This window comes from Niastella sp. sgz303648, from assembly GCF_059587045.1.
This window is the reverse complement of the sequence record NZ_JCAPSW010000022.1, coordinates 1-57,671: the sequence shown is the minus strand read 5'-3', so window position 1 is coordinate 57,671 and position 57,671 is coordinate 1. Positions and strand designations below refer to the sequence as shown.

At 42.8% G+C, this 57,671-nt stretch carries 40 protein-coding genes; 16 read left to right on the top strand and 24 right to left on the bottom strand.

The window, feature by feature from the left end; all coding sequences use genetic code 11:
- Positions 1-107: 107 nt before the first annotated feature.
- From AC59IL_RS35260 to AC59IL_RS35250, 3 genes are all read right to left on the bottom strand, one after another.
- A complete protein-coding gene (locus AC59IL_RS35260; protein ID WP_496556957.1) occupies positions 108-764 on the bottom strand; it encodes a hypothetical protein in 657 nt (218 codons plus the stop codon).
- 272 nt (positions 765-1,036) lie between these two features.
- A complete protein-coding gene (locus AC59IL_RS35255; protein ID WP_496556956.1) occupies positions 1,037-2,161 on the bottom strand; it encodes a site-2 protease family protein in 1,125 nt (374 codons plus the stop codon).
- Positions 2,162-2,228: 67 nt separating this feature from the next.
- Entirely contained in the window at positions 2,229-2,660 is a 432-nt protein-coding gene (locus AC59IL_RS35250; RefSeq protein ID WP_496556955.1) for an Hsp20/alpha crystallin family protein, read from the bottom strand.
- Positions 2,661-3,737: 1,077 nt separating this feature from the next.
- Here AC59IL_RS35250 and AC59IL_RS35245 point away from each other — a divergent pair.
- Positions 3,738-5,735, top strand: a complete 1,998-nt coding sequence (locus AC59IL_RS35245) for an adenylate/guanylate cyclase domain-containing protein (protein ID WP_496556954.1) — start codon at positions 3,738-3,740, stop codon at positions 5,733-5,735.
- 195 nt (positions 5,736-5,930) lie between these two features.
- On the opposite strand, the gene AC59IL_RS35240 is transcribed toward AC59IL_RS35245, so the two are convergent.
- The 13 genes from AC59IL_RS35240 to AC59IL_RS35180 form a co-directional block, all read right to left on the bottom strand.
- Positions 5,931-6,788, bottom strand: a complete 858-nt coding sequence (locus tag AC59IL_RS35240; RefSeq protein ID WP_496556953.1) for a hypothetical protein — start codon at positions 6,786-6,788, stop codon at positions 5,931-5,933.
- Positions 6,789-6,791: 3 nt separating this feature from the next.
- The gene (locus AC59IL_RS35235) at positions 6,792-7,841 is read right to left on the bottom strand and encodes a Rieske 2Fe-2S domain-containing protein (protein ID WP_496556952.1); all 1,050 of its coding nucleotides are present in this window, start codon (positions 7,839-7,841) and stop codon (positions 6,792-6,794) included.
- 3 nt (positions 7,842-7,844) lie between these two features.
- Complete coding sequence (locus AC59IL_RS35230; protein WP_496556951.1) at positions 7,845-8,291, bottom strand: hypothetical protein; 447 nt, start codon at positions 8,289-8,291, stop codon at positions 7,845-7,847.
- A gap of 53 nt (positions 8,292-8,344) precedes the next feature.
- Positions 8,345-8,608: a hypothetical protein gene (locus AC59IL_RS35225; protein ID WP_496556950.1), complete on the bottom strand. Its 264-nt coding sequence runs from the start codon at positions 8,606-8,608 to the stop codon at positions 8,345-8,347.
- 320 nt (positions 8,609-8,928) lie between these two features.
- Positions 8,929-10,509 carry an FAD-dependent oxidoreductase gene (locus AC59IL_RS35220; RefSeq protein ID WP_496556949.1) on the bottom strand — a complete coding sequence of 527 codons (1,581 nt, stop codon included), beginning with the start codon at positions 10,507-10,509 and terminating at the stop codon, positions 8,929-8,931.
- Between the two features lie 93 nt (positions 10,510-10,602).
- Positions 10,603-12,573 carry an amylo-alpha-1,6-glucosidase gene (locus tag AC59IL_RS35215; RefSeq protein ID WP_496556948.1) on the bottom strand — a complete coding sequence of 657 codons (1,971 nt, stop codon included), beginning with the start codon at positions 12,571-12,573 and terminating at the stop codon, positions 10,603-10,605.
- A gap of 33 nt (positions 12,574-12,606) precedes the next feature.
- The gene (locus AC59IL_RS35210; protein ID WP_496556947.1) at positions 12,607-15,255 is read right to left on the bottom strand and encodes an MGH1-like glycoside hydrolase domain-containing protein; all 2,649 of its coding nucleotides are present in this window, start codon (positions 15,253-15,255) and stop codon (positions 12,607-12,609) included.
- Between the two features lie 60 nt (positions 15,256-15,315).
- Positions 15,316-16,122 (bottom strand): SDR family oxidoreductase, encoded by an 807-nt coding sequence (locus AC59IL_RS35205; protein ID WP_496556946.1) that lies wholly within the window; start codon positions 16,120-16,122, stop codon positions 15,316-15,318.
- Positions 16,123-16,279: 157 nt separating this feature from the next.
- Complete coding sequence (locus AC59IL_RS35200) at positions 16,280-16,960, bottom strand: Crp/Fnr family transcriptional regulator (RefSeq protein ID WP_496556945.1); 681 nt, start codon at positions 16,958-16,960, stop codon at positions 16,280-16,282.
- Between the two features lie 40 nt (positions 16,961-17,000).
- Complete coding sequence (locus tag AC59IL_RS35195) at positions 17,001-17,225, bottom strand: hypothetical protein (protein WP_496556944.1); 225 nt, start codon at positions 17,223-17,225, stop codon at positions 17,001-17,003.
- Positions 17,226-17,259: 34 nt separating this feature from the next.
- Positions 17,260-17,592, bottom strand: a complete 333-nt coding sequence (locus tag AC59IL_RS35190) for a thioredoxin family protein (protein ID WP_496556943.1) — start codon at positions 17,590-17,592, stop codon at positions 17,260-17,262.
- A 398-nt stretch (positions 17,593-17,990) separates the two neighbouring features.
- Entirely contained in the window at positions 17,991-20,741 is a 2,751-nt protein-coding gene (locus AC59IL_RS35185) for a sigma-54-dependent Fis family transcriptional regulator (RefSeq protein ID WP_496556942.1), read from the bottom strand.
- Between the two features lie 219 nt (positions 20,742-20,960).
- Positions 20,961-21,275, bottom strand: a complete 315-nt coding sequence (locus tag AC59IL_RS35180; RefSeq protein WP_496556941.1) for a Crp/Fnr family transcriptional regulator — start codon at positions 21,273-21,275, stop codon at positions 20,961-20,963.
- A 236-nt stretch (positions 21,276-21,511) separates the two neighbouring features.
- Here AC59IL_RS35180 and AC59IL_RS35175 point away from each other — a divergent pair, with 236 nt between their 5' ends.
- A complete protein-coding gene (locus AC59IL_RS35175; RefSeq protein WP_496556940.1) occupies positions 21,512-22,267 on the top strand; it encodes a lysophospholipid acyltransferase family protein in 756 nt (251 codons plus the stop codon).
- Positions 22,268-22,429: 162 nt separating this feature from the next.
- Here the strand turns inward: AC59IL_RS35175 and AC59IL_RS35170 are convergent, their stop codons facing one another.
- Positions 22,430-23,314: a helix-turn-helix domain-containing protein gene (locus AC59IL_RS35170; RefSeq protein ID WP_496556939.1), complete on the bottom strand. Its 885-nt coding sequence runs from the start codon at positions 23,312-23,314 to the stop codon at positions 22,430-22,432.
- A gap of 174 nt (positions 23,315-23,488) precedes the next feature.
- Here AC59IL_RS35170 and fucP point away from each other — a divergent pair, with 174 nt between their 5' ends.
- From fucP to AC59IL_RS35115, 11 genes are all read left to right on the top strand, one after another.
- Positions 23,489-24,763: an L-fucose:H+ symporter permease gene (gene fucP, locus AC59IL_RS35165; protein WP_496556938.1), complete on the top strand. Its 1,275-nt coding sequence runs from the start codon at positions 23,489-23,491 to the stop codon at positions 24,761-24,763.
- A 2-nt stretch (positions 24,764-24,765) separates the two neighbouring features.
- Positions 24,766-25,128: an L-rhamnose mutarotase gene (locus tag AC59IL_RS35160; RefSeq protein WP_496556937.1), complete on the top strand. Its 363-nt coding sequence runs from the start codon at positions 24,766-24,768 to the stop codon at positions 25,126-25,128.
- Between the two features lie 69 nt (positions 25,129-25,197).
- A complete protein-coding gene (locus AC59IL_RS35155; RefSeq protein ID WP_496556936.1) occupies positions 25,198-26,217 on the top strand; it encodes an aldo/keto reductase in 1,020 nt (339 codons plus the stop codon).
- Between the two features lie 203 nt (positions 26,218-26,420).
- Positions 26,421-27,023 (top strand): RNA polymerase sigma factor, encoded by a 603-nt coding sequence (locus tag AC59IL_RS35150; protein WP_496556935.1) that lies wholly within the window; start codon positions 26,421-26,423, stop codon positions 27,021-27,023.
- Positions 27,024-27,124: 101 nt separating this feature from the next.
- The gene (locus tag AC59IL_RS35145; protein ID WP_496556934.1) at positions 27,125-28,312 is read left to right on the top strand and encodes a FecR family protein; all 1,188 of its coding nucleotides are present in this window, start codon (positions 27,125-27,127) and stop codon (positions 28,310-28,312) included.
- Between the two features lie 219 nt (positions 28,313-28,531).
- Positions 28,532-32,074, top strand: coding sequence for a SusC/RagA family TonB-linked outer membrane protein (locus tag AC59IL_RS35140; protein WP_496556933.1), 3,543 nt, complete (start codon positions 28,532-28,534; stop codon positions 32,072-32,074).
- 19 nt (positions 32,075-32,093) lie between these two features.
- The gene (locus tag AC59IL_RS35135; RefSeq protein WP_496556932.1) at positions 32,094-33,632 is read left to right on the top strand and encodes a RagB/SusD family nutrient uptake outer membrane protein; all 1,539 of its coding nucleotides are present in this window, start codon (positions 32,094-32,096) and stop codon (positions 33,630-33,632) included.
- A gap of 21 nt (positions 33,633-33,653) precedes the next feature.
- On the top strand, positions 33,654-34,598 hold the full coding sequence (locus AC59IL_RS35130) for a hypothetical protein (protein WP_496556931.1): 945 nt from the start codon (positions 33,654-33,656) through the stop codon (positions 34,596-34,598).
- A gap of 17 nt (positions 34,599-34,615) precedes the next feature.
- The gene (locus AC59IL_RS35125; protein WP_496556930.1) at positions 34,616-35,725 is read left to right on the top strand and encodes a thioredoxin family protein; all 1,110 of its coding nucleotides are present in this window, start codon (positions 34,616-34,618) and stop codon (positions 35,723-35,725) included.
- A 6-nt stretch (positions 35,726-35,731) separates the two neighbouring features.
- Complete coding sequence (locus AC59IL_RS35120) at positions 35,732-38,008, top strand: S9 family peptidase (RefSeq protein ID WP_496556929.1); 2,277 nt, start codon at positions 35,732-35,734, stop codon at positions 38,006-38,008.
- 65 nt (positions 38,009-38,073) lie between these two features.
- Complete coding sequence (locus AC59IL_RS35115) at positions 38,074-40,608, top strand: zinc-dependent metalloprotease (RefSeq protein WP_496556928.1); 2,535 nt, start codon at positions 38,074-38,076, stop codon at positions 40,606-40,608.
- 157 nt (positions 40,609-40,765) lie between these two features.
- On the opposite strand, the gene AC59IL_RS35110 is transcribed toward AC59IL_RS35115, so the two are convergent.
- The 3 genes from AC59IL_RS35110 to AC59IL_RS35100 all read right to left on the bottom strand — a co-directional run bounded on the left by AC59IL_RS35110 (position 40,766) and on the right by AC59IL_RS35100 (position 44,227).
- Complete coding sequence (locus AC59IL_RS35110) at positions 40,766-41,083, bottom strand: hypothetical protein (RefSeq protein ID WP_496556927.1); 318 nt, start codon at positions 41,081-41,083, stop codon at positions 40,766-40,768.
- Between the two features lie 79 nt (positions 41,084-41,162).
- Positions 41,163-41,759 carry a hypothetical protein gene (locus tag AC59IL_RS35105; RefSeq protein WP_496556926.1) on the bottom strand — a complete coding sequence of 199 codons (597 nt, stop codon included), beginning with the start codon at positions 41,757-41,759 and terminating at the stop codon, positions 41,163-41,165.
- A 713-nt stretch (positions 41,760-42,472) separates the two neighbouring features.
- Positions 42,473-44,227: a helix-turn-helix transcriptional regulator gene (locus tag AC59IL_RS35100; protein WP_496556925.1), complete on the bottom strand. Its 1,755-nt coding sequence runs from the start codon at positions 44,225-44,227 to the stop codon at positions 42,473-42,475.
- Between the two features lie 418 nt (positions 44,228-44,645).
- Here AC59IL_RS35100 and AC59IL_RS35095 point away from each other — a divergent pair, with 418 nt between their 5' ends.
- Positions 44,646-45,464, top strand: coding sequence for an SDR family NAD(P)-dependent oxidoreductase (locus AC59IL_RS35095; protein WP_496556924.1), 819 nt, complete (start codon positions 44,646-44,648; stop codon positions 45,462-45,464).
- A 230-nt stretch (positions 45,465-45,694) separates the two neighbouring features.
- Positions 45,695-46,435 carry a helix-turn-helix domain-containing protein gene (locus AC59IL_RS35090; RefSeq protein ID WP_496556923.1) on the top strand — a complete coding sequence of 247 codons (741 nt, stop codon included), beginning with the start codon at positions 45,695-45,697 and terminating at the stop codon, positions 46,433-46,435.
- Positions 46,436-46,642: 207 nt separating this feature from the next.
- Here the strand turns inward: AC59IL_RS35090 and AC59IL_RS35085 are convergent, their stop codons facing one another.
- Positions 46,643-51,889, bottom strand: coding sequence for a LamG-like jellyroll fold domain-containing protein (locus AC59IL_RS35085; protein WP_496556922.1), 5,247 nt, complete (start codon positions 51,887-51,889; stop codon positions 46,643-46,645).
- Between the two features lie 167 nt (positions 51,890-52,056).
- Here AC59IL_RS35085 and AC59IL_RS35080 point away from each other — a divergent pair, with 167 nt between their 5' ends.
- Positions 52,057-54,336 carry a TonB-dependent receptor gene (locus tag AC59IL_RS35080; RefSeq protein WP_496556921.1) on the top strand — a complete coding sequence of 760 codons (2,280 nt, stop codon included), beginning with the start codon at positions 52,057-52,059 and terminating at the stop codon, positions 54,334-54,336.
- An 82-nt stretch (positions 54,337-54,418) separates the two neighbouring features.
- Here the strand turns inward: AC59IL_RS35080 and AC59IL_RS35075 are convergent, their stop codons facing one another.
- The 3 genes from AC59IL_RS35075 to AC59IL_RS35065 all read right to left on the bottom strand — a co-directional run bounded on the left by AC59IL_RS35075 (position 54,419) and on the right by AC59IL_RS35065 (position 57,362).
- On the bottom strand, positions 54,419-55,483 hold the full coding sequence (locus AC59IL_RS35075; RefSeq protein WP_496556920.1) for a WD40/YVTN/BNR-like repeat-containing protein: 1,065 nt from the start codon (positions 55,481-55,483) through the stop codon (positions 54,419-54,421).
- Between the two features lie 10 nt (positions 55,484-55,493).
- Complete coding sequence (locus AC59IL_RS35070; protein ID WP_496556919.1) at positions 55,494-56,192, bottom strand: hypothetical protein; 699 nt, start codon at positions 56,190-56,192, stop codon at positions 55,494-55,496.
- Between the two features lie 831 nt (positions 56,193-57,023).
- Positions 57,024-57,362, bottom strand: coding sequence for a hypothetical protein (locus tag AC59IL_RS35065; RefSeq protein ID WP_496556918.1), 339 nt, complete (start codon positions 57,360-57,362; stop codon positions 57,024-57,026).
- Between the last annotated feature and the right edge of the window lie 309 nt (positions 57,363-57,671).

The window sequence follows — 57,671 nt, the reverse complement described above, 5'->3', positions numbered from 1 at the left end:
TTGTCAGCAAATCAAACTGTCACTCAAATTTAATTTGAACTCTCCCAAATCAGATGCGAATTTAAAGGGTTAAAAAACTTTAAGTTTTCATCTGAAACGACATTAACTTATTTACCATCTTTTGCCAATACTTCCTGCCTGTTTAAAACATGTTTTTTTACCATGTCTTTCACAATTAATTGTCCGTATTCATGTGCCAGGTTTTCTGATGATGCCGGATCGAATGATTCAGTTTGTACAGAATATAACAGCTCTTTACTGGCTACATCGAAGAAGTTGCTTTCCCAGAAATAACGGGTGTCAATAACGTAATAGCCGGGTGCATAAATACGATTATACATGGTTGTATAGTAACCCCAGAAATGCCGGTAATAAGGAGCATATGGCGAATAGTATATATTTCCGGGAACATAATACCTTTCCTTTGTTTTATCCAGTAAAACAATTGTAATAACGGCATCTATTCCGCTATTTTGTAATTTTTCAAGAACGGCCTCTTCACTCATTTTACTGAACTCTTTCGGGCCATATTCGTTCAGAGCAGAAACTGCATTGTATCCCAGGTTTTTTAAATCGCCCACAAGATGGTTCTCCATTTGTTGTCTTGCTTCCAAATGCTTTTCTTCGTTCAGGGTAATGACAAGTATCTTGTTGTATTTTTTTGCCGGGGTAATTTCTGACTTCCATGAATGGGTGATCCGGGAAGAGGAACATGCAAGCAGGAACAGAAACGATACACTGAGCATTAATTGTATTCTGTTCATAAGTTTATATTTTGTTACAGGCAATTTAACAATAGCAAGGCTGGGATTCTATGATAGGCGTCACTTGTGCATGAAATAATGATCACTTGGTTGTTTAAGGCCTTTTAGGTATAAAAGACAATTTTTCATATATATCGTCAAAAAACTGTACAAGGGCTGTAGAATCTACCCAGGCAGTATTGTATAAAACAAATACAGGAATCTTTTCGGAGATAAGCGACCTATGAAGAGTGAATATTTGCTTCTGCCAGTTCCTTAAATCAGAGTAAATGTCATCGTAATAATCCAACCAAAGACTTAATTCTGTTATATTCTTTTGTATCGACTTTATTCAAAAGCAGGTATTCAATGATGTGATTGAGATTTACGACTCCTATAAGATGACTATTATCCATAACAGGGTAAATGCGTTCATCATTATGAGCCAGCTTTTCAAGCACCGTTTCTACCTCTTTGTCGCCATTCAGGTAGTCCAGTCCTTCCTTTACCAGTTTTTTGAGTGGTTCGTTGTAATTCATTTCGGCAATTGCTTTTACAATTTCAAGCCGGTTAATGGAGCCTACAGGAGTAACGCCATCCATTAGCACAAAATATTTACTATGGTTAGTCATCAGTACGTTGGCGGCTTCCTGCACCGTCATGTTTGTTTGCAAACTGTTGTAATCATACATCAATACTTCATTTAGTTTTATACCTTTTACCAGTGATTTCAATCGCAAATAATATTCTTCCACTCCGGCAGAGAAAATGATGAAAATACCGATGACCGGTAAAAAGGGGTTTATTAAAAGTATTCCTAAAGCAATAAAAATAACGGCAATGATTTTGCCCACGGTGGCGGCAATAGCAGTAGCCTGAATGTAGTTTAATTTAAAACCCAGCAGGGCGCGAAGGATTCTGCCACCGTCCATTGGGAATGCCGGAATTAAATTAAATATAACCAGTCCAATATTTACGATACGCAGGTTATATAAAAAATCGTGGCCATGCATTATACTGGCATTTTCCGGCGCCTGCCAGAAGCTGGTATGCGGTAACAACAACAGCCACAATAAAACGGCTATAATGATATTCACTACCGGACCGGCCATACTAATTGCCAGCTCCTGCCGGGGATTATCAGGAAATTTTTCAAGACTGGCTATGCCGCCAACAGGCAACAGCACAATGTTTTTTGCTTTAATACCAAAACGGGCAGCCATTAAAGCATGCCCCAGCTCATGCAGGGTAATACAGGCAAAAACTGCCAGTACAAACAACACCGACCAGGTGAGTTGTTCAATATTATTTCCCGCACTGCCGTTTACCAGTAGTACCCAGCCGATGAGTAATAAGAAAGTCCAGTGAATAAATATATTAATCCCCCGGATGCTCAATAATTTATAAGCGCCACGCATAAGGGGTAAGTTTTTAAGTTAAATAGTCCCGCCAACCACCAGCGGGACCATGGAAAGCCAAATGAAATTATTTAACAGCAATATGTTTCGACAAAGCTGCTTTTTTAGCCTGTTCGGTTTTGGGAAGCGTTAACTGCAATACTCCGTTTTCGTAAACAGCCTCAATTTTGTCTTTCATAACCTCTTCTGGTAATGTAAAGCTGCGGCTGAACGAAGAATAATTGTATTCTGTTCGGGAATACCGTTCCTCTTTTTCTTCCTTTCTTTCTTCCTTTTCGCAACTTATAGTAAGCACATTGCCTTCTACATCAATATTAAAATCATTTTTTTTCAGTCCGGGCGCTGCTACGGAAATCATGTAATCGTCATTGTTTTCAGTAACATTCACAGCAGGTACAGTCATCCTTCTTTCATTTTCAAACCAGTTGCTCCATGGCCTGAAAAAATCATCAAATACTGAAGGGAACATTTCACCTCGTTTTGTTAATGCTCTGCCCATAAGACCTCCTTTGTTTTTGGGGTTATTTAATAATGGTATATCGAATTTAACGGAAGCGGCACTTTTTTCCATGGATCGCCATCATAGGTGCAGATGAGAATGATCAGTTAAAAGGCTTATCATCACCGTGCTTCGTAACGCGCAGTTTGCCAGGTTTGTACAATGGCTACCACTGGAGAAGCCGAAAATCTATCGCAGCCGAATTTTAGCTAAATCGTAAATAAAGGAATCGTGTGCAGGAAAGCTGCCCGCACGGGACTATGCGGGAGCGGGGAGGTAACGAACCGCTCTACCCGGAACCTGTTAATACAAGATATAAAAGTATTAGTAGAGTTTGCAGGCCTCAATCAGCGATTGATAATGGGCCATTAATTTAGATGCAGGCACAAATAAAGGAATCGTGTGCAGGAAAGCTTCTCGCACGGGACTATGCGGGAGCGGGGAGGTAACGAACCGCTCTANTGGGCCATTAATTTAGATGCAGGCACAAATAAAGGAATCGTGTGCAGGAAAGCTTCTCGCACGGGACTATGCGGGAGCGGGGAGGTAACGAACCGCTCTACCCGGAACAGAAAGACCAGCAGTTATATGATAGCTCCTTCCACCAAAATAGTTGCCTATAACATTAGAGGAAAGACGACTTTATTATAAAAATTGGTAGAGCTTTACAAACAACATTGAATATCAATAGCATACAACACAAATTAAAACAAGCCTGGTTGAACTTGTGTATTTTATGCATCAGTTAACATTCTTTCCCTTTATTGATGCTGATCAATTATAGGTTTGAAGCACACCTTACGCATTGGTATGAGCAATTTCAAGGAACATCTTGTTTAAACAATCTCTATTTGGGATATAGTTACACTGAAGGATTGTAAGTAAATTTGGATATATTTTTTCCCCGAACAGAAAATAGCTTTTTGCAGCACAAAGGGTTAATCTATTTGCAATTCATTTTAATCTGTTAACCTTTATTCCATACGCCTGGATTCAGATTCTGATCTTAATATTTAATTCATCTCCCTATAAAGATAATTCAATACTTTATATATTTAGTAAGCAGATTCTTCTTTTATGCCCCAACACCGTCAGCTTGCAGCCATCCTGTTCACCGATATTGAAGGGTATACTGCTATTATGCAGCAGAGTGAGCAAAAAGCAATGATCATAAAAGACCGGCACCGCGAAATCCTGCAAAAAGAACACGAACAATTTAATGGTCGCATAATTCAATATTATGGAGATGGCACTCTTAGTATTTTTCCAAGTGTTGTTGAAGCCGTACAATGTGCGCTATCCATGCAACAGAAATTCCTTCAATTGCCACAAGTTCCTGTGCGAATGGGATTACATATCGGTGATATCATCTTTGACGAAGGGTTTGTATTTGGCGACGGAGTTAATCTTGCATCACGTATTGAATCCCTGGGAGTAGCAGGAAGTGTATTGATTTCTGATACAGCAAATGACGAACTTCACAATCACCCTGAACTTCAAACAATATCGGTGGGTGTCTATCAATTTAAAAATGTAAAGCGGCCTGTAGAAGTGTTTGCACTTAATCATGAATATCTGGTAAAACCGCCACGCAATTCACTAAAAGGAAAGACCGAAGAAGAAAAAGTTCCCGAACATGAAACACATAAAAAATCAGATACTGGTAAAAGTATTCCTTTAAAAAGTATTGCTGTACTGCCATTCGTGAACATGAGCAATGACCCAGACCAGGAATATTTCAGCGAAGGCATGGCGGAAGAAATTATTAACTCTTTAACCCATTTAAAAGATTTAAATGTAGCAGGGCGCACTTCCTCTTTTCAATTCAAGGGGAAAAATATCGACCTGCACGAATTGGGAGAAAAACTGAGTGTGCATACCGTGCTGGTAGGCAGCGTGCGTAAGCAAGGCAGCCGGCTTCGAATAACAACCCAGTTGATTAATATAGACAATGGGTATCAGATGTGGTCGGAAAAATATGACCGGGAAATGGATGATGTGTTTGCGATTCAGGACGATATTGCTCTTTCCATTACAAAAAAACTAAAGCTGACATTACTGAAGAAAGATCGTGACTTAATGACTAAAAGCTATACACAAAATACCGAAGCCTATGAGCTATATTTAAAAGGAAGGTTTTATTTAGCCAGGCGTGGCGCTTCGGTAATAACCAGCATACAATGTTTTCAAAAAGCAATTGCTATTGATCCCGGGTTTGCCCTGGCCCATGCAGGATATGCAGATGCTAATTTATTAATTGCTTCCTACGGTTTATTGCCACCCAGGCAAGCAATGGCTCAGGCAAAGCAATCTGCAGAGAGAGCATTGGAGTTGGATCCTTCTCTATGTGAACCCTATTGTTCCCTTGGATATTATTATACCTGCTTTGAATGGAACTGGCCGGAGGCCAGGAAATATTTCCTTAGATCCATTGAAATTAATCCGCGGTATGCAGAAGGTCATTATCGGTATGGCTGGAATTACCTTACCTGTGTGGAAGGAAAATTCGAGGAAGCAGAAAAGCATGGAAAAACAGGGATAACTCTGGAACCACTAAGTTCAATTTGCTATGCCAGCTATGCCCTGATTCTTCATTGCGCCGGCAAGTTCAAAGAAGCACTTGCTTTTTGCAAAAAAGGTATTGAGCTGGACGTCAATTCGTTTTTATGCCATGTAACTGCAGGTAAAACACAAATAGCATTGCAACAATATGAGGAAGCAATTTCTTCCTTCGAGTCTGCCATGAAGCTTTCCAACAGGCATTCCTTTACAGTTCATGGCTTTATCTGGACATATTGCATCACCGGGCGTTCTGACAAGGCCCGTATATTGATGAACGAATTAAAAGAAAGATCACAAAGCGAATATGTTGCCAACACGCTCACTGCATTATCTGCAGCCTACCTGAATGATTTGGATGAAGCTTTTGATTACCTTGAAAAAGCGTACGATGACCGTGACCCCATTTTAGTTATGCTCAAATATGAACAATGGGTCCCTGCCACACTAAGAGCTGATCCGCGGTTTCAATTTTTTTTAGATAGAATTGGTTTCCCCAAATACATCGGTAAGTGACATGCGAGATAGTGAATTAACTGACGATAACGTGACCAGCATTTTGCTATCGAAGCCAGCCCACCGTTGCTAAAGCTTCGGCGGTGGTGAGAGGCCTGGCATTTTGGCCTGGGGAGATGAAGATAAAAAAGCTTTATACCTGACGGCTCATACCAGTTTGTATAAGATAAGAGTGAATACGGGGGGCGCGTTGAATTATTTTACACAGGGAACCATGCAACTGATAGCCCGTGCGCCGGGGTTAACTAAATTCCAACCGGCAATACGTGAGATGCTTTTTGGATCGGTTACATAAAGGATAATCCAATCGTTGTATTGAACCACCCTTGCTTTTATTGACACCGGCGCTGCTACAAATTCTTTAACTGCCTGATTCATTTTTTCTCCATGCGCTCCCACTATTAAATAATAGTTGGCTTCTCCTTTATTGTTTTGCACTTTTAAAACAGGCGGAATGCCGCCCAGAATACAACGGATGGCACAGTCTTTATGCGGTTTGCCTTCTCCGGGTTTCATTACTCCAAAAAAACATTTGGGATCAACGATCTCTCCATGAATAGTTTGTTCACCCAGATCCTGTTGAACCGGTAATGCGGCTGCGCCGGTTTCTTTATTTATCGATACCAGCGGATTATCTGCCGCATCAACCTGAATCAGTAGTTTACCATCATTATAAAGCAGGGTTCCTTTAAGGGTAATTTCTTTTTGGTTCAGGTAAATGTGTTTTTCTTTTTCAAGATTGTTCATAACTCCGTCGGCGCCGAACTTTCCATAACCGATCAATGGAATGGTGATATAAGAAACATGTCCTAACCAATCTTTTCCGTTTATCACTTTAATATAGGGAACAGGTTCTTTGAAATAAACACCTGTAACATGGGTTAACCGGCCAAATTCAAATTGCCCCGTGCCAAATTTTTTTTGCGATAGCGCCACCAGCGCGCCAACCGTTATTACAACGATTATTAAAACAACGATCACTTTTTTAATATGGCGGGCAAAACTGCCCGGGGCATTCGGCATCCAGCCTATATAAAAATCATTATCAGGCATTTTCTATAAATTGTTTATTGGGATTGATAGATGCACCAGGTCGTTCGGTGCCTTCAGGCAAGGGCAGGGATTCAGCCATACCTGTGCCCCTTGTACCAGCACATCGTACGTACTTACTTTTTCTTTGAATGGAGGTGGTGATTGACCATTTTTCGGCAGGTATTGGTAACCGTGCCATGGACAGGTGATACAGCCATCTAAAATTTTTCCTTCACCCAGCGGGCCCCCCTGATGTTTGCACACATTGTGTATGGCGTATAATTTATTTTCAAATTTGAAGATGGCAACCCTTTCGGGCCCAACACAAAATATTTTGGCACAGTTATCAGTTATTTCATGGGTTTCGCACACATACACAAAACCGTCTTTTTTTAATTTGAAAACCTGGTTGTCTTTGCGAACTTCTTTTGTACCGGCAATCAGGTGTAAGGTAATAAGCATCACGGCGCCTGCAAATACCATTATTACAAGCACGGGATTCGTTTCGTATTGTATGACGCCCAGCATCACATGCATTATTACCAGAAAATACGCCAGGTACACAAACATGTGCAGTGTTTTCCAGATTTTAGGCGAAAGGGTATGCAACCAAAAATCATGGCTGGTAATAGCCATTAAAAAAAAGATGACGAGCGCAAAAAATCCCAATGCCTGAAAAGGAAATTGTGATACTGTATTGTATTGTGTGTTGGATGTAAATAATGAAATGAACGGGTTAGTGTTACCTAATGCGTGAAATTGTAAAATACTGAAACTGCCATGGATCAGGGCAACAGCAAACATAGTAACGCCCAGGTGGCGGCGGTTGTATAGCAAGGGCAGGAATTTTTTATTGATGCGGGCCAGCGGACCGATGCTGAGTATTACATGCAATAACAAAATAGCCAAAGTGGCTGTTGAACGGATGAGGGCTGTTTCAAAAGTATAGTCAGGATTGGAAATGGCCGTTAAAGCAATAAACGTTGTGAGATATAATGCGCAAAATGTAAAAATGAGCCAGTCATATATTTTTTTCTGACGATTCCAGCCTACTGCAACATATGATGCGCCCATATACTAAAATTTTATGGTGTCAATGATTTGCTGATGAATAAAGTCGTACAGGATTAGTTGGAAAGTTGAAATGTTAACCTGTTTAAAAGAAGAGTCTATAGGAAAGCGCCAGGTGCCGCGTGATTCAATTCTGCCCAGCAACATGCCATTATTTATACTACCGCCTGTGGGCACCTTGTAAATAGTAGCCGTTGGCCAGATAATTGTGTGTTTGTTGATCCACTCCAGTTGAAATGCCGTGTGCAGTGGGTTGCTTCGAATGGAAACCGTGTAATTTTCCTTTTTCGTTTGTTTTATTATTTCGGGTAATGGTTTTTCAGCAGCCGGTTGCAGCAAGGGTTGAACCGGGTACCTGGGTATAGCCATCCAGGCCACTATAATGCCAACAGGCAACAGCACCGCCCAGGCTGTCCATATTTGCAAATGTCTTCTTCGTAACTGTTTTATCATATTTTTTAGGCTTAATGCTTAATGCTTAATGCTTAACGCTGAATACTGAACGCTCAATCACTCGTTGGGCTTGCATTAAGCGTTTTGCGTACAGCGTTTCGCGTTCCGCGTTCAGCGTTTCGCGTTTTAATCCATTTCTTCAATAACAGGGGCCAGAACACTATTACACCGGGCATGATGATAATGCGGAATCCGATGCCGCTGCCATGTGCGCCTTCATCGATTGCATCTACTCCTTTTATTACAAACGGAATGGAAAACAGCAGTCCGCACAACAGGTAAATAACTATCAATATCAATACTATTGTAATAACCATGGCGATGTTATTGAGTGCAACGATCTTATTGCAAAGCAACTACATAAATAAAACCGGGAATGTCGGGTGGTTGACGGAGGGGGAGAGGATTAATACAAATGTCTGAAAAAATGGTGAATGCCCGCCCGGATGACCCGGTCGGACGGGGTCAATGGTGAATCGTTCACGCAGCCGCTTGCTGAGGTTCTTAAATGCACAACAGGGGTCGCGAAGCCTATGATGAGCATGCGTTTCATGGTGAATGTGTTTGTTTTTTATTATGCCACAGATACAGTTCTGCTGCGCACAGCATCCCTGCTATATTTAACTAAGGCCTTCAATTACGCGGTAACTAATTCTTTTTGAACACCTGCTACTTTCAATACCTCCTGTAAAATATGATCACCCACCCGTAATGCATTGGCTGCAATGGTTAATGAAGGATTAAAGGCGCCGCAGCTGGGAAAGAAACTGGCATCCACTACATACAGGTTTTCCAGGTCGTGCGTTTTGCAATTCAGATCCAGTACACTGGTGTGCGGATCGGTTCCAAAACGCAGCGTACCATTCTGGTGGCTCATGCCACTGATATCAAGATCGTATCCTGCCCACTGCATATCTTTAAAACGATTGTCGAGTTCGCCCACCTGCCGCATCACTTCTTTCAGTTTTTCTTTTAACCGTTCGTAGGCTGTATAATTATTGCGGTGATAATATACTTTGATGCAACCTTCGTTTGTTATAGTTACGCGATTTTCGGGCGAGGGCAGGTCTTCGGCCGTGAGCCAGAAATCAAGGGTCATTTGTTTTAATTGCGAATAGGGCATACCGGGATAAATTTTTTCGGCCAGCCAAAGAATGGTATCAGGATCATTTCGGCCCATCAACTGAATTTCGCCTAACGGAAATTCGCTGTCATGGGCGTTATGATAAAAGTCTGCCAGGCCCAGGCTTTTCTGAAATACACAATCATTAACAGGTTCTTTGGTGAATGCTACCAAACAGCCATTGTGATGCAGCATTAAATTTCTGCCTACCTGGCCCGACGAATTGGCCAACCCGTTGGGGTGTTTATCATTGGCGCTTCGCAGCATGAGCGCCGCACTGTTTACGGCGCCACAGGCAATGAACACCAGATCGGCATGAAACACTATTTGTTCACCCTTTACATCAGCAACAACTTTTGTAACACGCGTGCCGGTTGTGTTGGTATCGAGTTTTTGTACATAGGCATGCGTTATCAGTGCTACATTTTTATGCTGCAGGGCGGGCCGCAGGGCCATCACCTGACCGTCGGCCTTGCTGTCGGTAGGATCGGGGAAGCCATCGAAATTCTCCAGCATTACAGGCGCTTCGGTTTGTGTAAAATCCTGAGGCAGCTTTATGCCCATGGGCAAAGGAAAGGGTTGTAAACCGATTTGTTCAAGGTGGGCGTTCAGCTCCCGGATCAATGGTTCATACGATAATGGCGGTAATGGATATTCGCTGCCGGCCGGCGGTTCGGTAGGGTCAATGCCTCTTTTGCCATGCACGCTATATAGTTTTTCAGCTTGTGTATAGTATGGCTCATATACCGAATACGGTAAAGGCCATGCCGGTGACAGGCCGCCAAAATGTTGTACTGCTGCAAAATCACTTTCGCGAAACCTAAACATAGCGGCGCCATACATTTTACTGTTACCGCCTACATTATAATGAATGAAGGGTTTAAAAGGCTTATCATCCTGGTCGTACCAGACATCATTGGGCCGGTAGCGTCCCTGCGTTACCACTTCGTGCGCATCCCAGTTCTCTTTTTCTTTGGGAATGAAGCCGCCTCTTTCGAGTATCAGGATCTTTTTGCCACTGGCAGCTAATTTATACGCCATCGTACTGCCACCGCTACCGGTTCCGATTATAATGATATCGTAATGGTTATTCATGATGAAATATGTTTGATGAGTATGTAACTGCAAAGAGAATACAAAACGGAGGGGAGTGATGTCGCGTGGTTGACGGTTGAAAGGAAAAAAGCTTTATGATTTTAGTAAGCCATACTCTTTTATTACACGTAATATTTCTGCTACACCCCATGCCTGCGCTACACATCCTTTGGGGCGATGAGGCGGATCGGCATCAAAAATTTCGGCAATGCTGCCAATACATCCTTCCTGCAGGTGATAGAGAAAGTTGTTTATAACTGTTCGTGCTTTATTGCCCGAACCATCCAGTTTCATAATAACATCAATATAGGCGCCGAGCAGCCAGCTCCAGGCGGCGCCCTGGTGGTACGAGGAATCACGCTTGTACGAATCGCCCTCATATACACCAACATACCGGGCGTCGTTGGGCGACAAACTGCGCATGCCCACCGGCGTATATAATTTTTCTGTTACAATCGTATATATTGCTTCGGCTTTGCTTCCTGTTATTAATGGAAAAGGCAAACTGATGGCTAAAAGCTGGTTGGGACGAAGTGTAGCATCGGGGTTGCTGTGTTCATCTATACCATCGTACAGGTAATTGCCCCTGGCATACCAGAATTTTTGCAGAAAACTTTCTTTCGCTTTGGTGGCGTTGATACGAACCTGTGCAGCATCATCCAGCTGATCGTTTAACTCAAGCAAGTGAGCAAAAATGTTCAGTGCATTATACCATAATGCCTGTACCTCCACAGGCTTACCCATGCGGGGCGTAATCACCCGGTTGCCAATCTTTGCATCCATCCAGGTTAGCTGATAGCCTGCTTCTCCTGCATATAATAAGCCATCATCAGCTGCATGAATATTATATCGGGTACCCCGGTAATGCCAGTCGATAATATCTTTTAAAACAGGTAGCAGCTCAGTTATAACAAATGCAGTATCGTTTGTTGCCTGCAGGTATTTGTAAATGGCTATAAAATACCAAAGGGTTCCATCTACGTTGTTATACTCAGGTGGTTCGCCGTTATCCTGGAAACGATTGGGCAACATGCCCTGGCTTGTGTTTTTTGCAAAAGCCAGTAAAATTTTCCGGGCATCTTCATAACGGCCGGTTGATAAACACAATCCGGGTAACGATATCATGGTATCACGTCCCCAATCGGTAAACCAGTGATAACCGGCGATGATGGTGGCGGCCTCCCGGCCCGGGTCGGAGATAGTTCTTTTTACAATGAACTGATCGGCTGCTAACAGCAATTGCTGTAGTGTTTCGTTTTTGGGTTGATTTTGTAATAATGATTGTTTGCGTATTTTTTCCTGTTCAAATAATGCATGTGCATTTTTGCTATGCGGGTCATCGGTTGAAATGATAATTCCCAATGAATCGCCTTGTTTTAATGCCACGCTGAAACGGCCATGGGTATACAGATCCTCTATATAATCGAGTCCGCGATATTGCTCTGTGCTGTAATGAAAATTATAAAACCAGCCGGCATTGGCTTGCCAGGTAGCACCGGGAATTTTAATAAATATGTCGGGTGTTCCATTATATGCATTTGCTTTGTAAATGCCATTGTTAAAAGATGCCTGCGAATGAATGGCCCCATTGGCGTGCATCAGGTTGTGATATCCTCTTACAGCTAATAAAGGCAATAATTCAAGGGTGAAGGGCTGATTGGCCTGTAGCACATCATATATAACAAGTACAGTATTTTCGCCATGCACCATGGCAATGGTTTTTTGTAGTTGAATGCCACCTGCTTCATAAAAAAATGTCGGGAAGTAATCTTTCGTAAACCCGGTTACATAATTAAATCCGTTGGGATGGGTAACAGATCCGTAGTTGTTTGTACCCAATTCAAACTTCTTACCATCGCTGGTAATCGTTTCATCGAGTTTTGAAACAAGTACCATACGATCGGCTGGCGGAACAACGGCAGCAACCAGTAATCCATGATACCGGCGGGTGTGGCAATGGATCACTGATGAGCTGCTCCATCCGCCCAGACCGTTTGTTTCGAGCCATTCGTGGCTGATGGCCTCGTTGTAATTTTGCAGTATGGAAGTTGGGAGTGAAAGCATGAGAGTTGAATAGTTGTTGATAGGTTGATAAGTTCACATCGGTTCCATTACCGGTTGCTTTGCGTTTTCGAATAACGCCACCCTGTTAATGAGCTCTGCTATTACGCCTGTCCAGCCTGTTTGATGCGAAGCGCCAACTCCGCGGGCAGTATCGCCATGGAAATATTCAAAAAATAATACCAGGCTGCTGAAGTGCGGATCATCCCGATAGATAGTGTAATAATCATTTACCGGGCGATGACCGTTTGCATCTTTTTGAAATATCGAAATCAACCGTTTTGAGATTTCATGCGCCACTTCATCTATTGTCATCGTATTGCCCGATCCTGTAGGAAATTCTACTTTACATTCTCCTCTGTAATAATGGCAATATTGTTTCAAAGCCAGTACGATCAGGTAATTCATGGGCATCCACACGGGGCCGCGCCAGTTGCTGTTACCGCCAAATAAGGATGTATTACTTTCGCCCGGCTGGTAATTCAACCCAAATTCCTGACCGTTTATATTTATCGAATAGCCCTGTTCGTGGATCTTTGAAACAGACCGGATGCCCCCTTTGCTTAAAAATTCCTTTTCGTCGAATAATGATTGCAGTAATTTTTCCAGTCGCGGCCGGGGTACCAGCGATAATAATAAATCATCATGCTCTTTTAAATCTTCGATCACCAGGTACTGCCCATTGTCTTCGCGGTATTTCTGGAACCATTTTAACCGCCGATGGAACTCGGGAACTTTTTCAAGCAGGTCTTTTTTCAATACCAATACGGCAAATAAAGTAGTTAATCCCACCAGGCTGCGTATTTTCAAAGGAATATACCTGCCATCGGGCAGGGCCAGCACATCATAAAAGAAACCTTCTTCTTCATTCCAGCTGCCTGTCCAGTTTTCGCCTATGCGGTTTAGTGATTCTGCTATATATACAAAGTGCTCGAAGAATTTGGTAGTTACATCTTCATAATTGGGGTTGTATTGAGCGATCTCGAGCGCCATTTCGAGCATGTTCAAACAATACATCGCCATCCAGGCAGTGCCGTCGGCCTGTTCGAGCGTGCCGCCACCGGGAATCGTATTGCTGCGATCAAATACACCAATATTATCCAAACCCAAAAAACCGCCTTCGAATACATTATTTCCTTTATGGTCTTTACGATTTACCCACCAGGTAAAATTGATGAGCAGTTTCTGGAATACTTTTTCCAGGAAATCAATATCGCCTTTGCCGGTTCTGTCTTTTTCCATTTTGTATACCTGCAAACAACTCCATGCATGTACAGGTGGATTTACATCGCCGAATGACCATTCATAGGCCGGCAGTTGTCCATTGGGATGCATGTACCATTCCCGTAAAAACAAAATGAGTTGTTCTTTGGCAAACTGCGGATCGATCATGCTTAACGGAACACAATGGAATGCCAGGTCCCAGGCTGCATACCAGGGATATTCCCATTTATCGGGCATGGAAATAATATCTTCATTGTTCAGGGTATGCCAATGCTGGTTGCGACCCGTTTTCCTGCTTTCAGGCGGAGCGGGCTGGTTGTTATCGCCCTGCAGCCACTTCGGAATATCTATGTTAAAATATTGTTTGCTCCACAACATTCCGGCAAATGCCTGTCGCTGAATATTGCGCAATTCTTCGTTATCGGTAGCTGTTATATCATCATAAAATTCATTGGCTTCGTGATGACGTTGCTCAAACAGCGCATCCTGCTCGTCAAAAGGATTATAAAGAGCTTCTTTACTCAGGCGAAGCTGAATGGTAACAGTAGCATGCGCAGGAATATTGAATTCGTATAAAGGAGCGAATTTGGTTCCTTCTTTCTTTTCTTCGAGCCAGTCGAAGCGTTGTTGCTGTATGGCTGTATGAAAAGCATCTTTTACATAGGGCGATGTATTGGGAACGCCATATAGTCTTTCCGTATTCGTTTCATTTTCTGTAAAAAGGGTATGAACGGGGTTTTCGAAATAAAAATGATATGTGCCCGGTTGATCATGTTGAATTTCTGCAACGCCAAAACCGTCATTGTTTTCTTTTAACCGTATGACCGGTTTTTTCTTCATCAATCCAAAGCTCCACAAATTGCGCAGCCAAAGCGTTGGTAAAACGGCTATGAAGGCAGCCTCACTGGCCCGGTTATGTATAGTGATGCGAATGGCTATATCTTCTATATCATGCTTTGCATATTCAGTAAACACATCGAAGTATCTGCCATCATTAAATAAACCGGTATCGGGCAACTCATATTCATTTTCATATTTCGACCGGTTGCGGTTGGTGTGTACCAGATCGGCGTATGGATAAGCGGCCTGCGGATACTTATACAAATGTTTCATGTAAGAATGGGAGGGCGTATTGTCAAGGTAATAATACAGCTCTTTCACATCCTCACCGTGATTGCCTTCGTTGCCGGTTAATCCAAAAAGCCGCTCTTTCAATATCGGGTCTTTACCATTCCATAATGCGATGGCAAAGCAAATTCGTTGCATATCATCGCTGATTCCGGCAATGCCATCTTCACCCCAGCGATACACCCTGCTTCTGGCATGATCGTGCGGGAAATAGTCCCACGCATTGCCATGCGGACTATAATCTTCACGCACCGTTCCCCACTGGCGTTCGCTGAGGTAAGGCCCCCATTTCTTCCACGCCGCATTTCGCAGGCGTTGTTGTTCTGTGTTCATGGAGTGAGTTTTAAGTTCTGAGTTCTGAGTTTTGAGTTCCGTGTCTTGCGCCTTGATACTTTACCCATTATCTTCAAATCCCGGGTACAACGTCATGCCACCGTCGACAAACAGGGTAGTGCCATTTACATAATCCGCATCATCACTGGCCAGCCATACAGCGGCTTTGCCTACATCTTCAACCTGGCCAATGCGTTTTTGCGGAATGAGTTTTAACAGGTTTTGCAAATGGGTAGATGTATCCCAGGCATCATGATTTATGGGTGTTTGAATAGCGCCGGGTGCTATGCTGTTGATACGAATTTTTTTAGGAGCGAATTCCTGGGCAATGGTTTTCATCAGCAAATTCACGCCTCCCTTTGAAGCGGCATAATTGGCATGCCCTGCCCATGGTATTAATTCATGCACACTGCTCATACAAATAATTTTACCGGCCGATGCTGATTTGCCATTCACCCCTCTGCGCAAAAACTCGCGAATGGCTTCCCGCGCACATAAAAATTGCCCGGTAAGGTTAACACTCAGCACAAAGTTCCATTGTTCCAGCGTCATTTCTGTGAACGGCGCATCTTTTTGTAAGCCCGCATTGTTTACAAGTATCTCTACAGTCCCGAATTGTTTAATTACATCGGCAAACATGTTCATCACCTGGTCTTCTTTGCTCACATCGCATTGGCAGGAAATGGCTTTTCCGCCATCGCTGGTAATAGACGCCACTACTTCATCGGCCATTGACCGGCCTGTCAACATAGGATAATTGACTACTACTGTAGCGCCGGCCTTTGCTAATTCACGGGCGCAGCCAGCGCCAATGCCACTGCTGGCGCCGGTTACAATGGCTACCTGGCCCTGTAATTTTTTTTCCATGTTATGTTTTTTAACGGGTTATAATAAGGCTGCCCTAACTGTGGGTAAAGCAGATTGCTTTTTATGTGTTTCAATGGTTTGCCCGGATCAGGGTGATCTCAAAATCTGTAATTGCTGACGATGTTTGCTTTTCGTGTTCTGCGATCAGCGTTTAGCTTTAATTCCAGGCTATTGGGTTGTTTAATTCAATGTGTTTGCGGTTGTAGAAAAGTAATCCTGAATCGCGTAATTCATTGAATAAAACATTTACACTTTGGCGTGAAGTGGCAATTACATTGGCAATATCGGTATGGGTAAGATAATTGTTTAAAATAATTTTATCGCCTATTCGGTTTCCATCGCTACGGGCCCAGTTTTTTATAAAACTTATCAGTCGCGATTTGGCATCTCTGAATACAAGGTCGGCATGACGGATTTCCATTTTTTTGAGCTTGTTGTTCATCATATTGGCATAGTGTATAGCCATCAGCGGATTTTCCTGCAATATTTTTTTAAAATCCACCACATTAAAAAAGCAAACGATGGTATTGGCAGTTAATGCTTCTGCAAACTCATCCATGGCAGTAGCGCATTCCAGGCTTAAATCGCCAAAAATATCCGGTGCGGTTAATATATCTTTAATGAGTTCATTGCTGTCATCACTCAGCTCAGCAATTTTAATTTTACCTTGTATGAGCAGGTAAATTTTACTATAGGTGCCTTCGCCATAATTAACCGTTTGCCCGCGATAAACCGTATTTACTTTTACCATCGAGCAGGCGTCTTTAATTATTTGCTCACTTACGTGGGCGAACAATGGATGATTTTTCAGATAAACATATTTAATTTCTTCCGGCATGATCGTACGTTTAAAAAGTTTATAATGATGGTTGAATGGTTTAATTTTTACCGTTGATCAGCGCTACTGTAAGTCTTTCGTGCATTACAGATGAGGGAATGATCCAGGGTTTTAAAGACATTTCGTGACCCTTTTTGATATATAAAAAGCCTTCAAGGTCAGCCAGCGGAGCTTCCATTGAACAGGCGTCTTCTATTTCATGCGCTGTTTGCCGGGAAAAAGATCCAAAGTGCGCTTCGAAATATTTTTTTAAATCTCTTCTCATTTTGGTTGGTTTTTAACAGTTTGTTGCTAATGGTTTATTCGTTCGTTGTTAAAATGGCATTCTCGATTTTTGAGATCAATACATTTTTGGGTGTTAATCCAATGGCGTGATCGATGACCCTGCCACCTTTAAAAAAAAGTATAGTGGGTAATTCCATTACACCATATTCTTTTCCCAATGTTGTTTCAGTTTCTACATCAACTGTATAGAAGTTGGCTATGTCCTTGTACATTTTAGCCAGATCCATATACACTGGTTCAATAATCTGGCAGGTTCCCAACCAGCTTTTTTTGAACTGTACAATTGTTAAGGCCATATTTTCTATTACGTATTTTGTAAAATCCTGCTTGGTAACTTCTTTATACATATCAGTAAAATTTTTCGGCATACTATTTAAAGGGCCAACGGGGTGCCAGTATATTTTAATGACCATAAAAACCGCTGAAACCCTTTGCTGTACTGCATTATAAAATTCGGACCGATATGTTTTTTGCTGGTGAGACCGGAAAAATTTCCCAACAGGTTGGGAGTTTCCCAATATGTTGGGAGAAAATTTTGGGAACAGGCCAAAACCAGAACAACCGGTAGAAAATAATTTGCGTGGTGAAAAAAAACTGAATTGTTGGGTTCGAATGAACCATTGCTTCGTAAAACAATTAAACAGAGATTGACATTACGTATGACAACAGCATAAAAATAATAGGGGCGATTACCGGTGTGGGAGCAGTTCAATAGGTAGTCAAATAAATCATCGTGATTTTTTGACTATTTTTTCCGTTCAATGCCCAGTTTTTTCATTCTTGCTTCGAGCGTGGTGGGATTTAGTCCTAATATTTTAGCGGCACCTTTCTCGCCGCTTACTTTCCATCCGGTTTTGTTTAATACAGCTATAATATGGTCTTTTTCAATATCATCCAGCTTTTGCGCGGCAGGTTGACCGTTGGTTCGTTTTTCGGCAGGGATCCATTCTCCAAATTCAAGGGTATTACCACGGCTAAGGATGAGTGCCCGCTCAATAATATTTTCAAGTTCACGAATGTTACCCGGCCAGTTGTATTCCATCAGGGCATCTATAACTTTGGCCGGTACATTGGTGATCTTTTTACCAATCTTGGCTTCATATTTCTGACAGAAATGTTTTATCAGTAAAGGAATATCCTCTTTACGTTCACGGAGTGGCGGGCTGACGATCGGAAAAACATTTAACCTGTAATACAGGTCTTCGCGAAATTCCTTTTTTTCAATGGCCTGCTCCAGATTACGATTGGTGGCCGCAATAACGCGCACGTTTACTTTAAGGGTTTTGGGATTACCCAACCGCTCAAATTCGCCTTCCTGCAATACACGTAACAGTTTGGCCTGTAATTCAACCGGCAGTTCACCAATTTCATCAAGGAATATAGTGCCGCCGTCGGCGAGCTCAAAGCGCCCGATCCTTTTTTCCATGGCGCCGGTAAAAGCACCTCTTTCATGACCAAACAATTCACTTTCGATGAGATTGGCAGGCAGGGTAGCGCAATTCACTTTTATCAGAGGCCGTTTACTGCGGTTGCTGATATTATGAACGGCACGTGCCAGCAGCTCTTTGCCGGTGCCCGATTCGCCTATGATCAACACCGTGGCATCGGTAGTAGCTACCTGTTCAATTTGTTGAAGTATTTTTTGAAAGTTCCTGCTTTTGCTAACAATATCATCGAAGTTGTTGGTGAGCCTGATCTCTTCCTGCAGGTATTTGTTTTCGGCTGCCAGTTGGTTTTTTAATTGCTCTATTTCCTTCAGGTGTTTTGCCAGTTCTTCATTGGCTTTTTCGAGATTCTTTTGCGCTTCAATTCTTTCAATTTCTGCGCCTGCACGGGCCGCAAATATTTTCAGGATGGCTGTTTGATTTTGTTCCTTCGTCATAGGCATCCGGTCGAAAGCTGCAATATTGCCAATTACCTTACCGGTTGATGGACTATAAATTGGCACTGCTACCCATGACTGAATACCTTTTTCGCGGGGGAAAGATTTTTCCAGATCGGTTGCGCAAAAAAAATCCTTGCCCTGCATCACTATTTCGCAAGGTGTTCCTTTCGTATCATATTCTATATTTTCCAGCACTTCCTGATTGTCAACATACGACAACATTCTTAAACGGGTATTGTCGCCATTGGAGCATTCTACCACCATGGAATATCGTACATTGAGGGTAGCTGTTACAAACCTGGTTAATTCGCGAAAATAGTCTTCGCCGGTAACCCCCGCTGTTCGTTCAGAAATAGTACGTAACAGTTCTTCTTCAAGACGACGCTTTCGAATATCACGTACTGTACTGCAAAAATATTCAACGCCATCATGCTCAATAAAGTTATTGGTTACTTCAACGGGATATAAATGTCCATCTTTACCACGGTGCTCCGTTTCAAATATCTGCTGACCGCATTGCCCTGTTTCTATCCAGTTATCATTCCACTCTTTTAAAGTTAACGTGGGATTCAGATCAAATACCGTCATGTTTAATAGCTCTTCTTCACCATATCCGGTTTCTTTGCCGGCGGCTTCATTTACGCGAATAAAGGCGCCGCTTTTATTCAGCCAGTACACCTGGTCGCGCAAATTTTTAAGGGTGGTATGATATAATTCAATTTCATTGAGGCGCAGTCGTAATTCTTCATTTTTATTTTGGAGGGCTTTGTCGGCCTGCATGCGCTCTATTTCGGCGCCTACACGGGCGGCAAAGATCTTTAAAACTGGTAACTGGTTTTTTTGTTCCGTTACGGGCGATGGATTGGAAATGATAATGTGCCCGATAGGTTTTCCCGATACACTGCTATAGATTGGTACACCGGTAGCAGCCTCGATGCCCTGCGACGCCGGAAAATGTTTATACACTTCCTTCGACATAAAAAATGCATTGCCCTGTAATATCACTTCGCAGGGCCGGCCTTTTGTATCGTATTCAATATTATCAATAACCGTATCGTGATTTACGAGGCAAAGTGTTCTTACCTGGGTACTGCCTTCCTGTATGCATTCGGCTATCAGCGCAAATTGCATATTCAGCGCCCGGGTAAAGTTTTTGCACAATTCAACCAGGAAGTCTTTGCCTGTTATTCCCGAGGTGGCTTCCGAAATAGTTTGCAATAACCGTTCTTCGATTTTTTTTTGGCTGATGTCCCGAACAATGCTGCAACTGAATTCTTCTCCGTTGTATACTATGAAATTGCCGGATATTTCAACATCGTACAGGTGGCCTTTTTTATGACGGTGCTGTGCTTCGAAGGTAATTTTCTTTGCTGTTTTTAATCGTTGCCAGAATTGCGGGAAGTTGGCAACAACAGGCGAGGGGTTTAAATCGGTAACATGCATTTGGGTCAGTTCTTCGGGCGAATAGCCCGAAAGGCTGCAGGCCATATCATTTACCTGTATAATGTTACCGGCAGCATTTACCCAAAATACTGCTTCCTGCAGGTTTGCTACGGTAAAATGATAAAGCTGCAGTTCCTGTTCAAAATCCATGTTGGTTAAATGACGCATCAGGCACTATGTACTATAAAGGTACTAATATCAAATGTAATAGCCTTTTAAGTGGTAAATTGTCGGGGGAACGACATTCCCGGGGCAGGAAATTAATGGTATATTTTAAATGCAATAATTTTCTTATGGCCTATAGCGAAGCATTAGCCAACAGGATACGGCAACGGCTTGCCGCTCTTCCCAATATGAAAGAAAAGAAAATGATGGGCGGACTTACTTTTATGTATAATGGAAAGTAGGTGTCTTTTCCATCAGACTTTTCCGGTCGCCGGTCCACCAGTTTTCCGGGGTAAACTGGATGATGTGTTCTATTCCGTCATTATCAATGCTGTACCGGCGAAGGCAGCCTTCAGCTACGAAGGCATGGAATTTCCAATATTCTCCTTCCTGAAGGAGGTATTGATGCTTGCGTATTTTTTTGATTGTACAGGCGGCCGCGATCACTGACCAGTCATAATCGGTGAGGGAGACTTTTTGAAGCAGGTATTCTTTGAAGCCTTGCAGATATTTGACATTTTCACGCGAGGTCGTCAATAATTGTATGATTAGGTTTCGGCAAATGTACAATATTCTGTTTTGATAGTTTGAGAATCGGAAGGCCTTTTGGTTGTCATATAAAAATATCAGTTACTATACCCCCTCTCCCCGTAAATAACAGGAAATATTAAAGGATATTTTTTGTCCTTTTATATGATACATATCATTCCCTGCCTTTTTATTATATCATACATTTGCCCGATTTTATCGCTACCGCTGTAATCTGCTTCAATATGCAATATCTTCTTTTGCCATTTCGGATAATTTACAAAATATACTACTTCTTGTTCTTTGTATTATCACTGGTTGTTTTATACCCGGTTATTTATTATTTGCTTGCAGAACCAAAACGTTTCCCGAAGGCCTTTGTCGTAATGAGATGGCATGCCTACATCCTGATGATTTTTGCCGGTGCCCGGCTTAAGGTAAGCGGAGTTGAAAATATTCCAAAAGAAGGCGCCTATATTATTTGTCCGAATCACAGTTCTTTTCTTGATATTTTCTGTCTTTATTCCATATTCCGCAGGTACTTTGTTTTTACAGGGAAAAAAGAAATTGAGAAATGGCCTTTATTCCACATTTATTATACCTCCGGAATGAATATTCTGGTTGACCGGACAAATAAATCAGGTGATTTTAAAGCCATGAAAAGAATGTCACAAGAAATTGATAGAGGTAATCCCCTGATGATATTTCCGGAAGGCACTATTTCCAAAAAAGCCCCCAGGCTGGCACCATTTAAATCAGGCTCTTTTGCCATAGCGATTCAAAAACAAATACCGGTTCTTCCGGTAACATTTGTCACTAATTGGAAGCGCCTTCAGCGAACTGGCATTTGGAAAGGAAAAGCAGGGCCGGGAATAGCCAAAGTAGTTATACATAAACCCATATTTACAACCGGGTTGCGTAAAGAGAACATTACTCAACTGCAAAGCACTGTTCAAGCCATTATTAATGGGCCGCTATCAATTTATCAAGAGGTGGATTGAAGTTTTAGCATGGCCGTTTAGTTCACAGGAGATTTGAAATTGTTTGCAACAAACTGATATAATTAAATGCAAAAAGCGCATAAACTTTTATGTTTATGCGCCTTTAGGTGAGGATACCGACGCTCCGGGTTTTCCGGCTTGTAGTTTTTTTAATGGCACCTTTTAAATCGTATTCACCGATTGATGTTGTTTACGGTAGTTGTCAGGCGTCATGCCGGTTATTTTCTTAAACATCTTGGAAAAATGTGGCAGGCTATTGAAGCCTGTTTCGCCGGCTATGTCGGCATAGATCATATTGGTGGTAGTAATTAAATACTGCGCCCTTTCAATCCTTTTTTCATGAATATAATTAAGTGGCCGCTCACCGGTATATTGTAAAAACTGGCGCGAGAAATAATCCTGATGCTGATTGGCTCTTTGAGCAAGATGGGCAATGGTCAATGGCTGGTTCAAATTCATTTGTATATAACTCATGGCATCCAATATCTTCGAAGGGATAATCTGCGAATGGTTTAAAGAAGATTGTATTGACGCCAGAAACCTGGAAAGTAATTGCATAATAATACCCTGGGTTTCCAAATATGCTGCATCACTTTGCCGGTTATTCAGTTCCTGGTATTCCCTGTAATAAACATTCTTCTCATAAACCTTTGGGTTATCCGAACGGTTGATGCCCCGGCCGGGATTTATTTGCAATATCCTTTTAAAGTTCGCTACATCAAGTTCTGAAGCCTGCACTTTCATCGGTATCCGGTTATTGTGAAATATAGAAATGCCATCGGGCGATTCTTCAAAAAACTGGATGAAATATTGACTCAGCCAGGAAGGACAATGCAGGTTGCACAATGTAAAGCTGGGTATAATATAGATATAGCCATGCTCAAGCTTCAGTTTTTTTTGTCCGTTCGATATAAACCCTTCCCCTTCATCAATATAATAAATGCGGTAATATGGACTTATTACGTTCTTATAATTCCATTTCTGGGTCAGGTTTACATGATCTACATGTAATAACGAGAATGAATGTTTTAATAATCTTTTATTCATATGGTGCAACCATGGATAAAAGTACTAAGAAAAGGTCGGATTTGTATAAAACAAAGTCTTATTCATTAAACGATAGAAATCATACTGCGGTTAACTTTGTTGACACGCAAATTGTTCGCGCTTTAATCAGGCGATCGGATATCGTTAAAATACTGACTGCCATAAATATGCTATATGAATAAAAAGCAGAATACCCTTTTGGCGTTTTGCCTCATCACATCTTTATTCTTTTTATGGGGTTTCGCTCATAACCTTGACCCGATCCTGATTCCCCACCTTAAGAAGTCTTTTACTTTAACCACCACACAGGCAACACTGGTTGATTCAGCCGTTTTTGCCGCTTATTTTATAATGGCATTGCCTGCAGGCTTACTAATGAAAAAAGCGGGTTACAAAGCAGGCATAATCACCGGTCTTTTATTTTTTGCTATTGGTTGTTTTTTATTTGTGCCTGCTGCCAACATGCAGTCATATAACTTCTTTCTCATTGCCTTGTTTATCATCGCCTGCGGCCTCACCATTTTAGAAACGGCGGCCAACCCTTATGCCACAGTTTTAGGAGATGCAGAGACAGGTGCTCAACGGCTCAATTTCGCACAATCATTTAATGGATTGGCAGCTGCACTGGCTCCTGTTATTGGAAGCAGAATTATACTTACTAAAGGCTATTCAAACGAAGAATTGAATGTCATGTCTGCGGCAGCCCGAAAAATGGCATTGGCTGCAGAAGCGGCCACAGTGAAAATGCCCTATACAGTGCTGGGGATCGTGTTAATAGTGATCGCAATTATATTTGCCTTTATCAAATTGCCATCGATTACTACACAGCATGAGCATTCATCAGGAAGCAAAAACGTGTTTCATACTTTCCGGCACAGGCACCTTACCTGGGGCGTTGCAGCACAATTCTTCTATGTAGGAGCGCAGGTATCTGTATTCAGTCTCTTTATATTGTATGCTACTCAATCAGCAGGTATATCAGAAATAAAAGCTGCGGATTACCTCGGCCTTTGTGGAATCGCTTTCCTGGTGGGTCGTTTCGCCGGCACCGCGCTCATGCAAAAGATAAAGCCACAGTTATTGTTGGCAGGTTATGCCGTTATTAACCTGTTGCTTTGCCTGGTAGCCATATTGGCCAGTGGAATGATCACCATATATGCTGTTATTGGTATTTGCTTCTTTATGTCGGTGATGTTCCCTACCATTTTTGCATTGGGTATTAAAAACCTGGGAGCAGATACAGAATATGGTAGCAGTCTTATCATTATGTCAATAGTTGGAGGTGCTGTTTTGCCGCGCCTTTTTGGTTTAATCAGTGATGCTACAGGCAATATACAATATGGCTACCTGGTACCTTTCATTTGCTTTGGCGTTATCGCTGTGTTTGGTATTCGGGGACATCGCATATATTCAGAAAATCTATCAGCAAAAACACCATCTGTAATTTAATCATGAAAAGATATACGCTGGCGCTTGATCTCAAAGATGATCCCGCGCTGATCAGGGAATATGAGCATTGGCACCGGGCCGAAAATGGCTGGCCGGAAATAAAAAAAAGCATACAGGATGCAGGTATTGCCAATATGGAGATATACCGTACGGGTAACCGGTTGTTTATGATCATGGAAACAGATGAAAGTTTTTCTTTCGATCGAAAATCGGCCATGGATGCTGATAATCCAAAAGTGCAGGAATGGGAAAAACTGATGTGGAAATTTCAGCAACCTCTTCCCTGGGCCAGGGAAGGAGAGAAGTGGATCATCATGGATAAAATATTTCAGTTAAACACGACTAAAAATAGTCACCATGAATAGAAGAACGCTTGTCAAACACACTATGCAGTGACTTTAAAGATCAGCTAATAAACATTTAAATAATATCTGATGAGTGAAGTCAAGCTGCCTAAGGTCATCTTTGGTACAAGCGGTTTAGGTAACCTGTATGTAGTATTGAGTGAGTTTGACAAATGCGCCATTGTAAATGAATGCATACAGCATTCAACCAAACCGGCTGTATTTGATACGGCTGGCAAATATGGCGCCGGCCTTGCCCTGGAATCATTGGGGAAATGCCTGAAGCAATCAGGTGTTAAGCCCGAAGATGTTTTGATCAGTAACAAACTGGGGTGGTACCGCATTCCGCTCACAACACCCGAGCCTACATTTGAGCCGGGCGTTTGGAAAGACATTCAATACGATGCAGAGCAAAGGATCAGTTATGAAGGCATACTTCAATGTTTTGAACAGGGCAATGAATTGTTGAATGGTTACAATGCACAACTGGTTTCCGTACATGATCCCGATGAATACCTGGCAGCGGCAAAAGATGAATCGGACAAATTAAAAAGATTTGAAAACATTAAAGAGGCATACCGGGCCTTGTTCGAACTCAAAGCAAAAGGGAAAGTAAAAGCCATAGGAGTGGGGGCAAAAAACTGGGCGGTCATTAAGCAAATTACCGATCAGGTACAACTTGATTGGGTAATGATTGCCAATAGTATGACATTGCATTCCCATCCCAGCGAGCTGCTACAATATATGCAGCAGCTAAAAACAAAAAATATCCGGATCATCAACTCGGCCGTATTCAATGGTGGGTTTTTAACGGGGGGCGATTTTTACAATTACAAATTAGTAGAGTCAGGAAGCACCGATCAAAACAAGTTGCTTCAATGGCGAAAGGAGTTTTTCGAGTTGTGTGCTGAATTTGGGATACAACCGGCTCATGCCTGTATACAATTCGGTATTCAGGCGCCGGGTGTTACCAGCATTGCTTTAAGTACTTCCAAACCTGCGAAAGTAAAAGGCAATGTGGATATGGCTACCATTGCCATGCCTCCTGGTTTTTGGTCGGAGCTAAAAAATCGCCGGCTTATTGAGTATCCGGGTAGTTTTTACTTGTAAACGTAAGGGTATGCAACGCAGATAATTTTTGAAAGCCTGTGCGATAGTATCACTTTGAAACAAATTATTCATTATAAATGCGATTAACTGAAATAAGATTTGTTTAAAGTCGGTCAGATATTTAAAAAAACAATTTAATTAATTGGGCATTTTTTTAATATCATTGTCGTTATAATAACGAATACGATTTAATTTAACAGGCATTGGCTGCTACAACATACTATAAAGAGAAGATCCTGTTGCAGCAGGTTGCTGAAGGTAATGCCTTAGCTTTCAGGGAGTTTTTTGAACTTTACAGAAACCGCATCTTCGTTTTTGTAGAACAATTAATTCATTCCCGGGCAGATGCTGAAGAAATTGTGCAGGATACCTTTATGAAGGTTTGGCAAACAGCGCCGAGGTTGGCCGAAATAGATAATCCTGGTCAATACGTATATACCATTGCCCGTAATAAAACCTTAAACTATATCCGCAAAATCGCATCTGACCAGCGCCTTATTGGTCAGGCGTGGGCGAACCAGGCCGAGCTGGATAATACCCTGGAAGAAAAGCTTCGTTCTGCCGAAGTAAAAGAAGTTATTGAAAAGGCGGTATCTCAACTCTCCACACAAAAACAAACTATATTCCGGTTGAGCAGGGAGCAAGGGCTCACGCATGCCGAAATTGCCGCCACACTTGGTTTGTCGCAAAGCCGGGTGAAAAACATTTTGGTAGAGGCTTTAAAGCAAATAAAAAACAGCCTGCAACCTTACAGCGATTTAATTGCTATTCTTTTCTGGATCAAATACAGCCAGCTTTTATTCTGAAAAAAAAAATTAAAAATTTCCGGTCCCCCCATGTTATCAGATGTGTTTATACTTAACACATAGATTATCCTTTTATCATTAAACCTTTAAATTTTTAATAAATGTCAGTAACATCCGGCAGGTTACAATACCTGCTCGAACGAAATGCTGCCAGGGCATGCACGAGGGAGGAGTTGAAAGAATTGTACGAATATTTATCGGCAACTGCAGACGAAGAGCTGCATCCTTTGCTGTATCAGCAATATAATAATATTGAACAGGGCGTCGGGGTAAAAGATGTTGACTGGGAATATATGCTGGGCCAGATACTACAAACCGCACAGGTGGCGCCCATACAAAAAGCACCCCAAAAAATGGCGTGGTGGAAACAGGTGGCGGTGGCTGCCGCTGTGATATTGATGGTGGGAGTTGGTTATTTAATGGTTTTTAATAAATCGGGTAAACAATCCGAACTGGTGAATACGCGGGAACCAATGAATGATGTGAAAGCGCCTTTCATTAACAAAGCCACCATTGTACTGGCAAATGGACAACAGGTATTGCTTAACAGCGCAGCCAACGGACAATTGGCCATACAGGATAATGTAAAACTGGTAAAGCTGGCCAATGGTAAAATAGTGTATGAGCGCATTGCCGGTGAAACGCCAACAAATAAAAATAATCAATTTAATACGCTGCAAAATCCCAGGGGTAGTAAAGTAATTGATCTTATGTTGGCAGATGGAAGTCATGTATGGTTGAATACAGGCAGTTCTGTTACTTACCCTGTTGCTTTTGGAAAAAATGAAAGAAAAGTGTTCGTAACCGGGGAAGCCTATTTTGAAGTAGCCCATGATGCATCCAGGCCTTTTATTGTGACAAAGGCAGATATGGAAGTAACCGTTTTAGGAACGCACTTTAATGTGAATGCGTATGATGACGAAAACAATATCAGGGTCACTTTATTGGAAGGAGCTGTTAAAGTGAAGAAGGGGCAAGCCAGTGAAACACTTAGCCCGGGGCAACAGGCTGAGGTAAATACCGGCATTGCGGTGGCTAATACGATAGATACGGAAGCGGTGATGGCCTGGAAGAACGGGTACTTTCATTTTGGTAATACAGGTATAGCTGAGTTGATGAAACAATTGGCCAGGTGGTATGATATAGACATTGTTTATAAGGGTGAGGTGCCACAGCGCACGTTTGGTGGTGAAATTTCAAGAAATGCCAACCTGTCGCAAGTGCTGAATATCCTGAATGAAAGCAATGTAAAATGCCGGCTGGAAGGCAAAAAACTGATTATCGATTAAACCATAAAATATTTACTATAGAAAAATGAGTTTTTCGGGTTGATCCCAAAAAAAACCGGGCGGTGCTGGTAACACTTCCCGGCAAATTGTTTGGGTTAACCCAATTATAACAATCGTTCGACGGACTGCTTATTGTATAACCCAAACTAACACAAAGTTATGTTTTTAACGGCTCAATTTGTCTATCCCCCTGTGGGAATAACCAAACTATTGCGTATTATGAAGTTGACCGCAATCATTGTATTGGCGGCCTGTATGACGGCCAGCGCCAACAGCTTCAGTCAAACTATTACCCTTTCCGAAAAGGATGCGCCCCTGGACAAGGTGTTTAAGGAAATAAAGAAGCAAACAGGGTATGTTTTCTTCTATGATGAAGCGTGGCTGAAACAGGCAAAAAAAGTCAATATCAAGGTCGTGAACTCCCCCTTGAAAGAAGTGCTGGATATGTGTTTTAAAGACCAGCCGCTTACCTTCTCTATCGTTGGTACTACAGTGGTAGTAAAAAAAAGCCTGGTCATTTCAGCGCCTGTTCCTTCAGATACAGTAAAGCCGTCGGCCTACATGGATGTGCGTGGTGTGGTGAAAAATGAAAGAGGCGATCTGCTTGAAGGGGTTACTATAACCGCAAAAGGAACTGCCAGGGGAACGGTTTCCGATGTGAATGGAATTTTTTTCCTGAAAAACCTTGATAAAAATTCGGTACTGGTCTTTAACACGTTAGGACATGCCGCCAAAGAATTGCCTGTTGCACAAAGTGGATTCTATACAATAACGCTTTCGATAAAGCAGGAAGAAATGTCGGCAATGGTTGTTGTAAGTACGGGTTACCAGAATATCAAAAAAACAAATGTGGCCGGGTCTACCAGCACCATCAAAGCTTCGGAACTGGCGTTTAATGGAACAAATACCCTTGAACAGGCACTACAGGGAAAATTGGCCGGCCTTGTTGTGATCAATAACAACGGTCTGGTGGGTACCCGGCAAAAAACGATTGTTCGGGGTGTTTCTACTTTAACGGGAACACAAGACCCGATATGGGTGGTGGATGGCATTATACAAAGTGACCCGCTGCCTTTTAAAGCAACTACGTTAAGTGCTTTGGGCGCTATTACACCCGATAATTTTGACTACGTAAGAAACTTTGTGGGTAGCGCCATCTCCTGGCTGAACCCCAATGATATCGAGGATATTACTGTATTAAAGGATGCTTCCGCCACGGCTATTTATGGTGTGCGGGCCGCCAATGGCGTAATTGTTATCAATACTAAAAAAGGCAAAGAAGGCCCGGTAACGGTTACCTATTCCAATACAATGAATATTACGGAGAAAGTTACATATGATAAACTGGAGTTGATGAACTCCAAAGAAAGAGTAGCTGTTTCAAAAGAAATATTCGACCGGGGGCTTACCTCAGCATTTACCGTAAATAACATTGGCTATGCCGGTGCTTTGGATGATTATTTATTTGGGAGGATCACGTATGATCAATTCAATGCAAAAGTGAAATATTTGGAAACGGTGAATGTAAACTGGTTTGATATACTTTTTCGCAACCCGGTGAGCATAAACCAGTCGTTGAGTTTGTCGGGTGGTAACTCCAACACGCGGTATTACGGTTCTTTTGGATATACCAATACAAAAGGAACGGCTATTGGGAATGATATGAAAAGCTATACAGCCAACGTGGGATTGAATACAAGGCTTAGCAATAAGCTTACGGCTAATGTACGAATTTCTGCTTCGCAGGGAACCACGGATGGATTTTATAAAGTGGACCCTTACACGTATGCCTCTACAATAAACAGGGCCATTCCGGGCTATGACTCTGCCGGTAATAATCTGTATTATAAAAACAGGTCAGGGTATTTATTTAATATCAGCAATGAACTCGACAACTCAACTTCTTCTAATAAGAACACAACGATAAACACCAATTTTAATATTAACTATGATATTGCCTATGGCCTTCGGTTGAGCAGTTTGTTTAGTCTCAACCAGTCGAGTGTTGCAGGTTATTCTGCGGCCACCGAAAGAACGGAATATATTGCTACGCTCCGCTGGTTTGATTATGGTACTGCCAAAGCAACCGATGTGTTATACAAGAACAGCCGACTGCCCATTGGCGGCGAATACAATGAAGATAATACACAGAACATATCATGGAACTGGCGTAATAGTTTGTCTTATTCCCATGTTTTTAATCTGAAACATGCGCTATCGGTCATGTTGGGCCAGGAAGCCAACAGCAGTCATTATGAAGGTTTTTCCAACACCAATTATGGTTATTTGCCCGAAAGAGGAAAGGCGTTTGTAGCATTGCCACTTACTTATACCAGTTCGAATACCCCCAATCCATTACTGAACATGGCGAAATTATTAACCGATCGTACCACCAATAATATGGGTTATTATGGAACGGTTAATTATAGTTACGATAACAGGTATGTATTCAATTTCAGTGTACGGGCAGATGTCTCCAATCGTTTTGGCCAGTATACCGGGGAAAAGTTTAACCCGGTATATGCAGGCGGTGTAAGATGGAATATGATGTATGAAGAATGGGCCAAACAATTGAACTGGCTATCTACATTTAGTTTACGTTCCACGTTTGGCTACCAAAGGAACATGGTTGCTACAGTAAGCCCCGATCTGATTGCCAGGATGCCAATCTCTCCGCAAGCCCAGGTGGTAGATCAATTTACCGGAGATCCCAGGCTGGTGGTGAGTTCACTGCCTTACGGCGATCTGCGCTGGGAAAAAACGGCTACGGTTAACCTTGGTGTTGATTTTGGTTTTTTAAAGAACAGGATCAACGGTACGGTTGAATATTATATTAAAAAAGGGAAAGACATTATCACCACCTTGCCGGTGCCGGTTGAGTATGGCGTTTCAACGATGCCGGTAAATGGCGGCGACCTTACCAACAGAGGATTGGAAATCAACCTTGGTATTGTTCCTATAAGAACGAAAGATTATACACTCAGTCTCAGCTTTAATACTTCCAAAACGTATAATACCCTCGATAAGGCAGGTGTCCAAAATCCCAACTGGCGGGTGGCCACCTCGGGCAGTATGTATGTAAACGGTTATCCGGTATCGGGCTTCTGGGCATTTGATTTTACCGGCATTGACACGGCTACCGGATATCCAACCATTAACCTGGCTGTTGCCAATGGTAAAAGTGCTGCCACCGACCCTACGGCTTATATGAAGTACATGGGCAAACTGAATCCTGATCTTACAGCGGGCATGGGTATTAATTTCCGTTACAAAATGTTTTCGCTGTCATCGTCCCTGTATTTACAGGTGGGCGGTAAAAAATTCCTGACCCCCGCATATACTACTACTCCATTATTAGCGGTGGGATTGCCAACCGAGTACGAGAACCTGTCGAGAGAATTGCTGGGAAGGTGGACGCCCGGGAACAAGTATGCGAATTTTCCCGGACTGCCATCTGCAGTTGCCAATAACGTCTTATTACCGGATGGCAAAACTTATACTAATCCGTACGAAATGTACAACAATAGTTCAGCCCGGGTAGTAGATGCATCTACTTTACGGGTTAATAATGTTAACCTGAGTTATACCCTGCCTGCCAGAATAACCACGTTGATGAAAGCAAAAACAATCAATGCCGGCCTGGGAATAACCAACGTATTTGCCTGGGTAAGCAAAGATTATAAAGGAAGGGATGCCGAAGTGGCTACCGGCGCACAGCCGCGCACCCGTAGTTATTCAATCAGGCTTGCCGCCAGTTTCTAAAACAAAAATTAAATTAATCATGAAGCATTCACGCATATATATAATCGTATTAATTTTTGTATCGCTCACGCTGGGTTCCTGTAAAAAGTTTTTGAAAGAATCAAGCCCCGATGAAATAAGGCCCACCACTACGCAGGACCTGTATTCTTTAATGATCGGTTCGGCGTATCCTTATCAAACCCCGACTGATTATTATCTGGATCTGCTGACAGATGAAATAAAATGTAACGGCCTGCCCCTGTTGGCCAATGGGCAACCTAATACAACGTATTCAGGTTCTTTAACCAACGGAACACTTTTGTTTACCTGGAACCCGGCTATGTTCGACAGGTCTGTCAACGGACTTTTATACGACCAGGATTCCTGGCAGATCTATTACAAGCTGATCAATGGCTGCAACCTGATAAAAGATTATGTAGATAAAGTAACTGGTACTGAAAAAGAAAAAAATGCCATGCTGGGCCAGGTATTGTTTTTGCGAGCCTATTATTACTTTAAGCTGGTAAATATATATGGACAACCGTATAATGGAAACGGAGTTAATCCTTCAACAGCACCCGGTGTACCATTAATTCTTTCTTCATTGGTATCTGATGAAAGAAGAACAAGAAACACATTGGAAGAAGTGTATGCACAAGTAGAAAGCGATCTGTTGCAGGCCGCGGATTTACTGAAGAATAATTACGCGCCGGGCAATGCATTCAGGGTAAGTTACTACGCAGCTTATGCATTATTGTCAAGGCTTTATTTATATAGAGGTGGCAGCGGTGATCTGGATAAATCCATTCAATATGCTACGGAAGTAATAAATGCAAAACCGCTTACCTTATTAAAATCCTATTTTTCAGCAACGAATGTTTTCAGTACGGCCGGTATTTATGATGTAAATGCAAGTCAGGAAGTTATTTGGGTGTATGGACCTAATCCGAACGGAGTAACCCTGTATTTCCCTACGGTTAATTTCATCGATCTTAATCCGCCATTTACTGTATCAAACGAACTGAGCAACTTATACGATAAAGGAACCGGAAGCACCAACCAGGGCGACCTGCGGTATGTTTCTTATTTCGCCAAATACACCAATGCCGGTGTGCAGTATCCTTTGAGAAGTTCAAAAATTATTATTAGCCCAGGTACAGTATATGGCGACAAAGGTATACGAGTAGCCGAAATGTACCTGAACAGGGCGGAAGCGGCTATACTCAGGTATAAAACCACCAGTCAGTCATCGGATTTTTCCCAGGCATTAACCGATTTAAATGCGTTAAGGGTAAGCAGGTACGATACAAGAAATGTTGCTTACACCCAGGTAAACGCCCCCACGGTAGATTCTTTATGGAGCTTTTATCAAAAAGAACGCAGAAGGGAATTGTGCCTTGAAGAGGGGCACCGCTGGTTTGATATCAGGCGATGGGCCACCCCCATAACCCATACATTCATTGATGCCAATGCACAGGCCACCACCTATACATTAAGCGCCAACAGTTTAATGTATGCACTGCCAATTCCCTATACAGCAACAGAAAACAATTCCAAACTGGATCAAAATCCACGATAATAATTTTTAAAATATTTACCAATGAATAAGCAAATATTTTTTACGGTATTGGTTATAATGGTTTTCACGCTGTATTCATGCACAAAAAAGGAAGCTGCCTTAACGGCATCCGAAGAAAACCAGGGATATGTAGTACCCCAGGGTTCAAATGATTATGATGCCACCATTGTAAACTTTTATAATAAATATGGCTCCTACCTGTTGTATGAGTTTACCGATAAAGACACGTACTGGACTCCCGCCGGCTGGAAAAATGCAACCCCATCTACAACAACAGCCGGATTCTGGAACCCGGGCTACGAAGCCGTTAAAGCCAACCCACTGTATATAAAAAAACAACTGGCGCTTTTAGACAGTACCTGGTTTCGTTTTTATACAGATAAATTCTTAAATGAATTTCTTCCGGTGAAAATTATGCTCTGTTCTTCTGTGGATTCTGTTTATACAAAGTTTGTTTCTTTTAACCCCATTACCTATGCCAAAGGCGTAAAGGCGGTGGCGGCCTGGTATAACTTCGACAATATATGTGTAAATAATGCAGGGCCGGCTATCGACACGATGAAAGTTGCCGATACGAAAACGTATCTGGCCAGGATAAACCTGATCTTTGCCCAAAGTATCATTGGCCGTAAAATGGTAAAGGCCACCATTGACTTTACAGCCGTTACAAATTACAGTCTTACGAATACTTCTTATGCCACCGCTTATGCCCAGGGAATACTATACCCATATTCAAGCTCACCCACTGCCGATTTAGATTGGGGGTATTATATATTGGCCATGGTGAGTATGTCAGAAACAAATCTAAATACCAGTACTGCAAATACAGATGCTACGTTCAAGGGGATATTGAATGCAAGCAAAGATGTGAATGGAAAGATCCGCACACGCTACAATCAGGTTCGAAACTATTATATCACCAATTATAATGTTGATCTGCAGGCTATCGGAAATGCCGCAAACTAAATTAAACCTACAAGATCATGAGATTCCTTTTTTTGTTTTTGGCCCCGCTTTTAAATCCAATGTACTCCCATGCTCAAAATAATAGTATCAGTTTTGAACATGGGAGTATTTCCCAGTCCCTTAGTAAAGCCGACAGTGCAAAAAAATTAGTGTTTATAGATTGTTATACGGAATGGTGCGGCCCCTGCAAGGCAATGGCGGCGCAGGTGTTTACCCAGGATAGTGTGGCTGATTTTTTCAACAGCCATTTTGTGAATGTAAAAATGGATATGGAAAAAGGTGAAGGCATTTCTATGAAAGATAAATATCATGTAGAAGCCTATCCTACCTATTTATTGTTGAACGGAGCAGGGAAACTTATATACCGGTTTGTGGGCGGCATGACATCAGATTCTTTCATGGCAAAGATCAGGAAGGGAATGGACCCATCAAATAAGGTAGCTATCATCAATGAACGATATGATGCGGGCGACCGTTCCAAAGAACTTTTACGCGAATACATACAAATTAAAATGGATGGCAAGGAAACGTCTGTAGGCATAAAAATGGCCAATGAATATTTTGATTTGTTAACGCCCAAAGAAAAAACATTGCCCGAAAACTGGTTCCTGTTTGGCGAGAACAAATATTCCATGTACCTGTCAGAATTGCATAGCCGCACATTTAATTACCTGACCGATCATTGGCGCGATTTTGCCAAAGTACAGGGCAAAGAAGCTGTGGAGAGCAAATTGCGTTACATGTACCAGAAAATTTGCGGGTACACGTTGCGTGGATGGTATTTTAAAAACTCCCGTAACGAGGTACTGACTTACAATAAAAAGGAATTCGACAATTATCGCAGGCAGATTAACCGTACTGAGCTGGCCGACAAAAAGCAATTGGTAACGTTAATAGATATCGCCCAGGCTGCGGGAGAAAAAGATACGGTACGTGTATCGGCTTTGCTGGCAAAAAATATCAGTAGCTTTTCAGCCCAAAATCAACAGATCGGGTTTGATTATTTGTCCATGATCCACAATCCCCGGTCCACAACTATGCCCCATTACCAGGAAGTACTGGATGCTATTATTGAAAGCAACAAAAATCAAAATTTAGTAAGAACGGCCCGGAGTTATAAAAGATAGTCATATATGGTTAGATCTAATGTTATTAAGCGAAGTCATCCCTTCCTGCTGGTATTGTTTTGCGTGCCTTTGTGTTTGCCTGCGCAAAAAGCCAACTATGCAGCTGCTGTAAAATATGATGCGCCTGAATTGGAAAAGGCAGTGGGTACTATGGAAATAATCCCGTTTTTTATTAATGAAACAGACAAGTGCTGGTTTCATTGGGAAGACGCGAATGGAAAAAGGAATTATTACTTTGTTGACCCGCTAAAAAAGACCGTAAAGCCTTTGTATGATAAAACAATACTGGTCCAGAAATTAGCGGTATTAAGAAATGAAAAGCCCGACTCAGTAATAAACTTCATGCCTGCATTTTCTGCCGATGGGGAAAAAATGATTTTCAGCTATAAAGGCAAACAGTATAGTTATGCTATTTATAATGCCGCGCTTAGGGAGGCCGAATCCAAAACAAAACCGGTTAATGAAAGAGCCCGGTTACCAGGTGATATATCTCCTGACCGGCAATGGCAGTTGTACAGCAGGAACCACAACCTGTACCTGAAAAAAGCAGGCGATACGGTTGAAAGCCAACTCAGCAAGGATGCGCACCTGTATTATTCTTTTTGCATCAATGAATTCGATACATCCACCACGCAAGCCCTTGCAACGGAAGCAAACTGGATGAGCGATTCAAAATATTTTTATGTGGTGCGGGAAGACAACCGGAAAGTGCAAACCGTTTCTCTGATGCATGCAATGGCAGCCAGGCCCTGGATAGAAACAAAAAAATACCAATATCCCGGAGACAAAGACGTAACACAATATGAACTATTTATTGGCAATACGGCCACCAGGCAATTACAGCAAATTAACATCAGCAAATGGCCCGACCAGGAAATAGCTATTGTTCATCCAAAGGCAAGCGATAAAGAAATATTCTTTACCCGCAGGAAAAGAACAGGGGATGAAATAGAGTTATGTGCAGTTAATCTGGCCAACGGACATGTAAGAACGATCATCCATGAAGTGAGCAAGCCCTATATCAATCCCGATCTGTTTGCTGTTTCCATTATTAAGAAAGGGAAAGAAATAATCTGGTGGAGCGACCGCAGCGGCTGGGGGCACTATTACCTCTACGACTCTGTTGGTAATTTAAAAAATCAGATTACCACTGGCAACTGGACGGCAGGAAGAATTGTTTCAATCGATACAGTTAATCAGGAATTGTATGTGTATGGTTATGGAAAGGAACCGGGCCGTAATCCAAACCTGAAACACCTGTACAAAGTGTCTTTTAATGGTAAAAAGCAAACGCTGTTAACTCCAGAGAACGCACATCACAAGGTTTTCTTTTCTCCTGCGGGAAATTATTTCATTGATAATTATTCCAGGATTGACCTGGAGCCTAAAATCATACTTCGTGACAAAAATGGCTCGTTCATTTGCGATATCATCAAGCCTGATCTGCACAACCTGTATGCCACTGGCTGGAAAATGCCCGAACCCTTTACCGTAAAGGCAGCGGATGGTATTACAGATCTATATGGCATCATGTGGAAGCCGTATGATTTTGATTCAACCAAAAAATATCCCATCATCTCACAGGTATACCCGGGCCCGCAGATAGAAACGGTTTGGCCCGACTTTACCGTGTTCGACAAGTATAACAATACTTCCCTGGCGCAGGTAGGGTTAATTGTAGTAGTGATGGGGCACCGGGGCGGTTCGCCTTATCGAAATAAAGCCTATGCGACCTATGGTTATAACAACATGCGGGATTATGCGCTTCCGGATGACATAAGCGGATTGCGGCAATTAGCCAGCCGGTTTTCTTTTATTGATAGTAACCGGGTAGGCATTATTGGCCATTCCGGCGGCGGCGCCATGGCAGCAACAGCCATTTGTACGTATCCTGATTTTTATAAAGTAGCTGTGGCCTCTGCCGGTAACCACGACAACAACATTTATTTCCGCAGTTGGGGCGAAACCTTTAACGGCATTAAAGAAGTTACCGATACCTTAACCGGTAAAGTTTCATTCAAATTCAACGTGGAAGTGAATCAAACGCTTGCCAGGAATTTAAAAGGACATCTGTTACTGGTAACCGGTGAAGTGGATAATAACGTACAACCTGCCAACACCTACCGGATGGCAGATGCATTGATAAAGGCAGGAAAGGATTTTGATATGCTGGTGCTGCCTGGCCAGAACCATCATTATGAAGGTCTGTATAAAACGTACTATGAGAACAAGGTGTGGCATTATTTCGGGAAGTATTTAATTGAAGATAATGAGAATTACTAATCAACCATTCTTCGGGTAAATACATGGGCATTCAGTATAATTAAAAAATAACGCAAAACTAAATAATGATAAATAAGACCTTTTTCACAGCCGCCATGCTTGTTTGCTGCCACCTGGTTAGTGCGCAAACCCGTGACTCGTTACCTGTAGTACCCGGCGCAAAAAGCAGTACCGGTCCAAAACCCTATGCTTCGGTAATTACAAAAAATGCCAGAACAAACATTGGCCTTTTTACAGTTCATAAAGTAGATGATAAATTTTATTTTGAATTGCCTGACAGTATTTTAAGCAGGGATGTATTAGTCGTAAGCCGCCTGACAAAAGCTGCGGCTGACATGCGTTCGCGCGGCTCCATGGCAGGATACGCCGGTGATGAGTTAAATGAAAATGTGTTGCGTTTTGAAAAAGGGCCCAACAACAAACTGTTTGTGCGTAACCTGTCGTACAGCGAACGCTCGGCCGATTCTTCCCAGGCTCTGTACAAAGCAGTGATGAATTCAAATATTCAGCCCATTAGCCTTGTATTCGATATAAAAAGCATCCGGAAAGATTCTGTTTCAGGATTAAGCAGTACCGTTATTGATATGACAGACATTATCAATGGCGATAATGACATTTTCTTTTTTGGCCCTTCAAAGCAGGCATTTAAAATAGGCGGCTACCAGGCGGATAAATCTTATGTAATTGATGTGAAGCCATTTCCCATCAACGTGGAGATAAAAACAATGAAGACATATACAAGAGCTGCCCAGGGTATGACCTCAATAAATGGTATACAAACCCCGGTGGGGCCATCAGGCAATTTTACGGTGGAAATAAATACCTCTATCGTATTGCTGCCAAAAGCACCCATGCAGGTACGCTATGCCGATGACCGGGTAGGATACTTTGCAAAAGGGTTTACTGACTTTGATGCGAACCCGCAACGGGTAAAAGAACAATCATTTATAGAAAGATGGAAGCTGGAACCAAAAGAAGAAGATATAGAAAAATATAAAAGAGGCGAACTGGTAGAGCCCCAAAAACAAATTGTGATCTATATCGACCCGGCCACGCCGGCTAAGTGGGTGCCTTACCTGATACAAGGTATTAATGATTGGAATGGTGCTTTTGAAAAGGCCGGGTTTAAAAATGCCATAATTGGTAAAAAAGCGCCCTCACCGCAGGAAGATCCCACCTGGTCGCTGGAAGATGCCCGCCATTCTGCATTAGTGTATAAACCATCTGCTGTTCCTAATGCCAGCGGTCCGCAAATATCAGATCCCAGAAGCGGCGAGATCATAGAAACCCATATCAATTGGTACCACAATGTGATGAAGCTGATACACAACTGGTATTTTATACAAACGGCCGCTGTTGATCCACAGGCCCGCCATATGCAATTTGATGACGAACTGATGGGACAGCTTATCCGTTTTGTTTCGTCGCATGAAGTGGGCCATACATTGGGTCTGTTGCACAACTTCGGTTCCAGCTCCACCACCCCTGTAGAAAAATTAAGGGATAATAAATGGCTTACCGGGCATGGGCACACGCCATCTATTATGGATTATGCCCGCTTTAATTATGTAGCACAACCGGAAGACAGTGTTTCGCAAAGCAATTTATTCCCGCGCATTGGTGATTATGATAAATGGGCTATTGAATGGGGTTACAAGTGGATACCGGAAGCCACAACTCCCGAACAGGAATTACCCATATTGAACAAATGGATCATAGAAAAATTAAAAGATAAACGATACTGGTTCGGTAATGAAAGGAGCCCTGGTGACCCCCGTTCGCAGAATGAGGACATTGGTGATAATGCAATGAAGGCAAGTGAATATGGAATAAAAAATCTGAAACGGATATTGCCCAACCTGGTGCAATGGACAAAAACACCGGATGACGGATATGGCGATTTATATGAAATGTACACTGAATTGCTTTCTCAATATAACCGCTACATTGGGCATGTAACAAAAAATGTAGGCGGCCGGTATGAAACACCCAGGTCTATTGAGCAATCGGGGCCGGTATACGAATGGGTGCCGGCTGCAACACAAAAAGAGGCCGTTGAATTTTTAAACAAACAGGTATTCGCCACCCCTTCCTGGTTGGTAAATAATGAAGTATTATCATTGGTTGGCATTTCTCCGCTTGCTATCGTTGGCAATATGCAGGAAACGGCATTAGGCAGGTTGCTCGACGGCTATGTGCTTGGTAATTTACAAACTGCGTCGGCCATGAATCCCGCTGCATATACCATTAGCGGATTATTTAAAGATCTTGATAAAGGCATTTGGGGGGAACTATACAGCCATCAACCCATCAGCATCTATCGTCGCAACCTGCAAAAATCGTATGTTGAAAAAATGGCCGGCCTCTTAAAACCACCATCTGCTTCAGCTGCCGCTTTCTTTTCGGGTACACAGCAAAAAGGCGGGGGCTCCTCTTCTAATGCTGTTTCTGATATAGTGTCAGTTACAAAAGCCGGTTTAGCGGGGCTAAAAAATAAAATACGCGCTGCTTTACCTTTTATGAATGATGAAATGACCCGTTACCACTTGCAGGATCTGGCAGAAAGGATCACCCAGGCATTAGATGTAAAAGGTGATTAACAAATTTTTTCTCATGTGATATCCGTATACCAGGGAAGTTGTTTCTACACCTTCCCTTCTTTTAAATAGGAGAGGGAATCGATGGAGAGAAATGAAAGCATATTGGTCCAACGACGATGCGGATCAGCGGTCAATTTTGCCGTGTCAACATCATAAATCAATTCATATTGATTAATGGTGAAAGTAAAATAGGATCTATAGAAAATATTGATTCGGTATTTCCGGGACTGTCTGCCAGATCAATGAGTAAATAAAATTCTCCTGCATATACTCCCCAGATTACCATCTTTATATTCCGTGTTGAAGGCATCATTTCAGGAACCAATTCATTTAACAAACCATCCCAGAATGCTTCTTCCAGATCTTCAATAGCAGAGTTGTTATTGTTGCTGCTGTTTTTTCTACATAAAGCCTTCTGTGAAAGTGATGTGTTTTTGAAAATCAAAACTTCCTGATGAACATGTTGCGGATTCATAATTGTCTTTTTAAGTGTGAATATTCTATCTATGATTTTAATTTTTTCGCTTTCATGTGTCGTCAATTAAAACCTATCTCTATCGACGAGGATTATCTTCTGTATTTTTTTTAAATGAGGAAGCAATCTCCAGCATCAAAAGGCTAAATACGTGTTGAATTGTTTCATCATGCGATTGCGCTATTTCACCCCAATTTATTTTCTTCTGAAGTAGCCAGAACAAAACAGTAACTGTTGCTGCAGTTAAAGTATCAAGCATCAGAACAGGATTGTTCAAAGCTATTACTGTTATAGTTTTAAGATGTGTTATGGGCATATCGCCGGCAATGGCAAATTGAGGCGCAAAACAAAAAACTTTAAAATGGCAATCTTCACTAAAGCTTAGTAGCTGAATGGTCACCTGGGGAACCTTGTAAAGAAACATGCCTTTGGAAAGTTTGTATGTTTTCATGTCGTGCACGAGGGAAACTTCGCCTTTCTCGATGTATAGCATTGCAGTATCCTCTGTTCTCGCAGGACTCATGAGAGGAAAAAGCTCCATCTCCGAAGAATCCACTATTGAGAAAGAGCTATCCTTTCTGTCGGTTTCTATTTGTATCTCAGTAATGCTATTGCTATCCGCCGGAGCTTCATATATGCTTCTTACCTGAGCGGGAAATTGATGTGTGGTGTTCATTTTTATGCTCGTTTTGCTAAATATTTTTTTTATCCTGATTTTGATATTTGTTAGGGTAGTACAAAATCTTTTAAGCATGCCTTTTTTCAAAATGTAATTTAGCTATACACCACAGGCAGATCCAAATTCTGAAGCCGACAAAAGTCTGACAATGACCGGACAAAAAAAGTAAGCAATCCGTTAACGACCGGACAAAAAATGGAAATGAATTGTAAACCGTTACAGGCGAGGAATTTAAATTGCGCAGCTATGCTGTTAATTGGGAATGTTCAGCAACGCCAATATTAAATGCACGGGAACATGAATTAAACGCGGAACATGATTTGATAGCAAGCCTTGTGACCGGAATCCGAACTTAGCGTTCAGCCGCATATGAGCTGATAGGTTGGAGAAATCATGGAAAAAGTAGTAAATGTTTTGCCGCTGAGGTCGCACGGATGGAATTAGATTGGATTTTTATCTTATTTTCAATATGCTCAATTCTTTTAGCATAAACCCAAAAAACGATTGCTATCAGCAGCGCTGCAATAAGGATGATAACAACCAGGAACCAATTTATTTTCTTCATTGAATTACAGGCAACGCCATTTTATTAAATGCGAAATTACCTGCATACCAGGGGAAGATCCAAATTCGGAGGCTGACAAAAGCCTGACACCGACTGGACAAAAAATGGAAATATATCGTAAGCTCCATTAGGAGAAGGGTTTAAGTTAAATTTTGGTCAGAAACGCTTCGGTGGCTAACTCATCATCCAGTTGTAACCGCTTGCGAAGACGTTGCCTGATTTTATAAACGCTATCAGTAGAAATGCCGAGCATGGACGCCATCTGTTTTGTGTTTAGATGCAACCGGATAAGCGCTGCCATACGCCTCTCGGCTACAGTAATGTCGGGTACCATTTCCTTGAGCGTTAAAAAAAAGCCGGGATATATTTTTTCGAATAGTGTCTTAAATTTTTCCCATTCTTCTTCGGTAAGTATGGTTTGCCGGCTTAGCTCGCTGGCAAGCAGCTGCTGTTCATCCGTGAGTGGTTTGGTTGCTACCTGCTGTTCCAACTGTTCTATAACCCTTGTTTTTTCAATAATGCTTTGGGTAAACATATCCAGTTGCTCTTTTGCTGCTGTCAGTTCTTTTTCGGCGGCAACCTTTTGCTGAAAAGCCAATTGTCGCTGAAACCTCGATTTTAAACGCTGGCGATTGAGAATAAGTAAACCCACAATGGCAACAAAAACAATGGCGGCAATAATATAGTTACGCTCTTGTGTTTCAGCGTCTTTTTCTTTTTGAAGATCACGAATCTCAGAAACGTTCGACTGATTGTCAAGTCTAAGCCGGGCAATTTCCAAACGGCTGTTTGCAACGGCACGCTCGATGGAATCGTGGAGGTTATTGTATAATTGTGAATAGTGATAAAAGCTGTCGCTGTTGTCAAGTACACGGTATACATCGGCTGTGGCATAATACACGTCCTGAAGGAAATAGGGTAAAGGTTGAGGTTGTTGTTGAAGCATTCGCAAAGCTTCCTTCACCTGCAGCAATGCGCTGTCTTTTTTGCCCTCCATTAAATTGATTCTCGCTATCATTTGCAACGAGTGGGCAGCATTTGCAATTTCGTTATACTGTTTACTGGTGCGGTAGTCGAATTCAAACAATGGTTTAGCGATGTCGTATTTTTTTTGTAAGAAATAGGTATATCCCTTATTTCCCGAAATAATTCCTTTCCAAACTTCAGAATTTAACGCATTTGCCATTTGCATGGCAATATCAAAATAATAAAATGCAGAATCGTAGTTGCCAATTTTTCGCCAGCAAAGTGCTATAGTATTCCAACGGCTCATCGTATTTACTCTTGCATCATGGGAAGTGTCTTTTTCATTTTTGATAGATCGACGAATGTAATAGATGCCCTTGTCAAGGTCACGTGTGAGATAAAAAAGCTCTCCGAGAAACTGGTATTTGTGCGATTCAGCTGTTATTCCTTTTTTATCAAGAATTTCAACCGCATTTAAACAATACATTGTCGACAGTTCAATTTGATTGCAGAAAAACATTGTTTCTCCATACCACCAGCTCACAGTTGCAATCAGGTTTTCGTCATTTATTGCATAAGCCTGTTGCAATGCAGGCTTCATTAGTTGTATTATGGAGTCCTTTGCAGCTTTGTTCCGTATTTTCCATAACATAGTTGCCCGAAGGTATTTTATGCGCACCTGGAAATACGGTCCTTCCGCAGCCCCTTTTTTTTCGAGCTCATTTAAAGTGCGGAAAACAAGGGCAGTGTCTGTACGCTGCAATATATTCACGATCTCATCAAAGTTTTTGTTTAGCGTATCATCATCCGCATCTAAACTTTTTACCCATGCATCCAATGGCAAAGATTTGTTTTGTGAAAATGCAGGAACATTCTTTTGAAGAAAGACAAATAAAATAAATAGCAGGTATGGCAATTTGTTTAGGAGCATCATTTGCTGTTATCAAAACGTTACAACAAATTTATAGCAATAGTTAGTTTCCCCTCTTATTGCATGAGTATTTTCCCGCAACTAAGGTACGCTCTTAAAAAGTAAAAAATATTGATGTTGCCAAATTGATATAATTGAGTTCAAGGTCTTGAGTCAGTTGTCAAATTCAGTGTGCCTTACTCAGCCGCCCCGACCCATAAAAAATCAAACCTTCAGATCGTTGGATCTTAAGGTTTTTTTGAAGTGTCCTGACTTAAGTCTCAATAATATAGTCATATAAAAGGGTAGCGGAAGGGAATCCTGAGTAAATGGCATTGCTGTTATCTGTCAAAAACGTAAAAATGTATTAGTCTTCCCTACTTTTGGATAAGTACCAGGCGAGGTTGCAGCTATAGCTTTGCATCATCAATTAAAAAAAACGATGTCAAAGACTATTTTCATTACCGGAGCTTCGAGGGGATTTGGAAAAATCTGGACAGAAGCATTTTTACAACGTGGCGATAAAGTGGTTGCCACCGCGCGTGATCTCAATGCATTAAAAGATCTCGCGAAACAATACAAAAACAGCTTGCTGCCGTTAAAACTGGATGTGACCAACCAGGAAGATTGTTTTGCTGCAGTAAAAAAAGCGCAGGAACACTTCGGCGCCATTGATGTATTGATCAACAATGCCGGCTATGGACTTTTTGGTACAATTGAAGAAACAAGTGACCAGGAAGCCCGCAACCTGATTGAAACAAATGTGTTCGGCTTATTGTGGGTTACCAAAGCAGCAATACCTGTAATGCGTCAACAAGGCAAAGGCCACATTATCCAGGTGTCGAGCCTGTTAGGTGTCAATCCGTTGCCCCTCATGGGTATGTACAGCGCTTCTAAGTCTGCGATGGAGGCACTTAGTGAAACGCTTGCCCTTGAAGTGAAAGATTTCGGAATCAAGGTTACAATTGTTGAACCCAACGCCTATGCAACTGATTTTACCAGCGTTTCAGCCGTGCATGCTCAGTCCATGAAAGAGTATGACCAATTAAAAACGGCCGTTTTTGCCGGGTTCACGGATGATATTTTTGGTATTCCTGAAGCTACGGTGAAAGCGATTTGTAAATTGATTGACTCGCCTCAACCTCCGCTCAGGCTTTTCCTCGGGAAATTTGGGTTGCCCATGGTGAAACAGACTTATCAGAACCGGCTTACTACCTGGGAAGAATGGCAGGATGTAGCCGTGGAAGCGCACGGGAAATAATTCAAAACTTTGAAACAAATACGGCAGGATCTGTGTATCATTACATGGAACCTGCCCATTTAAACAAGATGAAGCATTACAGTAACCTCACTGATCTTCTTGCAGCCTATGGATTTCCACCTCCGGAAAATCCGCTGATCGGCGTGCTCTGTGACGCAGTCCGCTCTGCCAATTTTGGTAATCGTATTGTGGAACACACAAGCGACTTCTATATAATCGCTTTCAAAAAAATGAAATCCGCCACGATAAAGTACGGTAAAACGAAATACGATCATGCCTGTGGCTCTATGTTTTTCATAAATCCGAGACAGATCATAGCAATGGACGACATTGAACCAAAGGTAGAAGGATTTCAGATGTACTTTCATGAAGACCTTTTGAACGGCCATCCTTTGCACCATGATATAAGGAAATACAGCTTCTTTGAATATGAAACAAACGAAGCGTTGCACCTTTCACCAAAAGAAGAAAAGATCATCGGGGAATTGTTCCGGAAAATTGATACCGAATACCACAACAACCAGGATGAATACAGCCGTGACATCATGGTCTCCCACATTGATTCATTGCTTAAATATGCCCGGCGGTTCTATAAAAGACAGTTTATCAACCGCACCATATTATCGGGCAACACTGTGTCGAAGTTCAATGAATTACTTAACGATTATTTTGAGAAAGGTTTTGTGAAAGATAAAGGATTACCGACCGTAAACTACATGGCATCGCAGCTTAACCTTTCTCCCCGATACCTGAGCGACCTTCTGAAACAGGAAACTGGTAAAACAGCGATTGACCTGATTCATCTGTATCTGATTGGAGAAGCAAAAAATCTGCTGGCGGGAGGCGATCAATCGGTTTCAGAAATAGCTTACGCTTTGGGTTTTGAGCATCCGGCCTACTTTTCCAGGTTATTCAAAAAAGAAGTGGGCGTTAGTCCGAATGTATTCCGCTTTAAGCTCACCGGTAATTAATTGAACATCGCCATCCATGCAGGCAACAATACCCACGATGTAATTGGTATCCATAACACGGATGAGCATATAGAATGAAAACGAAGTTTTAATTCAAGCAGGGCAGCCAGCGTAAATCCTTTGGATAACAATCAGCTAAAAGCCGGAAGACGCAGAAGAATATAATTCTCTGCATCTTCCGGCCTCATAAGCGGCTGTAAAAAACGGTTATTTAACGATTGTCACTTTTTTAGTGATCAGTTCCCCGGTGTTGAAACGGATCTGCAAAAGATAAGTGCCTGATGTTAGTGCACTAAAATTTAACATAAACGTGCTTTTGTTGCTGCTGTTTATTTGCTCCGAAGCCTGATATACAGTATTCCCATTCATGTCCTGCAGATACAGGTTAACATGCGCGTTATCATGGGGTGAGGTAATATTCAGGTAGCCCCATCCCTTATTTGGATTAGGATAGAACTCCACGTTAGTAGTTACATTGCCGGGCAGCAGGGCATTTGCCGGGGAAGCATCAGCCACTGACAGCCGGGCTGCCGACGGCGCCGATATAGCGAACTGACCAAAACTGGTCACGTTGCTTTGGTTATTAAAAGTAATAGAACTGTTTCCGGCGGCATAGGCAAAGCGTACTGCCTGCCGAACGTCTGTACTCCACGTAGATCCCCATGCGCAGGAAGCCCGTTTGTAGATCTTAAAATCGGTTGCCTTAAAATTGGAGCTCGCAATATTCAAACCACTGAATCGGATGCTATCAGGCACCGTAAAGGTTTTGTTACTGCCATAATTATTAATAATGAAGTAATGCGACCCCGGCACCAGTGGCAGCGCATTGGGCTTCATGTCGGGGGGCGAATTGAGCTGAAACGCCACTACCTCGCCATTGGGATAGGTAGCGTTATTCTTCAGGAAGATATCGATACCTGTACCTGTGAAGCTATGCTTGCCGCCTGCATTCACATTGGATTTACGGAACACGCTCCCTGTGGCAACCGGTGCAGTGGATGTTGTGATAAATGTGCCATCCGGAATGGTGGCTTTAAAGTTACTCATGATATCGGGCACAGTGCCGGTAGCGCTGTTGTACTGGTTGAACTGGAAATATTTCAACAAGCCGGTTTCGGCGGCCGCATTGCTTTGTATAAGGTGCATCTTTTCCCTTACCTCGTTCTGACTTAATGCATAGTTGTAAAATTTGATCTCATCAACAGCACCCTTGTAGGCACCATTCTGGTCATGGATATCGAGGTTTACATAAAAAGGATATTGTGACAGGTTTAAAACGGGCATGGGGCCGCTATTGACGGTGGCAGGCACGCCGTTCAGATAGATGGTAACCCCTGTGGGCGAATAGGTAAGCACCACAAAGTTCCAGGTGGCGGTATCTGCTATCAGTCCGCTGGCATTACTCCAACCTACTATGGTATCGGTATAACACAGTTCAAGATTAGGCTCATAAGGCGCAAAGCCATTATATCTAAAGCCAAGTCCAAATCCTTTCCCTAAAGCAGGCACAGGATTCCAGCCTACGATCTGCGAAAAAGTTTTTTGCAGGTCATCGGGTTTTATCCAGCAGGAGATGGAAAAATTATTGCTGTTGATATTTACGTTACCCAGGCTGATGGCGGTCATGCTGCCATCCATTTTCAGGCACTTGCCCGCAACCGTATCTGCTATCACAGCAGGCGCCGAAAGGGCGAACTGGCCAAAACCGGTTACATTATTACCGGCGCCGAAAGTGATTGTACTGTTGCCGGGTAAATAATTAAACCTGGTTGACTTGCTTTTTTGGGCACCCCATGTATCGCCCCATGCGCCGGAGGGACGGCTATACATGCGGAAATCACTTGCCCGGTAAGCGGCATCAAGATCCTTACCGTTAAACCGGATGCTATCGGGTGCGGTAAATGTTTTATTACTGCCGTAATTATTAATAATGTAATAGCCGGAACGGGGTACTAAAGAAAGGCTGTCAGGTTTTTTGTCGGGCGGCGAATTGAGCTGAAACGCCACTACTTCTCCATTAGGATAGGTAGCGCCATTCTTCAGGAAGAGATCGATGCCTGTGCCGGTAAAACTATGCTGTCCGCCCGAATTCACATTTGGTTTCCGGAACACTTTGCCGGTAGCAACCGGCGCTGTGGATGGAATTATCAGGTTGGCGGGAACCAGCGCCGCATAGGAGCCTGCTACATCCTGCACAACCCCTGCGGCACTGTCATACTGGTTGAACTGGTAGTATTTGAGCAGCCCGGTTTCTGTGGCCGCATTACTTTGGATGAGATGCATCTTTTCCCTTACCTCGTTCTGGGTTAAGGCATAATTGTAAAACTTGATCTCATCGATGGCTCCTTTATAAGCGGCGCCCTGCCCGTGAATATCCCTGCTCACGTAAAAAGACGACTGCGACAGGTCTATAACGGGCATTTGTGCGTCTTTGACCGTGGAAGGCACACCGTTCAAATAGATCTTTACCCCTGTTGGCGAATAGGTAAGCACCACAAAGTTCCAGCCTGTGCTGTCAGCGATCAGCCCGCTTTCATTACCCCATGTTACTAAATTATCGGTATAGGCCAATTCAACATTGGATGAACCGCCTTTCCATGGAAATCCAAGCCCAAACCCATAGGATGAACCCGGATAGGCATCATGTGCCAGCAATTGCGTAAGAGCGCTTTGCAGGCCATCAGGCTTTATCCAGCAGGAAATGGAAAAATTGTTACTGTTGATATTTACCTTACCCAGATTAATTGAGTTATAGCTGCCATCCATCTTCAGGCATTGGCCGGCAACCGTATCGGGTAAACAGTTGTCCTGTGTAAACGTGATCATTTGGTTAACCGTGCGGGTATGTTTATTGCCCGCTGCATCGGTTACCTCAAGCGATACCGTATAAGACCCCGGTACCTGGTAAAGCACTTTGGGCTCTCTTACAGCGGTGCTGCTAACATACGAGGCGCCCGGAAAGCTCCATTTCCATTGGGCGCCTGCATAATTTACATTGGAATAATCGATAAAGGAAACAGTATCCCGGGAACAGGAAATAAATTGCTGATCGGCCATGGGCTGGGCCACGGGCGTTCCGGCGCCGAATAAGGGCGATTCCCAAACGCCTCTGTTGCCCGCAATGCGTAACTTGCTATCGCGGTAAAAAATAATTCCGCCCTGGCTGCACTCAAAATTCAGCGGCAACCCGTTGCTAAAGTCTACCCAGTCAGCCATCGCATTATCGCGGTAATACACTTTTGCGGGCGCATTATTGGTTAACGCGTATACCCCGCCGTTGGTGCCTGCCTGGGGCGTGATAAATGCAATGGGCGCGTTGGTAAGGCTGCCGGTATAATTGGTCCACGTTGAACCGCCATCGGTTGATTTGAAAACCTTTTTACCTGCGTCACCCTGGGCCATACAAAGAAAGACCACATTTTCATTCAGTTGGTCAACCGCAATATCGGCATTGTAAAAACTATAGGCAACGTCCGATGGAAGCGATACAGTACTCCAGGAAGCGCCGCCATCAGTCGTTTTAAACAGGGCGCTTTCTGTACACACGTAAATGATATTCGAATTGCTTCGGGCAATATCAAACCGCCACACCCTGCTGCCAAAGTCGTGCAACGCACTGTAGGAAACCCCATAGTTAACCGATTTCCACAGAATATTATCCCTGCCCACATAGAAGGTATTGCTATAGCGTGGATCGATCATCAGTTTGCTTGAAAACGTGCCATAGTAGTCATCCTGCGGCCATACTGTGTTGCCATATTCGGCATTGGTCATATTTCCTGGAAGGGACGAGGGTATCTGTTTGGTTCCCTCGTCATTGAAGCCCACCATGTTTTTTTGACCATGAAAAACATGCCCGGTAGCTGCTTCTGCGCCGCCCACGTACAAAGAATTCCCGGCACCATAGTTTTCAAACAGCGTGACATCTCCGTTGTGGTAGCGGCCGCCCACCACAATATCCTGGTCCCATCCCTGCCCAAAGCCCCAGAACTCTGAACCGGTGAGCCCGTTATTGCGTACCGACCAGTTGCTGACATTAGTAAAAAAATCGGTTGAATAATTAACGCCTCCGTCGGTGGTGATCCAGGCGTCGTTACCGATGCTCCGCATGCATTGTATATCGGAGTGCAACGGAAATGGACCGCCGCCGCTTACCCACGTAAAGTTGAACCCGCCGTCGACAGACTTTAACGCATACCGGGAGCCTACTATTAACTGGTTTTCGTTGTTGGGTGAAACCATCAAATCAAGGTCGTAAAACCCCTGCCAGTTGTCCATGTCAAGGGCGGCTGATTTGCCGGTAGCGGTTATGCTCCAGCTTATTCCCCCATCGGTGCTTTTGAGCAGCTCAGGGATGGAATCATCGAGGTTGATGCAATATACCGTATTGCCGTTTGCCGGGGTAACGCCAAACCTTGCTCCATAGCAATGCATATTATTCAGCGCTGCGGCGTTAACAGCGGTAAAGCTAACGCCTCCGTTTACAGACCGGAAAATAGTAATCGAATTGGTAGCATTCGGCTGGGTACCTGCCGCATACACGAGGTTGGGGTTAAGCGCGTTGATTTCCACGTCGTATACCCGGCCTGCACTGCTGCCGCCGGCCAGTTGCCAGGAGGAACCACCGTTATTACTGTAATACACACCCGTAGCGCCTGCCACTAAAATTGTTCCGGTAGTTTTGCTGATGGCGATCTTTTCCGATGTGCCGCCCTGGTAACCGGTAAGAAACGTCCAGGAAGACCCGGCATTGACAGATTTAATAAGTTGTCCGTTTTCCGCCATTGCATAAACAATATTGGCATTGGCGGGATCAACCGCGATAGAATTAGCAGTAAACATGGGTAAATTGTCGCTAATGCTCGTCCAGTGAAGTCCTTTGTCTGCAGACCGGTATATGGCGCCTGTTTCGGCTCCCGCGTATAGTATATTTGGATTAGAAGGGGCGATGGCCAGGGAATAAATATTAACCTGCCAGGGAATTTTATTTTTACCCTCGTCATATGTTTCAACGGGGCCCAGTATCGTCCAGTTGGCGCCCGTTGCTGTGGCAGCGGCCGCTGCCCGGGCATTCTTTTTTCCCTGCGCATTGATTGCGGTCCCGAGTAACCGGTTGTAATAACCCGGTTCTTCCACTACAGCGCCGTTTGCCTGGATGAAAGGCGCTATTGTTTTTCGCCACCGGGTATAAGCCACGCGGTAGGGCTCTTCATCGTTCTCTTCTTCTTCCCCTGTTTTTGCATGAACGTCGTTTTTTTCGCATGCTTCAATGGTGGAATCAATTGTATGAATGTTGGGATGCTCCCAATCGATAAGGGTGACCCAGCAAGGTACAGGTACAGAAGGCGGAAGGTTGAAAATGGCATCTCTTCGATTACCCGTTCCTGTTTGTGCAAACAGGGAACCGGTTGCCCACAATTGGAGCAATAAGATAACTAAAGTTGATTTTCTCATGGGTGGGGTAAAAAATGAAATTAGTTTGGAACTGGTTTAAGCCGGCAAAGTAAATCAAATAAGAATTTTGATCATATAGTTTAATTTCTGCCATCCAACTATTACTACGTTGCCGGTAAAGAACAAATCGTGTCTTCGCGGTTTTTGCAGTTAACATACTAATATTTATGAAGAAACCATTTTTGTACTTCTTGTTATTTATTACAGGTCATTTGTGTTACAGTCAAACCAACAACCCAACCATAATAAAAGGAAAGGTCCTTGATACACCGGTCAACAAGCATTTAGCCGGAGCATCTATCAGGCTGCTCGATGAGGTGGAGGTAACAGCTACACCGGGCCGCAATAAATCACCTCTGTACCAGCCTGCATCCATCGCCACCCTCAAAACAACAGAGTTAAAACGTGGGCAGGGCATTTTTCTCGATGACGCCATTAATAGCAATGTGCCCGGTGTATCCATGCAACGCAGAAGCGTATCGGGCGGGCAACAATTTAATATTCGCGGCTATGGGAATGGCACGCGCGGCGCGCGGGGCATCAGCAGCAATTTTGACGGGCAGGGTTACAAAGTGTATCTCAATGGCATTCCGGTAACCGATGCAGAAGGCATCACCCTGCTCGATGATATAGATTATGGTTCATTAGGCAATGTAGAGATTATCAAAGGGCCTGCGGGTACGTTGTACGGACAGGCGATTGCCGGTGTAGTAAATATGAAAATGATACAACCCGAAAAAGGAAAGACAGTTGTTCAACAGGAGGTGATGGCGGGCAATTACGGCCTTCAGCGGTATACAACCCGCCTGCAAACAGCAACCGACCGTACATCCCTGTTAGTGAGTTATGCAAAACAACGGTCAGCCGGCTTTTCTATTCATAATAACTCCAATAAAGATTTTGTAAACGGGATAGCAGCATTTGAACCGGATCAAAAGCAAAGGATGAGTACTTATTTCAGCTATACGAACAGCTATGATGAACGGCTGGGAGAACTCACCCTTGATCAGTATGCCGCCAAAGATTATTCAGGAAATATTGAATACATAAAAAGAAACGGGCACAGCCATGTTACCAGCTTCAGGGGAGGAATGGAACATACGTATAATTTCAATGAAAGAATGTACAATACCACAGCTGTTTTTGGCTCGGGTTACAGAAGTGATGCCAGCTCTGCCGGCGGGTGGACCGATAAGACAGCCGTTAACTACGGTTTCCGTTCTTTATTCGGTACAAGGATGCTGTTGAATGATGCCATCTCATTGAGCGGCATTACCGGTATTGAAATGCAGGGCCAGGTAGCGCAGACCGTTGGCTACAGTATGAAACAAAACCCCGGGGATACTACCACCACACCGTGGGTTATGGGAAAACCTTACTGGGTGATCAATGCAACTACTTCGAATATGTTGTCGGTAACGGGTACTTCCGGTTTATTTACAGAATGGACGCTGATTTTGCCACACCGGTTTTCTTTGACTGCAGGGGTGGGCCTTAGCCGCCAGCGAATTTCGCTGGATGATCGTTTCAACCCCGAAACGGCTGCGAAGCCTTCGCACTACGATACTTCGTATAAGCAAATGGTATCGCCACACATTGCGATCAATAAAGTATTTAATGAGGCTTTGTCTGTGTATGCCGCTTACAGCAGGGGATATAAGGCGCCGGCAAGCGCTTACTTTTTTATCACCACACCGGTTGTATCGTCACCGGCTACCCCCGCTACGGGCAGAATAAACAGTGCACTGAAACCGGAGGTCGGGGATCAGTTTGAAATAGGAACAAAAGGCGTTTTGTTTAAAAACAGGCTGGCTTATCAGCTATCCCTGTTCCATACAAAATTCGGCAATAAGATGACGACTGTTGCAGTGCAACTGAATAACACCACAACAGCCAATAGTTACGTAGTGAATGGTGGAGACCAGGTACATAACGGAATGGAAACCTGGTTAAAGTGGTTTGTAGTGAAAGATGGTCATGGTTTGTTGACCGGTGTGGCGCCTTTTGCCAACCTCACCTGGTCAGATTTTAATTATGGCAATAATTTTATATTTCAAACAGGCAGTACCACAAATAATATCAGCACAGCAGATTATAGCAGGAAAACAGTGGCAGGCGTGCCAAAGATTACGACAAATGTTGGAATAGACGTTACCACAAAGCCCGGTCTGTATATAAGTATGAGCTATTCTTACCGAGGTGATGTTTTTATTACATCAGATGGAGCAAGCAGAAGTTCCTCGTATAACCTTTTGAACGGCAAAATAGGTTTTCACAGGAACATCATCAGGCGGTTAGAGGTTGATGCATCGATGGGGTTGAACAATATCGGGAAGGTGCAATATCCGTTAATGATCTTTGTAAATCAACTGCCCGATGCTTATATTCCGGCGCCGCTAAACCCGGTGCTGTTTGGTGGATTGAATGTGAAATATAATTTCAGGTAAGGGCATTCTGCAGGCGGCGGCTCCCGATATAACGGTTGCCGCCTGCTTCTTAGAATGTCTTTCCCGGTTAGGCAATACATGGTTATTGCATCACATAGGGGAAGGGATACAGTAAGGTTTTCCAGGTACTGCCCCCGTCATTTGTCAGGAATAACTGCTGACCGGCATAGGCCAATCCCTGTTGTTCGTTACGGAAGTAAAGATGTTGCAGATTGTTCACGATCCCGCCGCCGTTGTAGTCAAAGACAGTGTTCCAGCTACTTCCTCCATTGGTGCTTTTTATTATTCCTGTAGTGGTCAATGCATAGATAACCCCATCACCGGCAATGGCAATGGTGGAGATATAACTGTTGGCTGTTTTTTTCCAGTTGGCGCCCCCGTCGGTCGAAATACAGTTGTTGCCGGAATTATCATACACGGCCAGTATGCCGCTTACGGTGGCTTCAAGGTTTGACAGGTACCGGTTGTCAATCAACGCAGGTGTGCTCCAGGTAATGCCGCCGTCGGTGGTCTTCGACAGGTAAGTGCCGCCCGACTGAAGCAGCATCCAGCCGGTTTGGGGATTGGTAAATTTCATCGCCACCGGCGTATAGGCGTCACCTTTGGTGTACACGGCCGTACCTTGTTGCGTGGTAGTATTTATTTTGTATAAGGTACGCGTGTAGTTGCCTCCATAGTATTGATAGTACAATGCCAGCACGCTTTGCCTGTCGTTACAGGTCACCGTTACGAGGATCTCCGTACCATTGGCGTTGGAAAGGCTGGGGCTAAGCGAGGGAGTAAAAGATGTCCAACTGAAACCATCGTTCTCCGAATAATGCACTACCGGCGATAAAGCGGTGCCCGACGCAAAGACCAGCGTGTCTTTATTAAAGCTATAGCGCGTGATGGCGCCGCCTGTTGCACCGGCCATCATATCGAAATGTGCAAATAAATCGGTTGTTTTAAAGGCGGCGTTGGCCGTAAGCCCGCTGATGGCGCCATTATTGTCAATCCAGGCGTATAATAAGCTGTTGGATGCAATCAGCGGTTTCACTGCCGGGTTAACGGCATACGACATGGGCGCCTGCGACAGCAGTATTTTGTCCTTATTACCGCAACCGCAAATGATGGCGCTGCATAAAAGCAGGAGATAAGTATTTTTCATAGTGTTTGGTTTATCTGAAATTGAAGTTAAGGCCGAGACCGATGTTAAACGTGCTGCAATTCACCGAATAGCTGTTGGCGATGTCGACACCTGTTGCTGTCATTGCGTTGATGATATCGGGATGCACTTTTAATTTGGGCTTGAAATACGAATAATCCGCGCGCAGGTACCAGAAGGACCGGTTTAGCACCAGGCCGGCGTCGTATGCCATTCCACCACCTTTGAGATACCGGTCAGATTCGCTGACCGACTGAACGGTGACCGTACCGATTTGTTGGGTGGAACCGGTTTTTGAAAAGTAATTGGAGGCCCATCCGTAGCTGCCCTTAAGCACGGGGTACAACGAAAACTTTTTCATGGTTGTGGCCTTGTATTGCAATTCCAGGCCAGCTTTAACCACATCGAAACGTTCCATTACACCAGAACCAACCTTGTCGGCTTTTTTCGAGTAGAAGGACAGGTCGCAGGCCGGTTTAATCCATAATCTTTTGGTGGGCAGTGCAGCGAATTTAAAGCCCATCGATACATTGCCTCCGGTGTAAAAAACACCGTTAAGGTCTTTGTTTGTGGGCATCGCGACGCCGAAATCGACGTCAATGCCATATTTGGGCTGAAGGGATGATGAGGCCATCTGTGCATGTAATGAAGAAAAAGTCGTTACCAATAATGGTATGACATACAGAAAGGTTTTGATACGTGTTTTTTTCATTGGATGATTTTTAGTGCATGACGCAAAAGAAAATAAAAAAATACTGACCTCAAATCTTTTGCCCGTTCTTTATAAAGAAATAACGGGCATGAATTGTAATAAAAAATATTTGATCTGATAAAAGGATAAATGCTCCTGCAAAACTTTTGGGTATATATCTCATCATAGCAATATCTTTAATGTTTAGTTGTTTTTGTTTCAATAGTTCTTTTGCCCTCACTCTTTTCAACGGTAAGAATAAGACAAAAGGCATGTGGTACGGCCTGTTCAAACAAGTGAACCTGAATGGTAAAAACGATGCGTTATAGATTTTTTGGGGGGCGTTAGGTGAAAATGGTGAGCTATAGTTGCTTTTTTTCTGAGATAAGTGTAAAGCAATGCTTTATAGATTTTTTTTCGCGGCGTTAGATTAAAAACGGTTAGCTATAGTTGCTTTTTTCCTGATTATAAGTGGAAAACGATACATTATAGTTTTTTTTTCGCGGCGTTAGGTGAAAATCGGTGAGAGATAATTACTTTTTGTCATGATTTAGATGAAATGCGATGGATTGTAAGTTTTTTATCCGGTGATTTGGAAATTTACTGAGCATTTTAAGTTAATTCTCAATAAAAAATAATCTACGGCCGCTGAAAAAACAACTATCACGGAAGAAAAAGAAGTTATCGAACCGGAACATGAAAGTAGTACGGCGGAAAAAGTAACTAACGGTGAATAAAATGTAGCTATCGATGGTGCAAAAGCAGCTATCGTGCAGAAATTTAAAGCTATAGCCGGAAAAAACTAACTATACCTACAAAAAAATAACTAAAACCGGAAAATGTAGCTATGACTCAGGTTAACAAATCCAATGCCCTTTGCACATCCCACTGAGGAAGACCGGTATGTTTACAAAATTCTGATACAGAGATATATTCATCATCCTGCTTGTTAGCCTTCTTTCGAATCTTCTTCATCAAACGATGGGCCGTGCTTCTCGATCTGTTCATGATCTCCATGATATGCCTGATCTCTATTCGGGTTACCGGGATCCGTTTATAATAGGGGAGTTTGCCTTCCCTTTGAAGACGCATATGTTCGGCAACCCGGTCTTTTAAATATTGGGTTAACTGTTTGATTTTTTTCTCCGTGTATATATACGGTTCAGCAGGAATTGCTTTTTGCACTGGCATAGTATGGTCAGTTTTGTATTATGATTTTGCCAAAAAGTGGCGTTTGCTAACCAATCAGAATGCCTTTCCGGAATTGTTATTGAATCCGTTAATAGTTGTTGTGAGAATATGCCTAATGTACAACTTTTAAGTATATACGCAAATAGAGATCTGAATAATTGATTTTGATCAAAGGTAATTGCTTCGGGATAAGAGTTAATAAATGTGTATTGATTTACGCAAAGCGCTTTTTTGATTGAAAAACGGTAATAAATATATGACAACGGCCTGACCCGTCCTAATATAACTATACAATAAAACAAAAATTGT

Coding starts and splice junctions, on each gene's coding strand:
- AC59IL_RS35260 (WP_496556957.1), bottom strand. CDS start 764: ATGAACAGAATACAATTAATGCTCAGTGTATCGTTTCTGTTCCTGCTT.
- AC59IL_RS35255 (WP_496556956.1), bottom strand. CDS start 2,161: ATGCGTGGCGCTTATAAATTATTGAGCATCCGGGGGATTAATATATTT.
- AC59IL_RS35250 (WP_496556955.1), bottom strand. CDS start 2,660: ATGGGCAGAGCATTAACAAAACGAGGTGAAATGTTCCCTTCAGTATTT.
- AC59IL_RS35245 (WP_496556954.1), top strand. CDS start 3,738: ATGCCCCAACACCGTCAGCTTGCAGCCATCCTGTTCACCGATATTGAA.
- AC59IL_RS35240 (WP_496556953.1), bottom strand. CDS start 6,788: ATGCCTGATAATGATTTTTATATAGGCTGGATGCCGAATGCCCCGGGC.
- AC59IL_RS35235 (WP_496556952.1), bottom strand. CDS start 7,841: ATGGGCGCATCATATGTTGCAGTAGGCTGGAATCGTCAGAAAAAAATA.
- AC59IL_RS35230 (WP_496556951.1), bottom strand. CDS start 8,291: ATGATAAAACAGTTACGAAGAAGACATTTGCAAATATGGACAGCCTGG.
- AC59IL_RS35225 (WP_496556950.1), bottom strand. CDS start 8,608: ATGGTTATTACAATAGTATTGATATTGATAGTTATTTACCTGTTGTGC.
- AC59IL_RS35220 (WP_496556949.1), bottom strand. CDS start 10,509: ATGAATAACCATTACGATATCATTATAATCGGAACCGGTAGCGGTGGC.
- AC59IL_RS35215 (WP_496556948.1), bottom strand. CDS start 12,573: ATGCTTTCACTCCCAACTTCCATACTGCAAAATTACAACGAGGCCATC.
- AC59IL_RS35210 (WP_496556947.1), bottom strand. CDS start 15,255: ATGAACACAGAACAACAACGCCTGCGAAATGCGGCGTGGAAGAAATGG.
- AC59IL_RS35205 (WP_496556946.1), bottom strand. CDS start 16,122: ATGGAAAAAAAATTACAGGGCCAGGTAGCCATTGTAACCGGCGCCAGC.
- AC59IL_RS35200 (WP_496556945.1), bottom strand. CDS start 16,960: ATGCCGGAAGAAATTAAATATGTTTATCTGAAAAATCATCCATTGTTC.
- AC59IL_RS35195 (WP_496556944.1), bottom strand. CDS start 17,225: ATGAGAAGAGATTTAAAAAAATATTTCGAAGCGCACTTTGGATCTTTT.
- AC59IL_RS35190 (WP_496556943.1), bottom strand. CDS start 17,592: ATGTATAAAGAAGTTACCAAGCAGGATTTTACAAAATACGTAATAGAA.
- AC59IL_RS35185 (WP_496556942.1), bottom strand. CDS start 20,741: ATGCGTCATTTAACCAACATGGATTTTGAACAGGAACTGCAGCTTTAT.
- AC59IL_RS35175 (WP_496556940.1), top strand. CDS start 21,512: ATGCAATATCTTCTTTTGCCATTTCGGATAATTTACAAAATATACTAC.
- AC59IL_RS35170 (WP_496556939.1), bottom strand. CDS start 23,314: ATGAATAAAAGATTATTAAAACATTCATTCTCGTTATTACATGTAGAT.
- fucP (WP_496556938.1), top strand. CDS start 23,489: ATGAATAAAAAGCAGAATACCCTTTTGGCGTTTTGCCTCATCACATCT.
- AC59IL_RS35160 (WP_496556937.1), top strand. CDS start 24,766: ATGAAAAGATATACGCTGGCGCTTGATCTCAAAGATGATCCCGCGCTG.
- AC59IL_RS35155 (WP_496556936.1), top strand. CDS start 25,198: ATGAGTGAAGTCAAGCTGCCTAAGGTCATCTTTGGTACAAGCGGTTTA.
- AC59IL_RS35145 (WP_496556934.1), top strand. CDS start 27,125: ATGTCAGTAACATCCGGCAGGTTACAATACCTGCTCGAACGAAATGCT.
- AC59IL_RS35140 (WP_496556933.1), top strand. CDS start 28,532: ATGAAGTTGACCGCAATCATTGTATTGGCGGCCTGTATGACGGCCAGC.
- AC59IL_RS35135 (WP_496556932.1), top strand. CDS start 32,094: ATGAAGCATTCACGCATATATATAATCGTATTAATTTTTGTATCGCTC.
- AC59IL_RS35130 (WP_496556931.1), top strand. CDS start 33,654: ATGAATAAGCAAATATTTTTTACGGTATTGGTTATAATGGTTTTCACG.
- AC59IL_RS35125 (WP_496556930.1), top strand. CDS start 34,616: ATGAGATTCCTTTTTTTGTTTTTGGCCCCGCTTTTAAATCCAATGTAC.
- AC59IL_RS35120 (WP_496556929.1), top strand. CDS start 35,732: ATGGTTAGATCTAATGTTATTAAGCGAAGTCATCCCTTCCTGCTGGTA.
- AC59IL_RS35115 (WP_496556928.1), top strand. CDS start 38,074: ATGATAAATAAGACCTTTTTCACAGCCGCCATGCTTGTTTGCTGCCAC.
- AC59IL_RS35110 (WP_496556927.1), bottom strand. CDS start 41,083: ATGAATCCGCAACATGTTCATCAGGAAGTTTTGATTTTCAAAAACACA.
- AC59IL_RS35105 (WP_496556926.1), bottom strand. CDS start 41,759: ATGAACACCACACATCAATTTCCCGCTCAGGTAAGAAGCATATATGAA.
- AC59IL_RS35100 (WP_496556925.1), bottom strand. CDS start 44,227: ATGATGCTCCTAAACAAATTGCCATACCTGCTATTTATTTTATTTGTC.
- AC59IL_RS35095 (WP_496556924.1), top strand. CDS start 44,646: ATGTCAAAGACTATTTTCATTACCGGAGCTTCGAGGGGATTTGGAAAA.
- AC59IL_RS35090 (WP_496556923.1), top strand. CDS start 45,695: ATGAAATCCGCCACGATAAAGTACGGTAAAACGAAATACGATCATGCC.
- AC59IL_RS35085 (WP_496556922.1), bottom strand. CDS start 51,889: ATGAGAAAATCAACTTTAGTTATCTTATTGCTCCAATTGTGGGCAACC.
- AC59IL_RS35080 (WP_496556921.1), top strand. CDS start 52,057: ATGAAGAAACCATTTTTGTACTTCTTGTTATTTATTACAGGTCATTTG.
- AC59IL_RS35075 (WP_496556920.1), bottom strand. CDS start 55,483: ATGAAAAATACTTATCTCCTGCTTTTATGCAGCGCCATCATTTGCGGT.
- AC59IL_RS35070 (WP_496556919.1), bottom strand. CDS start 56,192: ATGAAAAAAACACGTATCAAAACCTTTCTGTATGTCATACCATTATTG.
- AC59IL_RS35065 (WP_496556918.1), bottom strand. CDS start 57,362: ATGCCAGTGCAAAAAGCAATTCCTGCTGAACCGTATATATACACGGAG.